The organism is Dyadobacter sp. AC419 (genome assembly GCF_979253085.1).
The window spans coordinates 342,812-400,482 of record NZ_CEEDCD010000017.1; the positions used below are offsets into that span (position 1 = coordinate 342,812).

Genomic DNA, 57,671 nt, shown 5'->3' on the forward strand with positions numbered 1-57,671 from the left:
TGAAAATCAGACACTTCATGAAAAGCTTTTCATCATTTGCAAAGCAGTTGAGTCTGATTATGAGATTCTTGACGGGCAAATTGTGATCCATAGTAAAGGTTGCAAAAATTAAAATACAACATAGAAACCATTATTTACCCAAAAACCCGAAGCCATAATTAACTACGAAACAGAAAGAGTGCCATAAAAAAGAGCCGGCGATGTTCCCGCATCACCGGCTCAGGAATAAATCCCATTTGGTTGTCGCCATTCACCTCCGTAGCGGAGGCAGGGATCGTTTTGCCAGTTTTCAAATCTTAACAAAACAATCAAATCTATGAAAAAACCCTTTATATACCGCCAGGTATTAATTTGGACGATGCGGATAACAGCCACACAATTGATATTTGCCGTATGGTTCATCGGAACCAGTTATGCCCACGAAAGCAACGCACAGTCGCTTCTTTCCCAGAAAATTACGGTGGTCGCTTCGGGCAGTGAAGTAAAAAAGGTTTTGAACCAGGTCGAAAAACAAGTCGATGTCCGGTTTGTTTTCAGCTCCAAATTAATCAAATCGGCAAGAAAGGTGACGGTTACTGCAACCGAAAAGCCTTTGTACGAAGTCCTGGATCAGATCTTGACGCCTTTGGGACTGCAATATGAAGTGTCAGGCAAAATCATTATCCTCAAAAGACAGGACGCGTTGCCAACCGAACTTCCTGCAAAAAGCATTTCACCCAAACGTAACCTCACCGGCAAAGTCGTGGACGAAATGAATGCGCCCCTTCCGGGTGTAAGCATTGTGGTGAAAGGAACGCAAACCGGCACTACAACGGATGCAGATGGTGGATTTACGCTGGATGTGCCTGATAATGCGGTGCTTGTGTTGAGTTTTGTGGGTTATACAACCAAAGAAATTCCAGTTGAAAACCAAAGCACGATGAACATTACGCTGGAAGCGGACGTGAAATCGCTCGGCGAGCTTGTGGTTGTGGGTTATGGTGTGGTGAAAAAATCAGATCTCACCGGTTCCGTTGCTTCCATCAAATCCGCTGAATTGAATGCATATCCGGCTACAAACCTGATGCAATCACTGGCAGGCCGCGCGACGGGTGTGCAAATTTCGCAAAACACAGGCGCACCCGGCAGCCCGATCAGCGTCCGGATTCGGGGAACAAACTCTGTTCAGGGTGGAAACGAGCCACTTTACGTGGTGGATGGCTTTCCTTATTCGGGCAGCCCGACATTGCTGAACAATGCAGACGTTGAATCCATTGAAATCCTGAAAGACGCTTCTGCAACAGCCATTTACGGTTCAAGAGGTGCGAATGGCGTGGTGCTGATCACAACCAAAAAAGGAAAATCGGGCAGGATCAGTGTGGATCTGGACAGTTATGTTGGCTTCCAGACGCCGCGGAAGAAAATTGAAATGATGAATGCCAAAGAATACGCACAATTTTATAACGAACAGGCTGCTAATGATGGACTTGCACCGCATTTTACACAAGATGAAATCAACGGTTTCGGTGCCGGAACAGATTGGCAGGATCTGACGCTGCATACGGCCGCCATTCAAAATCATTCAGTTTCGATCAACGGTGGAAATGAAAAAACGCGCTTTTCAATCTCAGGAAGCAATTTTAATCAGGGCGGGATCATTATTGGAAGCAATTACGTCCGTAACTCCATCCGAGCCAATCTGAGCACTGATTTTAGCAAAAAATTCAGGTTTGATCTTAATACAATTTTGACGCGCATCGACACGGATCGCAAGAATTCGGGCGGCGGAAACAGGGGTAACTCATTGATTTCGGCCATGCTTTCGGGTTATCCGACGGTTGGCGCTCGTTTGCCGGAAGGTGGTTATTCCAATCTGGCGACGGTTTATTCCTGGGGTTCGAATGTGATCACCAATCCGTTAAACTTCATTGAGCAGCAAACCGACCATCTTCGTTCCAATAAAGTGCTTGCTAATGGCGCGCTGACTTATACATTGCTCGACGGACTGTCCATCAAAATTTCCGGTGGAATAGAAAACACCGATGACCGAGGTGATTTTTACACGACCAAAAAATTTGTCAATTCCCTTGGCTCAGCTTCGATCAATACGACGCAGATCACCAGTTTACTGAATGAAAACACAGTTAATTATGTAAAGGACTTCGGGAAGCACAGCATTTCTGCGGTGGCCGGTTTTACTTATCAGGACTACACAACAACGCAACTTAACACAAGCGCAAGCGGTTTTGTGAGCGATGTGCAAGAGTCTTTTGACATTGGGGCGGGAGCGACGCAGGGTGTGCCTACCTCACTTTATTCCAAATGGACGTTGCTGTCTTATCTGGCACGTTTCAATTATTCGTTAAACGAAAGATTCCTGGCGACATTCAGTTTCCGCGCCGACGGCTCTTCGCGTTACACCGAAGGACAAAAATGGGGTTACTTTCCATCGGCATCCATCGCTTACCGATTGTCGGAGGAGAAATTCATCCGGGACATTTCTTTTATTTCTGATCTAAAAATCCGTGTTGGTTATGGTGAAACGGGCAGCACGGCGATCGATCCTTACTATACATTAAATCAACTGGCTTCGGGAAAAGTGGTTTTTGGTGATGCATTAACCACTTCTTATGCACCGGGCTTGCGCCTTGCAGGACCTTTGAAATGGGAAACAACCTCACAATCCGACATTGGACTGGACATTGGATTTCTGCAAAACCGCTTCTCACTGACATTTGATTATTATATCAAAAATACGCGCGATCTGCTGAATAATGTGCCATTGCCTTCTTCATTGGGTTATGCTTACACAATTGATAATGTTGGAAAAGTGCAGAATAAAGGTTTCGAAATCGCAGCCAATGCGAATATTCTGACCGGCGCATTCAAATGGAATTTGTCTGCCAATGCGTCGATCAATAAGAATAAGGTTTTGAAACTGTATGGCGGCAATGATGTGCTAGGCCAGGCGATTGACATTTCGGTGATCAATGACAATGTGAATGTCCTGCGTGAAGGCGAATCCATCGGAGCTTTTTACGGATACATTGAAAAAGGTTATGACGAAACGGGCAAGATCGTTTACGAAGATTTCAACGGGAACGGCACGCGTGACATTGGCGATAAGCGCATCATCGGTAACCCGAACCCGAAGCTGATCTACGGCGCTAATTCAACGATGAATTACAAAAACTTTGAGTTGAATGTGTTCATTCAGGGATCTCAGGGCAATGATATTTTCAATCTGAGCTCTGTAAACCAGACGATGGACTACGGTCAGGCGCTGAATATGCCGCGTGAGGTTTTTGAAAATCACTGGACGCCAACCAACACGAATGCAAAATATCCCTTGATCACGGGCAAAGTTTCGCAGGCGCAGGTTTCAAATCGCTTTGTGGAAGATGGTTCTTATCTGCGTTTCAAAAACATTCAGCTGAGCTACAATGTGCCTGTCAAAAATATCAAATGGCTCACGAGCGCGCAGATTTATGTCAGTGCGCAAAACCTGATCACATTCACGAAATATTCCTGGTTTGATCCTGAAATCAGTTCCTATGGCGGCTCCAACTCCATCCGGATGGGCATCGACCATTACAGTTATCCGACTGCAAAAACAACCACAATTGGTCTGCGCGTAGGTTTCTGATCAATCAACATTAACATTTCCAACAATGAAAAATATAGCTATTTGTTTCGTCCTCGCCCTTTCCCTCACGGCTTGTGATGACATTTTAAAAGAAGAGCCCAAATCACTCGCAGCCGAGGTTTTTTACAACTCACCCGATGAAGCGCGGGCTGCTGTGAACGCGATTTACGGACCTATGCGCGGACCTAATGGGCTGAGCACCAATTATCCTGCCCAACAAGAAGGCCTGCCGGACTATGGGAATTCCAGAGGCAGCCAAACGCCGGTCAGTTTGTATCAGGGACTGGACAACACCAACATTAACCGCGTTGGCGCGATCTGGGACGCCTTTTACCAGTCGATCCGGAATGCCAACATTGTGATTGAAAATGTGCCGAAAGCGAGCGAAATATCCGAAGGCGATATCGCCAAGTTCGTCGCAGAAGCCAAATATCTTCGTTCGCTGATCTACTTTGCCATGGTCCGAAACTGGGGCGGCGTTCCTTTGCGGACTGAGGCGAATATGACCGTAACGGACGTGAAGCGCGCCAGTGTTGAAGAAGTCTATAATCAGATTTTAAGTGATGCACTCAATGCCGAGCAATTCCTGCCGGAAACGCCTTCCGAAGTAGGACGTCCAACCAAATGGGCTGCGAAAACATTGCTTGCCGAAATTTATATGTATCAGGAAAAATGGAAAGAATCCAGCGATAGGGCAAAAGAAGTGATCGCATCGGGCAGATATTCATTGGTTCCGGTGAGTAATTCAGAGGATTTTCAGAAAATATTCGGGCCCGAAGTAGTATCAACGCCCGAAGAGATCTTTTACTTCAAATATTCCCGTCAGCAGGGTTTCGGGCTGGTTGGTTATGCCCACCGCGCCATTGGTCAGTATCGTTACTATGGCCCGGGCGGTGTGTATGCGCAGTATACAGATTCGACTTCCAATTCATTTATCAAAACCTGGGACATGAAAGATTTGCGCAAAGCCCATATCCTGTATAATGTGGATGTGGGACTTGGACCAAACACGTGTTTGTACAGAAAATTTCGTGATCCGGCAGCAACAGATGGTGGTGGAAATGACTATCCGTGGTATCGCTATGCTGATTTATTGCTTTTCCACGCCGAAACCGCAGCGAAAGCCAATGGCGCGCCAACGGCAGAAGCACTCGAAAGTCTGAACAAAGTGCACCGCCGTGCTTACGGTTACAATGCCGAAACTGCTTCGCCGGTTGATTTCAAGCTTGCGGGACTGACTTTGAAAACATTCACCGACCTCGTAGTGCGTGAGCGTGGCTACGAAACCATGTACGAAGGCAAGCGCTGGCTTGACTTGAAACGCCTGGGCATTGCTAAGCAGCGTATTAAGGAAGTGAAGAACATTGATATCGCCGAAAAGCACATGATGTGGCCGATACCCAACTCAGAATTGCTTTATAACAAGGCACTTGACCCTGCCAAAGATCAAAATCCAGGTTACTGATTTTTTCTATTCCCAACCAACAATTGATGAAAATGAACAAGTATTTGATTTATCTGATTGCATTTTTCTTAATCGCCGCAAGTCCTTCATGCTCTGAAAAGAAAAGTGAAGAAGCGCAAGACGCACTCACCGCCGATGTCATCATTTACGGAGGCACATCCGCCGCGGTTACTGCCGCCGTTCAGGTGATTAAGTCTGGCAAAACCGTGCTCGTGGTGTCGCCCGACAAACATTTGGGCGGGCTTTCTTCGGGAGGATTGGGTTTTACAGATACGGGTAATAAATCGGTAATCGGCGGGCTTGCGAGAGAATTTTACCACCGGTTATACCAGCATTACGATAAGCCGGAATCCTGGAAATGGCAGAAAAAAGACGAATATGGCAACAAAGGCCAGGGAACGCCAGCCATGGACGGAGCGGATCGCACCATGTGGATCTTTGAGCCGCATGCTGCGGAGCAGGTTTTTGAAGATTTTGTAAAAGAAAACAACATTAAAATTTACCGTGACGAGTGGCTCGACCGGGATAAAGGTGTTGAGAAAAAAGACGGCAGAATTGTCTCTATCAAAACACTTTCAGGCAAAACATTTGCTGGTAAAATGTTCATCGACGCCACTTACGAAGGTGACTTAATGGCTTCGGCAGGCGTGAAATACCATGTGGGACGTGAAGCAAACAGCGTTTACAATGAGAAATGGAACGGGGTGCAGGCAGGCGTTTTCCAGCATGGACATTATTTCAAGAAAAACATCAGCCCGTACAAAGTGGAAGGCGATCCTAAAAGTGGTTTGCTGCCTTACATTAGTGACGATAAAATCGCGCCTAATGGCTCGGGAGATAACAAAATCCAGGCTTACTGCTTCCGCATGTGCCTTTCCGCAAATCCTGATAACCGCATTCCATTTGAAAAGCCGGCAGGTTACGACCCCGCAAAATACGAGTTGCTGGCAAGGGTTTATAAAGCTGGCTGGGATGAAACATTTGACAAATACGACCCGATTCCGAACAAAAAGACGGATACAAACAACCACGGGCCATTCAGCACCGATTTTATTGGCCAGAATTACGATTATCCCGAGGCAACTTACGAACGCAGAAAAGAGATCATTAAGGAGCATGAATTGTATCAAAAAGGCTTAATGTATTTCCTGACGAATGATCCGGCCGTTCCTGCGGACGTTCGTAAAGAGATGAGCCAGTGGGGATTACCAAAAGACGAGTTTAAAGACAACGGCGGCTGGCCACACCAGATCTACGTGCGTGAGGCGCGCCGGATGATTTCAAACACTGTTATGAATGAAAACCACACAATGGGTGTAACCCCTGTGGAACAGCCAGTTGGAATGGGTTCTTATGCCCTGGATTCGCATAATGCGCAGCGTTTTGTGAAAGACGATGGTTTTGTGCAAAATGAAGGGGACATTGGCGTGCATCCAAAATCGCCTTACAGCATTTCCTATGCTTCGATTGTTCCTAAAAAAGAGGAATGTGAAAATCTGTTCGTGCCGGTGTGCCTTTCGAGCTCGCACATTGCTTACGGCTCAATCCGTATGGAACCTGTTTTCATGATCTTGGGACAAAGCGCAGCATCGGCGGCGGTTCAGGCGATTGATGCCAACGTTGCCGTTCAGGACGTGGATTATGCCAAATTGAAAGAGCAGCTTTTAAAAGACAAACAAAAATTAGAATTGTAACACATTATTTTGTCAATTACATTTGCAGCCTAATTTTAAGTAACAAAAAGGTCGATAGCCGGGTGAAAATCCGGCTATTTATTTAAGTGTTTGAAATTAAACTCCTTTAACCCGATAAAAATCAGAATGGCTACCATTACAGCTCAGCGATCAGATGTTTCCCATCTTTTTAGTGCCCCCGTTATCGTCGCTGCCCTTGGATACTTTGTCGATATATATGACCTTTTGCTCTTCGGAATCGTTCGCCTGCCCAGTCTCGCTTCCTTAGGATTATCCGAAGCTGAAATTTCCCTCACCGGAGCCAGCATTCTGAACTGGCAAATGACCGGCTTGCTCCTCGGCGGCATTCTCTGGGGTGTGTTAGGAGATAAAAAAGGGCGCTTATCCGTGCTCTTTGGCTCCATTATCACTTATTCACTTGCCAACATTGCCTGCGGTTTTGTGCAGGATCCTGCCACATATAAGATTTTACGGTTCATTGCAGGCATCGGGCTTGCCGGCGAGCTGGGTGCAGGCATTACATTGGTTTCTGAGATTTTACCAAAACATTTACGCGCCATAGGAACATCATTGGTTGCCGGAATTGGCCTTTTGGGTGCAGTAGTGGCCTATTTTACCGTCGAATTCTTTGACTGGCGCTATGCATATTTCATCGGGGGCGGATTAGGCATATCATTGCTTTTACTAAGGATCGGTGTTTTTGAATCGGGGATTTTCAAAGACATTAAGAACCAGAAACACGTTGAAAAAGGAAATTTCTTCGCTCTTTTCACCAATAAAGACAGGCTGTTCCGCTATCTGAAATGCATCGGAATCGGGCTTCCTACCTGGTTTGTGATCGGGATCCTGGCGACATTCAGCAATGAATTTGGCAAAGCATTGGGCATTGATGGCGCCATTAAGCCCGGTTTGTCGATCATGTGGTGCTATGTTGGGCTTTCGCTGGGTGATTTGTGCAGCGGATTTTTGAGTCATTGGTTAAAATCCAGGAAGAAGGCTGTATTTTATCTTATGATTTTTACGTTAATATGGAGCGTTGTTTATCTCTACGCCGGTATTAAATCTGTGTCAACGTTTTACGGAGTTGCAGCATTACTCGGGTTCGGGATTGGTTACTGGGCCATGTTCGTAACCATTGGTGCTGAGCAGTTTGGGACCAATTTACGAGCGACAGCCGCTACGACAGTTCCCAATATGGTGCGCGGGACCGTAGTGTTGATGACAACATTATTTGCTACTTTTAAAGACGCATTTTCAGTCATTAACTCGGGGGCGCTCGTTGGGATCATATGCTTTGCGATAGGCATTTTCTGCATTCTGACAATCCCTGAAACACACGGCCGCGACCTGGATTTCCTGGAAGAATAAACGGCGAAAGCGGAACAATCAAACAGAACATTCAAAAAACAGATCATAAATGGAAAGACGCGTAGCGCTTAAAAGCATGGCACTGGCCATGGGCGCAATGGCGGGACTGCCCGCGTGGGCATCCGGATGGAATAAAACCTCCCTTGAAAAAGGAACGCTGCTCGCAGCCGACGAGGCCAAAATCCTGGCTGCCATGGTGGAAACAATTATTCCAAAAACAGACACGCCGGGAGCAGGTGAACTGGGCGTAGGCGGTTTTGTTCAGAAGATGGTAGCCGATTGCTACGACAGCAAAGCGCAGGCCGGTCTGAAAAGCGGGATCTCCAATCTGGACGAGCAAAGCATTCAGCGGTTTAGCAAATCATTCGCCGATGCCAGCAAAGAACAACGCCTGCAGCTTTTGCAGGACATTGACAAAGGCAGCGATGCAAGCCAGAAAGCGTTTCTGGGCATGGTGAAAAACCTGACCATTCAAGGTTATATGTCGTCCGAATATGTGATGACGAATTTGACACATTACGAAATGATCCCGGCACGTTATCACGGTTGTGTTCCGGTTACAAAAGGCTAGGAAAACCCTTCCTGTCTCACAAAAAAACTATGGCGAATTTTAATATTGACAGTAAAAAAGCCCGCACTTATGATGCCATTGTCATTGGCTCAGGAATCAGCGGCGGCTGGTCGGCGAAGGAGCTGACTGAAAAAGGTTTGAAAACACTCGTGCTGGAACGCGGTCGTGACGTGCAGCACATTAAGGATTATCCTACGACCAATATGATGCCCTGGGAATTTGAGCACCGCGAAAGATTGCCCAAGGAAGTTACTGATGCCAATCCGATTGCGAGCCGTTGCTATAATTTCAAAGAATCATCGGCGCACTTTTTCGCAAAAGACAATGAGCATCCCTACATTCAGGAAAAACCATTCGACTGGATCCGCGGCTATCAGGTTGGCGGAAAGTCGTTGTTATGGGCGCGCCAGACACAGCGCTGGAGCAAGTATGATTTCGAAGGCCCGGCACGCGACAAGTTTGCCGTTGAATGGCCGATCGGTTATGACGACATAGCGCCCTGGTATAGCCACGTGGAGAAATTTGCGGGCATTACCGGAAACAAAGACGGCATTGACACCCTGCCGGACGGCGAATTCCTCGCACCGCACGAGCTAAACTGCGTTGAAAAATATTTCAAGGAATCGGTTTCCAAACAATATAAAGACCGTCACATTATTATCGGCCGCGCGGCGCACATTACTGATCCGCAGCAGATCCATTTGGATCAAGGTCGTGCAAAATGCCAGCATAGGACGATCTGTGAACGCGGTTGTCCGTTTGGTGGATATTTCAGCAGCAATTCATCGACTATTCCGTGGGCGATGAAAACCGGAAACATGACATTGCGCCCGCATTCTGTGGTTCATTCAATTATTTATGACGAGAAAAAACAGAAGGCGAGCGGCGTGCGCGTGATTGATGCGAACACGAAGGAAACAATGGATTTTTATGCAGACATTATTTTCCTGAATGCCGCAGCGTTGAATAGCAACCTGGTTTTGTTGAATTCGATATCAAGCCGTTTCCCGAATGGACTTGGTAATGATAGCGGTGTGCTGGGTAAATATGTGGCTTTTCACAATTATCGCGCAAGCATTTCCGGTGATTACGAAGGCTTCCTGGATTCAACAACGGACGGCCGTCGCCCGAACAGCGGCTATATTCCAAGGTTCCGCAATGTTTACAAGCAGGAAACTGACTTTTTGAGAGGTTATGCAGCCGGTTTTGGAGCTAATCGCCAGACTTACAACGACAGAAATGGCATGGGCGAATCGCTGAAAGCAGGCCTTTTGGAAACAAAATATGGCAATTGGAGCGTAGGGTCGCACATGATGGGCGAGACAATCCCGAAAGAAAGCAGTTACGTGGCGCTCGACAAAACGCAGAAAGATCCGTTTGGCATTCCGATGCTGAAGATCAATGTGGGTTACGACGACAATGATGAGAAAATGATCAAGGATTACATTGAGCAGGTGAGCGAAATGTTTGAAAGCGCTGGTTTCAAAAATGTCAAAGCCCATGATGGAAAAAGAAATCCGGGTAACGACATTCATGAAATGGGCGGTGTGCGCATGGGTAAGGATCCGAAAACTTCCATGCTTAACAAATTCAACCAGCTGCACGCTTGCAAAAACGTCTTTGTTACGGATGGCGCTTGTATGACTTCAACGTCTACGCAAAACCCGTCGCTGACTTATATGGCCTTGTCCGCAAGAGCCGTTGACCATGCGGTTAAGGAAATGAAAGCCAAGAATTTGTAATAAATAGCAATACGTTGAAAACCGTCACCAAAACAGTGGCGGTTTTTTTGTTGCCCTAAACGCTCCAATCATATCATTTAAAAAAGTTTTAGTTTTTTTTAATTAAGACTAAGGGAATCCGAGTACAAAAAAGTCTTTTAATTATTACATTAAATAAAGACTCAATGCACGATCCTTTGCTTAGCCAGGAATCAAAGCACAAAAGCACATTTGTGTCACCTTTACACGAAGGTAAGACGGGTGCCAGTGAAATAGATTCGGCGACATTCCTGAAGGCCACATTTGAGGAAAATCCGGCCAGGGGTTTGGAGCTGCTTTTCAGACGTTACTACAATCCCCTTTGCAGCCACGCCGTTCGTTTTGTTTATTCCAAACAGATCGCCGAAGATCTTGTAAGTGAAGTTTTCTTTCAGTTTTACAGGACCAAAGCTTACGAGAACATTACATCTTCCTACACGAGTTATCTGTTCAGGTCCGTGCGGAACGAATGTTATACGTATATGCGTAGAGAGTTCGGGAAAATGGCCTCGCTTGAAGCCAACGAAGAGAATACGATTTCCACATATCATCAGCAGCCGGACGCTGAAATACATTATAATAATCTTTTCCTGAAAGTGAACGAGGTCATTGCGAGGCTTCCTACACAATGCCAGAAAGTGTTTTTGCTCAGCCGTTTCGAAAACAAAAAATACCACGAGATCGCGGATGAGCTGCATATTTCCCCCAAAACGGTTGAAGTGCATATTTCCAAAGCTTTGAAACACCTCAGGTCGGCGCTTCATGGTGAATGGATGATTTCGGTTGCACTTACCGTGGTGAGCTTCATATAAACGACTATTAGCTGCGAAGTCCGTAGCCTACTTCGAACTGAAAAATAAAATGAAAACAATTATATCAAAATACACGCTGTTCGAGTATTTGGCGGGACGCGCCAATCCGCTGGAACGACAGCTCGTCGAGGACTGGATCCTTGATCAAAATAACGCTGAGCTGTTCAGCCAGTGGCTGCTCGAATACGAAACAAAATGCCCGCAGTTCGTCCCGGATCAGGACGCCGCCATTCAGGCATTGCTTAGCCGCATTGACAGCGATATGGCACCCGTTACTGTTTCAAAACTGCAAACCGAAAATAAAAAACCCAGGTTTTTCTCAGCCCGTTCAAACAATTTCTGGCTTATGGCCGCCTCAGTAACATTTCTGGTGAGCTGTGGCTGGTGGTTTCGTGAACCGCTTCAATACAAAACTTATCAAACTGCCTATGGACAAACGACAGACGTGTATCTGGAAGACGGCAGCAAAGTTGCGCTGAATTCCAATTCAAAGCTTAAAATCCCAAGGTTTGGGTTCGATGATGATGTCAGGAATGTGGATTTGCAGGGTGAAGCGGAGTTTTCTGTGAGTCATACAATTGATAATAAGCGATTTGTAGTCAAAACTTCGGATGATTTTCAGGTGGAGGTCCTCGGGACAACATTCTCTGTTTTTGCCCGTCCGAGAGGAACGAAGGTGGCTTTGAAAAGTGGCAGCGTGCGCATTGATTATTCCCATAATGATCAGCGCAAGGAAATGATGATGGAGCCCGGCGACCTGGCCGTGCTGGACAACGCCGGATCGGTGAAACTCGCAAAAAAGCAGGATATGAACACTTTCGCTGCCTGGAAAGAACAACGCTATGTGTTCAATTCAACATCGGTGAAAGATATCGTAGCAATGATCGACGAAAATTTTGGCCAGAAAGTGAAGCTTTCCAATGCAGAAATGGCGCAGCGGACCATTACGGGAAACTTCAAAACGAAGAATGCCGACGAGCTTTTGAAGACAATTTCAGAGGTTCTTGACATGAAAATCGAGCAACGCGGAGATACAATCCTTTTAAAAAACCAATAAATACCTAAATCAATCAATTATGAATATAACGCTATCAGCTAAGCAATGGGCAGCAATCGGGATTGTGCTGATGACGCAATCCTCGCTGGTTGCCCACTCCCAGATTATCGCTTACGCCTCCATTCCCACCAAGCAGCATCACGCTTTTGGTCAGGAAATGAAGTTGAAGAATGTTCTGCTCGACTTGCAGAAACATTATGGAGTTGAGATCATTTTTGAGGACCGCCTGGTGCGATCTGTCAATGTTGCGGTCGGATCATTGGATTTTAATCAATCTTTGGAAAAGAACCTCGGCGCATTGTTGCAGCAGAATGGTTTAACCTATAAAAAGACAAGGAAAAACACTTTTGTAATCACGGAAGTGAAAGCGAAAGAAGTGGCTCCGATCAAAGAAGAAGCCCGGGAAACCAGCGCGCTTCCTGAGCAAGGCGTTACCAGTGAGACAGTTGTATTTCCTGCGGCTTCGCAGCAGGCGACTGTTGACCGCACCATTAAGGGGAAAGTCGCTGACGAATCCGGCACTGGCCTGCCCGGTGTGAGTGTGGTTTTGAAAGGCACGCAACGCGGAACTTCAACAGGTGCAAATGGTGAATTTACGCTTGATGTTCCCGAGGGCGGCGCGCAGAATGTGCTCGTACTGAGCTTTGTAGGTTATAAATCGCAGGAAGTTACGGTGGGAAGCCAGTCAACTGTTGACGTGGCTATGCTGCCTGATGAAAATGCATTGGACGAAATTGTCGTTGTTGGTTATGGTTCGGTTAAGAAATCTGACCTTACAGGCGCCGTTGGAACGATTAAGGGTGAGGTTTTGCAGGAACGTCCCGCATCATCGCTGAACCAGGGACTTTCGGGCCGCATCGCCGGGGTGAATGTTTCCTCAAACTCAGGCCGTCCGGGTGGTCGTGCGAACATTCGTATCCGCGGAGCGAGCTCTATTTCTGTATCCAACAACCCATTGTATGTTATTGACGGAGTAATCCTGAATGCTGTGGAGCTTGGAAACGGAAGTACACCGATTGACTACATTAACCCTAATGACATTGCCTCGATCGAAGTGCTGAAAGATGCTTCTTCAACAGCAATTTACGGAGCGCGCGGTGCCAATGGCGTTATCTTGGTGACCACAAAACGCGGGACATCGGGGGGCGGAAAAGTGACTTATGACTCCGATTTTAGTGTTGGAGTTGTGCCAAAAAAATTGCCTGTGCTGAATTCAAAGGAGTTTTTGCAAGTGGAGGAAACCATTTATGCCAATGCTGCAAAATACGATCCGGATGGCTGGGCAACCGGCACAAAATATACAGATCCGAGGTTGAAACGCACCAATCCATTGCTTTTTGATGCCAGTGGAAACCCGCTTTACGACACAGACTGGCAGGACGAAACATTTCAGAAAGCATTTACCCAAAATCACCAGCTTGGCTTAACCGGCGGAAGTGAAAAGGGCAGTTACGGAGCTTTTTTGAATTACCGTAATGAAAACGGGATCGCGCGTGAATCATGGCAGAAGCGTTTTGCAGGCCGTTTTGTATTTGATAGCCAAATCAAAAGCTGGCTAAAAGTAGGCGGAACATTGGGTTACACCGATCAGAATGAAAAGCAAATTGACCAGTTGGGCGGCGGCGGAATCACGGCAATGCGCCAGGTTCTGGAAGCATTACCGATCATTCCTGTAAAATATCCCGACGGAAAGTGGGCCAGTAACCGCGATTACCCAGGCATGGAAGGTGGAGATAGTCCGCTTAGGGTTGTTGCAGAGCGCCTTTTTTACCTTCGGACGCAGACCATGCTGGGGAATATGTACGCCAGCATCAGACTTGCTGACGGACTTGAACTCAGATCCACGATCGGAACCAATGTGATCAACCAGCGTGAAGATTACTTTGCCGCAGCCGGACTTCAATACATTTCAAACAATGGTGACGCATCGGTAACAAGCAGAAGGTTCAATTCCTGGCAATTTGAAAATTACCTGACCTATGCAAAGGAATTTGGTAAAATACATTCTGTGAATGCAGTGCTCGGATTATCATGGCAGCACGTGGACCGTTTTGATAATGCAGCAAGAAGCCAGAATTTCACGGACACTTATTTCCAGTTCAACAACCTGGGAGCGGGCGCGACAGCACTTGCACCTTCTTCAAGTGCATCGGCTTACGGGCTTAATTCTTACTTCGCAAGGCTTAATTACAGCCTGATGGACAAATATCTGGTCACATTCACCGGTCGTATCGATGGTTCGTCGAAGTTTGGGGATGCCAATCGCTATGCATTCTTCCCGTCTGCTGCACTTGCGTGGAGGGTTAGCGAAGAGGAATTCCTTAAAAATGTGTCTGCGATTTCAAACCTGAAAATCCGGGCGAGTTATGGTGCGACGGGGAACTCGGAAATTCCAGCTTACCGCGCGTTGGCGGGAATGGCGAGCTATGACGTGATTTTTGGTGGCGTCCGCAATATCGGAACAGGCGTAGGCCGTATGTCGAACTCCAATCTGCAATGGGAAAAAACGCAGCAGGTTGACTTCGGTATCGAATTGGGATTGCTTTCCAACAGGTTGAGTTTTGAACTTGATCTTTACAGAAGAAAAGTGAACAAAATGTTGCTGGATGCACCACTTCCGATGAGCAGCGGTTATGGAAGCATTTTTACCAATGTAGGGAGCATGGAAAACAAAGGGGTTGAGTTTGCATTGAACTCTACAAACATTAAAACCGGCGATTTTTCATGGAATACAACATTCAACATTTCTGTCAATAAAAACAAAGTGTTAGCGCTTTCAGGCGGCAGTGATATTTTCTCAGGAAATACAATTGTAAGGGTAGGAGAGCCGGTTGGTGCATTTTTCGGACGTGTGCATGAAGGAACCTGGTCTACTGCGGAAGCTGAGCAAGCCAAAAAGTACAACATGCTTCCGGGTGACGTAAAGTATAAGGATTTGAACAATGACGGAACGATCAATGATAATGACCGTGCTATCATTGGAAAAGGGATTCCAGATGGTTTTGGAACATTCTTAAACACATTCCAGTACAAAGCGCTTTCCCTGACTGTTGACTTGCAGTATATGTATGGAAATGATGTGCTTGACCGAAGCATCCACTCTGCGGAAGACAGACAAGGCATTGCCAACAGTTACAAAACCGTGCTGAATGCGTGGACAGAAACCAATCAGAACACGCCGATTGCGCAGATCCGCCCGATCAACGCGGTATTACACGACAAATAATGACAGCCATAAAGTAACCGATGCATCATTTATCCGTGGAAGGAACTTGCTTCTTGCTTACACTTTCCCTGCTTCTGTTGTTTCAAGGCTTAAACTGGATCGTTTGCGGGTTTACGGTTCTGTTCAGAACTTCTTCGTGATGACCAAATACAAAGGTTATGACCCGGAAGTTTCCAACTCAGGCTCTCCGTTTGACCAGGGATTCGGCTTGTACGATTATCCGAAGCCAAGAGTATTCATGCTCGGTTTGAACATTGGTTTATAACATCATTACAGACTCTTACTTGAAGTAAAATGAATAAATTATCAAAAAGAATCGGCTTGCTCACTACACTTTTGAGCGTATTCTGGGCAACGGGTTGCAGTGATTTCCTGGACGAATCCGATCCCAGTAACTTCACCGTCGAGAACTATTTTACGCAGCCTGCGCACGGCAGAAGTTCGGTTGATGCCATTTATGCGCCTTTGCGCGATCCGCTTGGCAGTGGTTTTGGCGGTGGCGCGTGGATGATGACGGAGTTTGCAACCGGTCTGGCAAAAACAGATTTAGGACAAGCCGTGAACAGTTATTTTGTGAAAGACTTGCGCAACACGTCTGATAACGGTTACGGACAGACTTACTGGTCGGCTTATTACCGGGGCATTGCGAATGCAAATCTTTCCATTTCCAAAGTGCCTACGATTCCCGCAATGAATGAAGCTGATCTCAAAAAGTTGTTGGGAGAAGCTTACTTTCTGAGAGCGTTTTACTATTTCAATCTGGTGCGCATGTTCGGCGGTGTTCCGCTGATCACAGAGCCGGTAACATTGGATTCCGAACGCCTGAAACCTTCTGCATCTTCACCCGAAGAGGTTTATAACCAGATCGTTGCAGATTTGAAACTGGCTGAGGAATCGGGATTGCCATGGACGGATGTAAGCGGACGTGTGAACATGGGCGCTGTCAAATCATTGCTTTCACAGGTTTATCTGACAATGGCCGGATTTCCTTTGCAAAAAGGCGCATCGCATTATGCGCTGGCAGCTGCAAAAGCAGCGGAAGTGATTGATTCGAAGCAATTCAAACTTTTTGCGACTTACGACGACCTTCACAATCCTGCAAAGAAGAATGTTGAAGAGAATATTTTCATGATCCAGTTCAGGACGCAGCTGCTTCCTTCCGGCTGGCAGGTTTCGATTATTCCTTACAACAAAAACATCTCGCAATATTCGGATGAAACAGGCGGGATTTACTCCACAGCGGAATTTGTACAGTCTTATGACGCTGCCGATCTGCGTACAAAAGAGAAGCAATTCTTCTTCACAAAGTTCACGAATGAAGCCGATCGCAATAAGGTCGTGGATTTGGGTGGCTATTTCATCTACAAGCATTTTGATAATGTTGCCCAAACGAGCACGGCCAACAGCGATTTAAACTGGCCGGTGATCCGTTATGCGGACGTTTTATTGACTTATGCGGAAGCTGCTAACGAAGCAACCGGTCCGTCAGCCAAAGTTTTAGAAGCGGTTAATGCGGTCAGGACACGCGCACAATTGCCTGCATTGGCTGGCTTAGCGAAGGACAAGCTCCGTGAGGCGATCTGGACAGAGCGCTGGCATGAGCTGTGTTTTGAGAACATTACCTGGTTTGATATGGTGAGGTTGCGGAAAGCATATAATGTAAAAACGAAGACATTTGAAAACTACGTGGGTCATAAATTCAGCTACGGACCAACCGTAACAGAAAGAGAATTGCTGTTCCCGATCCCCACATCGGAAATCCGCAATAACCCGAGTCTGACTCAGAATATGGGATATTAAGGAGGTTACAAACATTACATTGTAGGTTAATAATTAAACTTTCGGGTTTAATAGCATTGATAGGTCGCTGAAAACTTTCGGCGGCCTATTTTATTTACTGGGTTTTGATAAATGCACAATTGCGCTGCTGGCACCGATTTTTAGGGAATTAACCATCATCAACAATTTGTTACAAAATGAAAAAGACAGTAAACATCATTTTTGCTAACGTTGCCATTGCGATGGCCGCATTGTGTTTCAGCTGTAATTCGAAAACTGAAACCGAAAGGAAAAAACTTGCAAACGCTGAGGAAAAGGCTTTGGAAACCGCTGACGAAGCAAGCAGTAAAATTGCGGAAAGCTCGGACACGACTGAAATTGAAGATGCGAAAGAAGATCTGCTGCAAGTAAACACCGATCTGAATGAAAAACAGCGCGCTTACATGAAGTCGCTGAAAGAAGAAGAATCAAAACTGAAAGAACGCATTACTAAACTGAATGAAAAGATTCAGTCTGCTGACGGAAACGCCAAGAAACGTTTGTCGGCTAAAATGGATAAAGCAGTTAAAGAGCGTGATTTGTTACAGGCCAACATTCTGGAAATGGCGAAACCCATGGAAGATAAGCGTCTGGAAACCGTTCAGAAGGAAGTGCAGCAACGCATTGTTGCGATTAACAAAGAACTTAGCGCAGAGTAAAGCTTATCATTAAGAGCAAGCATATCATTAAACGAAAACTGCCCGACAGCGATGCCGGGCAGTTTTTGTTTACGCTTATTTTATTAGATAAACCGATTGATCAGGTTTTCCAGATATTCTTGCTTGCCAGAAATTGTTGCCGGTTCGCCTTTGCTTGCGGCCAGGTCAAAAAGATCTTCCAGTTTCAATTGTCCTTTTTCGAATTCTGAACCTTTTCCGCCATCGAAGCTTGCGTAGCGGTCCGTGCGGATCTTGTCATATTCACCATTTTGGATGATCTTATCTGCAACGATCAATGCTCTTGCAACTGTGTCGATTCCACCAATGTGTGCGTGGAATACATCTTCAACATCCGTTGAGTTACGGCGACGTTTTGCGTCAAAGTTGATTCCACCGCCTTGCAATCCGCCTGCTTTAAGGATCACAAGCAATGCTTTTGTCCATTCAGACAGGTCATTTGGGAATTGGTCTGTATCCCAGCCGTTTTGATAATCTCCACGGTTTGCGTCAATTGAGCCAAGGATTCCGGCATCAGCAGCCACTTGCAATTCGTGCTCAAATGTATGTCCAGCCAATGTTGCGTGGTTCACTTCCAGGTTCAATGCGAAGTCACCCAGCAAATCGTGCTGACGAAGGAAACCGATTACGGTTGCCGCATCGTAGTCATACTGGTGTTTTGTAGGCTCACATGGTTTTGGTTCGATGAAGAATTTACCTTTGAAACCGTTCGCACGTGCGTAAGTAACAGCCATTTTAAGCATTTGTGCAAAGTGCTCCTGCTCGCGTTTCATGTCTGTGTTAAGCAATGTCATATAGCCCTCACGACCTCCCCAGAACACGTAATTTTCGCCGCCTAATGCGATTGTAGCGTCCAAAGCCATTTTTACCTGCGCACCTGCATGCGTTACAACGTCAAAATCAGGGTTGGTAGACGCGCCGTTCATATAACGGTGGTGGCTGAACAGGTTAGCCGTTCCCCAAAGCAATTTAACGCCGGATTCTTTTTGTTTTTCGCCCAGGTAAGCCGTCAATGTCTGCAAACGTTTTTCGTTTGTCTTCACATCGTCGTCATAATCAACAACATCAAGGTCGTGGAAGCAATAGTAAGGAACGCCTAATTTGGTGATGAATTCAAATGCTGCATCCGCTTTGTCTTTTGCGCGGTCAACGGCATCTGCTTTTTTATCCCAAGGGTAAAACAAGGTTGGGCCGCCAAACGGATCAAGTCCTGATCCGCAGAATGTGTGCCAGTAAGCCACAGCAAAGCGAAGATGGTCTTTCATGCTTTTACCGGCGATAATGCGGTTTTCATCGTAAAAGCGATACGCCAGTGGGTTATTTGATTCAGGACCTTCGAATGCGATTTTCCCGATACCCTTAAAATACTCCTGTTCTCCGAGTAAGATGCTCATTGTGATTTGTGCTTTATTAATAAGTGTAAGTTTGACATTTCATCTGCAATACTATCACTTTTTTTTTGAATTATTTGCAGTGAAAATAAAAAGAGGAGCAGAAATGATTTCTGCTCCTCTTTTTCAATAATTTTTTTGAATTTCTCAGAAGAACTTCGCGCGGCGATCTTCGATCTTAGCGTTTTCGCGGATGGCTTCGTTAACCAGGTAAGACATGCGGCTTTCCAAAGATTGCGTCAGCTGCGTCTTGTATTGGGTGTAATCTGCGATTTTTGGAGCTTCTGTTTTGCTAACCAGTTCCATGATGAAGACACCATTTTCACCTGTGAAAACATCTGATTTCTGACCTGGTTTCAACCCGAATGCTTTACCAAGTGCGATTGGATCAAATCCAGCGCTCGTTAGGAAACCCGTTGCAAGTGAAATGTCCGTTGCTGTTTCAACCAATGCACCTGCGCCATATTTCGCAGCAACTGCGGAAAGATCTCCCGTTGCGCCTTTCAGCTTGGCAGTGATTTGTTCCGCTTTGATCTGGTTACGCACTTTCGTTGTAAGCTCGTCACGGAAGTCAGCCACTTTTACATCTTTCGCATCAGACTTGCCAACAAGCACCGCTACGATATATTGCTCTTCGGTTTCAAAAACAGGAGAAACTTCATTAATGTCTGAATCGTCTTTGAATGCCCATCTTACGATATCACGGCCATTCTGAATTGCATTAATGTTGGTTGCAGATTCCGGAATGCGGTTTGCGTTGGCAACAACCAATGCTTTGTTTTTCTTAACGGCTTCGTCAAATTCATTTTTCGTTTTAACCGTATTCGCAAATTCATCCGCTTTTCTGTAAGCCTCGTCACGTGTTGCCTGACTTGGTGCAATCGTTTTGCCGATGGCTGCAATGCGGTATAATGTATTTGATTTCGGATCAGTAACCTTGATAATGTGGAAACCAAACTGGCTTTCAACTAATCTTGGGATCAGGCCGGGAGCAGTTGCAGAGAAAACTGCTTCTTCGAAAGGCTTAACCATCTGACCATTGTTCTGGAAATAGTTAAGGTCACCGCCACGTTGTGCAGACTGTGGGTCAGCGCTTGTGGTTGCTGCCAATGCTTCAAAGTTAGCACCCTGACGAATCTGAGCCAAAATGCCTTCTGCTTTTGTACGCGCTGCTGCTTTCGCTGAATCCGACTGGTTTTCTGCACGGATCAAAATGTGGCTTGCTCTTGCAGAAGCAACTGTGTCAACGCGCGTGCCGCCGTATTTGTAAATATAATAGGTGTTGCCTTCGCGGTAAGGACCGTAAACGCCACCCGGAACGAACGTTTTTACAGCTTCTTTTAACTGGTCAGACATGGTTCCCAATGACATATTGATCGGAAGCGGAATGTCAGAGTTCATGCTTGCAAAAGCTGAATCGTTGGTTGCCGTAGCAAGACCGCGTGCAAGTTCTTTAATCTCGTTGTAAAGCGCAGCGCTGTCGTCTTTTGCAGGCTGGATCGGGAAAGTCACGTATTCGATTGAACGCGTGTCCGTTCCTTTGTATTCAGAGCGGTGAGCGCTCAGGTAATCTTCAAGTTGCTTGTCTGTAACTTTAATCGTTGTATCAACAACCGAGAAATAGGGTACATATAGATAACGAAGCGTCGCTTTGCTGGTTTGCGCAACATATTCCTTTTCAGCTAATGCTTTTGGGATGTAAGTCGACAGTTTCAGCATGTTTTCATATTTCGAACGCATGCGCTCCTCACGAAGACTTTTCTCAAAATTTTCCCATGATTTTTGTTGCTCAACAGGAAGTGTTTTGAGGTTTTTAAGATAGTTAACAACCGCATTTTTATCAAAACGGCCCGTTGTAGGATCAGAAAAAGCCTGAAGAATCGATGGGCTTATGTGGTTTCCCTGAACCATATCAACAAGTTCCTGATCTGTAACAGTCAGACCAAGATCTTCAAATTCCTTTTTGTATGCTATGTCGACAACAAACTGGTTCCATGCCTGATCTCTCAGCGATGCCAGTTCGTTTTCGTTAAGGCTGCGGCCTGATTGTGCTTCGTAATTTTGACGAAAGCCATCAACACGAGCCTGAAAGTCCTTGATATTGATTTCTTTGCCGGCGATTTCACCCACTGTCTGGTCATTTCCTCCTCCAAGCATTGAATTCGGGCCCATCAAATCGCCCCCCACCATAAAAAGAATTAAACTGATAGCGATTACCGTTACAGCAACCCCGGATTTTTCTCTGATTTTTGTAATTAAGGCCATTTTCTCGATTCAAATTAGTCCGCAAAATAAAATCTTTTCTTCGTGGAATGCAAGAGGTTATGCTTATTGCATGTGTTTCAAATTGAAAGCATAAAGAATTAGCATAAAAATACTAAAGAAGACTCCTGCAAAAGCCGTGATAACCCCCAGCCAGCCGCCAATCAGGAAAAGCGGCAAAAGGAATGCACAAGCAATTCCGGCCATGTAGAGATAAAAGCCCTTTTTCTGCAGATTCCACATTTGATAAGCTGCGAACAGTGAAAGCGATTCGAAGATGAGCATAATGATCGCTCCTGTTTTTATGGATCCGGCGTTGGTTTGTTCGATCACTGCCTCAAACATTTTGTCCATCGTCTGGGTGTCGGCCGTTGTTTCCTGGTTTTTCAGACTTTCGCGCACACCTTCAAAGGTTTCACGCGTCTTATCAGCCATGATTTCCGGGTTCCACAAACGTTCAGATTGCGACCAAAGCCCTGAAACCGAACTCATAAAAGTAAGGATACATAATATGGTAAGAAACGTTGGTCGATTTACTATTTCATTCATTAGTTTGTAAATAAGTCAGCAGGGTTTTCTGATGAAGGATGTAAAATTTGTGGTTTTAGCTGAAAACACCAAAGCCATTTGAATATTCTTATAAGGGAACATACATTTGTCATTTTTAGTGTGAAAATATTACAACAACCGAAAGACCACCTTTTATGAGCCTACAAATTCTGACTGACCGCGTTAAAAATATATTGGGAACTGACAGCGGTCTCGGCGCCACTGTCAAATTCAAAACAGAGGAAGGAAACGTTTTTATCGACAGCAAATCGGTGCCTAATGTGGTTACCAATGATGACCTGGAAGCCGATTGTACTTTTGAAGTTTCTACCAAAAATGCGCTTAAACTGATTGACGGCGACCTGAATGCAATGATGGCTTACATGACCGGAAAGCTTAAAATTGACGGGGATATGGGTGTGGCTATGAAAATCGCGGAGACATTCGGCGGAAAATAGTAGTCTGGGCCAGGCAATTCCTTTTCATTCCAGGCAGTCCATTTTTTATCAAAACCAAAATCATGACGTGTTATGGAGAAGCAAACGGAGCATAATGCCAGCAATTTGCAGCGCAGGGATTTTCTGAAAGCCGGCGCGCTTGCTGCGTCCGGTTTCATGATCGTGCCGCGTCATGTTTTGGGAAAAGGATTTATTGCGCCAAGCGACAAGCTGAACATTGCAGCCGTGGGCTGCGGAGGAAAGGCCGACGTAAATATAAGGTTAGCTTATAATGAAGGCGCCGAAAACATTGTGGCATTATGCGACGTGGACGACCGGCAAGCTGTAAAATATCGCAAGCAATTTCCGAATGCACCTTATTATAAGGATTACCGGAAAATGCTTGAAAAGGAAGCCAAGAACATTGACGCCGTCATTGTTACCACGCCCGATCACATGCACTTTCCGATTGCCATGGCTGCTATGGAGCTCGGCAAGCACGTTTATGTCGAAAAGCCGTTGACAAAAGACATTTGGGAAGCGCGTAACCTCACAAACGCGGCCAAAAAATATAAAGTTGTAACCCAAATGGGCAACCAGGGAAGCAGCAGCGACGGCACCCGGCAAACCGAAGCATTGGTGCAATCCGGCGTCATTGGCGATGTGCAAAAGATTGAAGTCTGGACGGACCGCCCGGTTTGGCCGCAAGGCGTGCAATCGCCAAAAGACAAAGGCGAATCGCAGCCCGTTCCGCAAGGCGTTGACTGGGATCTCTGGCTCGGAACGGCCCCGAAGCGTGATTACCATGAAGCATATATGCCGTTCAGGTGGCGCGGTTACTGGGATTTTGGCACCGGCGCATTGGGCGATATGGGCTGCCATTTCATCGACGTGCCGTTTCGCGCATTAAAATTGGGTTATCCGACTTCGGTTGAATGCAGCGTCGGATCGGTTTATGCGGACTTTTTTGAGCAGGCATTTTTCGATGATGTTGCTCCGCCTTCTGCATCCATTCACATGAAATTCGCTTCCAAAACGCCCGGTAAGGACATTAACTTTTCCTGGTACGACGGCGGAATGCGCCCCCAGTTGCCGGAAGGGTGCGATTACAAGACCGTTTTCGGCAGTGTCGACGGCGGAATGCTTTTCACCGGAAGCAAAGGCATTATCAGCGCAGAAATGTTTGGCAATAACCCGCGTTTGTGGCCGGAAAAGCAATTTGAAAACGTAAGGATTAATACAAAACCCCGCGCACTGGTTCAGGGAGGCTCGGAAGGGCATCAGCAGCAGTTTGTGCAGGCTTGTAAAAAAGGCCACGGCACTTACACCAGCTCAGCATTTGAAGAATCAGGGCCTTTGACCGAAATCGTGCTGATGGGAAATCTTGCCGTGCGCTCTTATTTGCATCGTGAGCCCAAAGCCGACGGAAAAGGCGGCTTCAATTTTCCGGGACGACAAAAACTGATCTGGGATGGCGCCAATATGAAGATCACCAACTTCGATGTGGCCAACCAGTTTGTAAAAAGAGAATACAGAACGGGCTGGTAATTAAAGCTCTAACTCCCGCAGATACATTTGGATTGTATTTTCCAATCCCAAATAAAGCGCATCTGAAATCAAAGCATGACCAATGGAAACTTCATCCATCCAGGGAATGCTTTGTTTCAAAAAATGAAGGTTATCTAAACTAAGATCGTGGCCGGCATTCAATCCCAGACCAACTTCCCGCGCTTTTTCGGCGGCTAGAATAAATGGAAGGACTGCTTTCTGGCGGTTTTCAAAGTAATGTGCTGCATATGGCTCAGTATAAAGTTCGACGCGGTCAGCGCCGCAAATTTTCGCTCCTTCCACCATCCGTTCATCCGGATCAACAAAAACGGAAACACGAATGCCAGCCGATTTAAATGTCTGAATCAAATCAGTCAGCTCACTTTTGTTCGTAATCGTGTCCCAGCCCGCATTGGAAGTGATCGCGTGCAAGGCATCCGGCACAAGCGTAACCTGATCCGGTGTGTTGGCCAAAACAAGCTCGACGAATTTTTTTTCAGAAGGATTTCCCTCAATGTTAAACTCTGTCGTGACCACTTCTTTCAAATCATACACATCCTGATAACGGATATGGCGCTCATCGGGCCGTGGATGGACGGTTATTCCCTGCGCCCCAAAACGCTCACAATCCAGCGCCACTTTCAGCACATTAGGATTATCACCACCACGGGAATTGCGGATAGTCGCGATCTTATTAATGTTAACGCTTAGTCGGGTCATCGTTTTAATGTTGAATGATTGAATGAGTGAATGAATGAATGTGTGTGCGCTTTGCGCTGATGTGTGAGCGCCGTTGCGCTGAATGATCGAATGTGGCAATGGCTTTGGTAAGCACAATTTAAAGGATTCGGTTAACTTTGCAGCCCGATTGGCGAATTTAACATTCAGCCATTCAAAAATCAAAACTAAACCAATTCACCACTATTGAACCGATTAATCACTCATTCAAGTAACAACATTCAGTCATTCACTCATTCAGTCATTCAAAATTAAAGAGATATGTCACTAAAAACCCAAGTTGAAAACGGCATTAAGGATGCCATGCGGGCCAAAGATCAGGATACATTGCGGGCTTTGCGCGCGATCAAGTCGCTTATACTTTTGGAAGAAACAAAAGGTGGCGCAACCGGAGAACTCACTGCGGATGACGAACTTAAACTGCTTACGAAGGCAGCCAAGCAACGCCGCGAATCGGCGGATATTTACAAGACACAAAACCGTCCTGACCTTTTGGAAAAAGAAGAAGCTGAGCTTGCCATTATCGAGCAATTTTTGCCAAAACAGCTTACAGAAGATGAGGTTAAGGCCAAATTGCAGGACATTATCGCAAGAGTTGGCGCTTCTTCACCGGCTGATATGGGCAAAGTGATGGGCGTGGCAACCAAAGAATTGGCAGGACAGGCAGACGGACGTGTGGTTTCTACTTTGGTAAAGAGCTTGCTAGCATGAAATTACTGGATGTTCTCATCCTCATTCCCCTGCTTTGGGGAGCATTGCATGGTTATCGCAAAGGACTTTTGATTGAAATTATCGGCATTGCCGGACTTGTGATCGCCATGATTTTAGGTTTCAAATTTTTAGGCCTGGGAATGGAAATTCTCACGCCTTATTTTAGTGACAGTGTGGCCAAGAGAATTCTGCCTTACGTTGGGTTTTCGGCCATTTTCTTTCCTACAATCTTTTTGCTGAATCAATTTGGCTATTCGATCCGGCGCTCGCTGCGCTATTCCATATTAGGAACATTTGATAGTGTGGCCGGAGGAATGGTGGGTGTGCTGACCTGGGTTTTCGGGATCAGCGTTTTCTTTTGGCTGGTCAATGCGATCGGTGTCAAAATCCCGGAACACCGCACGTCTGACACGTATCTTTATCCGATCGTTGTGCCCATTGCTCCAAACCTGATCACCAAAGCGCTTACATTAATGCCCTCAGGAACGGAGCTGATCAGAGAATGGAAGCATGAATATCTGGATGAGGAAGCGGAACCGGTTTCGCAGGAAGATCTGTGATTTGTACAAAGACTGTCAGGATTTGAACTTTCAAAATTCCGTAAAGGTTACGTTCCGTAGTTGAGTTTCAGTAACTTTGCGAAATAAATCGTCCGGTGCCTTTGTGCATTGGAATCATAGAAAAAGACAATGATTGAAATTAATAAGCGGCAGGATATCCGGAAAATGGACGTTGAACAGCTGAAAAGCTGGCTGGCCACGCATGGAGAAAAGGGTTTTCGTGCCAAACAGATATTTGAATGGATCTGGAAAAAATCAGCCCATTCTTTTGATGAAATGACCAATTTGTCGCTCACAACTCGGCAAATGCTGAATGAGCACTTTTTGATTCATTCGCTCGGTGTTGCCAAACAACAGCAAAGCAACGACGGCACCATTAAATCTGCATTCAAACTTTTTGACGGCAATCTCGTAGAAGGCGTCCTAATTCCAGCTGCCGACCGCATGACGGCTTGCGTAAGCAGCCAGGTTGGATGTTCATTAACCTGCAAGTTTTGCGCAACGGGTTATATGGACCGCAAACGTAACCTGGAAGCAGGAGAAATTTACGATCAGGTGGTGGCGATCGCTCGTCAGGCAGAAGGAAGTTTTAAAGCACCATTGACCAACATTGTGTACATGGGCATGGGCGAACCTTTGCTGAATTATGCCAATGTGCTGCAATCCATCGAGCACATTACTTCCCCGGAAGGACTTAATATGTCGCCGAGGCGCATTACGGTTTCCACTGCCAGGAATTGCCAAAATGATCAAAAAGCTGGGCGATGACGAAGTGAAATTCAGATTAGCATTGTCATTGCACGCAGCAAATGATGAAAAGCGGAACCAGATCATGCCGATTAATGAATCGAATTCGCTTGATAATCTGGCTGAGGCACTAAATTACTTTTATAAGAAAACAGGCAACCGGATTACGTTCGAATACATTGTTTTCAATAATTTCAACGATACATTGCAGGATGCCAAAGAGTTATGGGAATTTACAAAACGGGTTCCTGCACGTGTTAACATCATTGAATACAACCCAATCGCTGAGGCAGATTTCAAGAATACGGAGGCGGACAGATTGGACAAATTTGCCGCTTATCTCGAAGACAGAGGCGTTTCTGTGCATGTGCGCAGGAGCAGGGGCAAGGATATAGACGCTGCTTGCGGTCAATTGGCCAATAAAGAAGCAGCATAATCTTGAATACTTATTGCGAATCCTGAATTAACAATTTGGTAATATTGCAGCGGCAAGTAATAAGTAGTTTTGTCTCCTATTAAATAAACCTATATTCTTCATTTATGTTTGGTCTTGAAACCGACATTTTTATCCTCCTTGCTTTCAGTATTTTAGCAGCCTGTGCATTCGAGTTTGTAAATGGCTTCCACGATACGGCAAATGCGGTTGCCACTGTTATTTATACCAACTCATTAAAACCCAATGTGGCCGTTATCTGGTCGGGTTTCATGAATTTTTGCGGTGTTTTTCTTGGCGGCATCGCGGTTGCAATGGGGATTGTCAACCTCCTTCCGGTTGAATTATTAATTGACCAAAATGTATATCATAGCGCTGCTATGATTTTTTCATTGCTGTTCAGTGCGATTATCTGGAACCTCGGCACCTGGTATTTCGGACTTCCCAGTTCGAGCTCGCATACATTGATTGGCTCTATTTTGGGTGTAGGACTCGCTTTTACATTCATGCCTGAAAATTCAGAAGGAGCTGGCGTTAACTGGAGCAAAGCGCAAGAATTATTTACTTCACTGCTTACCTCACCGATTTTTGGTTTTGCATTAGCGATCATAATCATGTTCATTTTACGGAGAATGCTTTCGAAGCCGCTCCGCGAAGTTGTATTTAGTGAGCCAAAGAAAAATCAGCCGCCTCCGATGTGGATCAGGGCTATATTGATCACAACCTGTACGCTTGTAAGCTTTTTTCACGGTTCTAATGATGGTCAAAAAGGCGTTGGACTTGTCATGTTGATCCTGATCGGGATTGTCCCGGCACACTTCGCATTGGACAACAGCATTGATCCAGCATTGATGAAGACAGATCTTTCAGGCATTGAACGCGCGGTAAATACAATCGATTCTTCGAGATTGTCTGTTTCGGATCGCCACCATTTGTATACGATAAAATCAGAAATTGACACGCTTAATGCGCAGATTAACCAGCCGCTTGTGGATCATAAGCTGCCATTGGAAGACCGCATGAATGCACGTCGCTCTTTGCTTTTGATCAGCCGTAACCTGAAAACCATTTTGGATAACGGTCAGGCAAACCTGAATGCAACAGATAAAGCGTTCCTGAAATCGCAATCGGGCAGTGAAACGGGCATCAGACGATACACGGATTACGCACCGGATTGGGTGATTTTAATGATTTCACTTTCACTAGGGCTAGGAACAATGGTCGGTTGGAAAAGGATTGTTGTAACGATTGGTGAAAAAATCGGAAAACAACACCTTACTTATGCACAAGGCGCTTCTCGCTGAACTTGTTGCAGCGAGCACAATCGGCGTTTCGTCTTATCTGGGTCTTCCGGTAAGCACCACGCACGTGCTTTCTTCCGGGATCGCAGGTTCGATGGTTGCTAGCAAAGGGGTTAAGAACTTACAAGGCGGAACGATCCGGAACATTGTGATTGCCTGGGTTTTAACACTTCCGGTAACAATGGTTTTGTCCGGAACACTTTACGTGTTTTTCCGCTGGATTTTGTAGAATAAAGTTATTATATATAGCATTGAAGGGTCGCCGGGAGCATTTCCGGCGACCCTTGAATTTTTTAGCGTGTTGCACTTTCTTTGCTTTTCATTGGTTTAATATTGTAAATTCGGGTCCACGCGATGGCCGCCACGCGATGGTCGGAATTTTTATGATCAACTAAAAGCCAATTATTCACCATAATGACGACTATTGAAGCGCAGGTCAACCGTTACGGATATGTTACCGAAGCTGTTGCTGATGATATTGATTTGATTGCAGAAATCAATCGACTGAAAAAAGAAAAGAATGCAGTGATCCTGGCGCACTATTATGTGGATGCAGAAATCCAGGACCTTGCGGATTATATTGGCGATAGTCTGGGACTTTCGCAGCAGGCAGCCGCAACAGAAGCGGATATGATCGTTTTTTGCGGCGTCCATTTTATGGGTGAAACTGCAAAAGTGCTTAGCCCAAACAAAAAAGTGGTTATTCCCGATTTGAATGCAGGCTGTTCACTCGCGGATTCTGCTCCTGCTGATAAGTTTGCTGCATTTAAAGCACAATATCCCGACCACATTGTGATCAGTTACATCAACTGCTCAGCCGAAATTAAAGCCTTAACCGACATTGTCTGCACATCTTCCAATGCGTTGCAAATTGTAGAAAGTCTTCCGAAGGATCAAAAGATCATCTTCGCGCCCGATGCGAATTTGGGACGCTACGTTGCGCATAAGACAGGTCGTGAAATGGTTTTGTGGGATGGCGCCTGCATCGTGCACATTGACATTTCAAGAGAAAAGCTGAAACAGCTGCGGGAGGATAATCCGGACGCATTGCTGATCGCGCATCCGGAATGTAAGGAAGATATTCTGATGCAGGCAGACTTTGTGAGCTCTACAACCGGCTTGCTGAAATTTGTAAAAGATTCTCCTCACGAGAAGTTTATCGTGGCAACAGAAGCGGGAATTTTGCATAAAATGAAACAGTCTGTTCCTGACAAAAAGCTCATTCCTGCTCCCGGGTCAGACAACAACACCTGCGCTTGCTCCGAATGTCCTTACATGAAAATGAACACATTGGAAAAGGTGTATAATGCACTTTTATATGAGCAGCCGGAGATTATTGTTCCAGAGGACATTCGTCTCAAAGCATATAAGTCCGTTGCCCGCATGCTGGAATTAAGTAAAGGAATATAGTAGCAATCGGCTTTCGGCTATCAGCATTCAGCCGACTGCCGGCTGCCGAAAGCCGAAAGCCGCCTGCCAATTTTGCCCAAACACTAACCTCAAAAAAATGCCCCAATTCGATTTCCTGATTATCGGTTCCGGAATTGCCGGATTAAGTTATGCAGCCAAGCTGGCAAGACATTTTGACGAATTGAAGCAGGAAATTTCCATTGCCGTCATTACAAAAGTGCAGGCGGACGAGACTAACACCAAATATGCCCAAGGCGGCATTGCGGTGGTTTGGGCTGAATCGGATTCGTTTGAAAAGCACATTCAGGACACAATGGATGCGGGTGACGAGGTGAACAAGCGCAATGTTGTCGAGATTGTCGTGCGGGAAGCACCAAAGCGGATTCAGGAGCTGATCGATTACGGAACGCGGTTTGACAAGGAAAAAGGAGGGGAATATGATCTGGCCAAAGAAGGCGGACATTCAGACCACCGGATTTTACATTTCAAAGACATTACTGGTGCAGAGATCGAGCGCGCTTTGCTCGAAGAAGTGAACAGACATAAAAGCATTCAGATTTTCACGCATTACTATGCCGTTGAATTGATTACGCAGCATCATTTGGGCGAAACTGTTTATCGTTACCGCGAAGACATTCAATGTTATGGTGCTTATGTTTTGAATCGCCAGACTGGTGAAGTTGAAAAATTTGTGGCTAAAACTACAATGCTTGCGACAGGCGGCATTGGCAATATTTATCAAAGCACAACCAATCCCACCATTGCAACCGGCGACGGCATTGCAATGGCTTACCGCGCCAAAGGGATTTGTGATAATATGGAGTTTATACAATTCCATCCCACCAGCTTTTACCAACCCGGGCAAAAACCTTCATTCCTGATTTCAGAAGCCGTAAGAGGATTTGGAGGAATTTTGAAAAGGGCGGACGGAAGCACATTCATGGAGCTTTATGACGACCGCCTTTCTCTCGCGCCGCGTGACATTGTGGCCCGCGCTATCGACTCCGAAATGAAGAAAAATGGTGTGGATCACGTATATCTTGACGTGCGCCACCTTGATTACGATAAGTTCCTCGAGCGTTTCCCAAACATTACTGAATACTGCCTTAAATCGGGCGTCGATATTAGAAAAGATATGATTCCCGTTGTTCCGGCGCAGCATTATTTGTGCGGCGGGATTAAGGTTAATGAGTGGGGAAAAACCAATATCAACTTTTTATACGCAGTAGGAGAGTGTTCTTGCACAGGCTTGCACGGATCTAACCGTTTGGCTTCCAATTCTTTACTGGAAGCAGCTGTCTTTGGCCATCGCGCATATGAAAGCACCGTTGCGGATTTTCACAGCGCATTTACACCGGAAAACATTCCGGAGTGGGATGATTCAGGAACAACGCATCCGGAAGAACAGGTTTTGGTAACTGAAATGACGCGCGAACTGAATAGCATTATGTCCAATTACGTTGGCATCGTCCGCACAGATCGCCGTATGAAACGCGCTTACGACCGCCTGGAATTGCTGCACAAAGAACATGAGCAGCTTTATCGCGAGTCGAAAGTTTCCGTGGCGATATGTGAGTTGCGGAATATGATCTCGGTTTCTTATCTGATTATAAAAATGGCAATGGCCCGACGTGAAAACATCGGGCTGCATTACAATTCGGATCACGTAACTTCTGATCGCGTTATCGCTTAGTGATTGCTTTTGGGTCCGGATGCATTTCGTCCGGACGAATGCGGTCTTTTTTGGTAACCGCGCGTCGCCACACGTTTTCACCCACTTTTTCGCCAAGATAAGTGCCTTCCTCGACGCCGTCCCGATAGTGGATTCCACCATAAACGCGGCTGATTGAAGCATCCCAATAGGCTTCTTTAAACGACTTAAAGGATTTGATTCCGTGCCCGTATTTCTTTTCGGTTGTATCCGTAAAGGCAACATTGTCACCAATCAAATGTGTGAGGACCGTGCCGCAGGCTGCTGAAATGGAGCTGTGCCCGCTTACATATTCCGGGAAAGCCGGTGTTTCCAGGAAAGGTCGCCAGTTAGGATCCCAGTTATTATTGATCACCGTTTCAGGCCTGATGCGGACCGTTTTATATTTTTCCTGCCAGCAAGCCGAGAATGCGTCAAATATGGCTAACGAACCCAATGTGTAAGCCTCAGTTGATTGCATTAGATTCAGTTTTTTGTCCGTTGCAACCGTTTTAATGATGGCCAGCCAGTGACCGGCCGGCGTCATTTTTTTATTGGCAAACATGGCATGTCCCACAACATTCGTTACAAAAGCATTGTCATCCCAGAAGTAAGCCGTTGCTTTCTGCTCCTCCGTTAACGCATTGCCCGTGTTGTACACTTCCATCGCCAGCTTCATGAATGGACTGGTCTTGTTCAGGTCGTACTTTGCAGGCGGCGGGCAGCTGAATTGGTTAACAGAATCCAGCGCAAAAGTCCGCACGGTGTTCCACATAGGTTCACACGCATCCGCGTAAGCAGGCGGCGTAGGCACCCAGGTTCCGGGCGCATTTGTAACCGTATAGCGATAACCGCGTATCTCTTTATAATGATCTTTTGCTGAATAAGCGAGCACGTGCTTGGCAACTGAGTCACCGTATGCAGTGGAACGTTCAAAAACGTCCTCGGGAATGCCCATTTTACGATATTTTTCAAAAAGATCCTTTTCGTAATCGTCCCACATATTGCCCGAAAAAGTGAGCGTCCGGCCAACGACCGTGAACGCCTTCATGCTAGCAAGCGGGAAACAATAAGCGAGCGCCGTATCAGGCTTTGGCGGTGCAGTGAATTTAACTAATTGTCCGCCAAGTGATTGATAATCAGTATAAGCAGGGGCTAATGCTTCATATGCCGCAAGGAAAGAATAGCCGTAAATGCGGCTGGCAACCGGCGGCTTAAAGATATCGTGAATAATGACATCCGTGAGATGTGTGGTCGTTTCATGAAACAGTTTCGGGTCAGAAGCTTTTGCGTTGTATTCTTCTGGTGAAACAGTCTTGGAGCAACTAACAGTAAGCGCAATCAAAATCAGCGAGAGTAAACCGAATTTCATTCTTTATGCGGTAGGATATGTTATGGCAATTTCAGAACACGAAGTTAAGCAAATATCCAGCAGATTTGCCGCGTATTAATGTAACTTTTAGTAGACAAAGTTTTGTTAATCAAATTTTGAGGGCAAAAAATTGTTATTTTCTTAGAATGCATTGACACTAACATAGAATGCTTTCATTTGTGAAATATTTAATATCTTTTTGTACAATCGAACGAGGAAAACATCTAATTTGGTACTTATCCTGTAAGCTTGTGAATTTTACGCATGTAATTGTGTACGATTAACACGCTTCAAACCTGAACAAATCGAGCTTACAAAAATCAATTAATAACCCTAATTTAACCTATGTAAATACTTTCCAATCCGAACTTTCTTTCCAAACTGACTGGCTCCATTAGGGAAGCCTGTGGCTGACTCTACGTTCCGTGCTTATACGGTTAAGCAAATTTTTTATCCTACTACCTAATTCAAATAATAATCTATGAGAAATTCTACTGGATGGACACTTCGTGCAGCATCACGATCTGTGTTTTCTCTTTTACTGATCCTCGTTGCAGTGATGGGAGCTGTTGCCCAGAATGCCATTAAAGGAAAAGTCAGTGATGAGCAAGGGCTGCCCCTGCCCGGCGTAAGTGTCGTTGTAAAAGGAACCACAACCGGTTCTGTTACAGATAATGAGGGTAATTACAATGTAGCAGCCGACAGGAACTCGACGCTGGTATTTTCATTTATCGGTTATCTAACCCAGGAAATCGAAATTGGCAGCAAAAACAGCGTTGACATCAAGCTGGTTACCGATACAAAAGCACTTGAAGAAGTGGTTGTAGTAGGTTACGGAACTGCCAAAAAAGCAACATTAACAGGTTCTGTAACAGCCGTTAAGGGAACTGAGCTTCAAAAAGCGCCTGCCGCTAACCTTTCCAATACATTGGGTGGACGTTTGCCAGGTATTTCTGCTGTACAAGGCAGTGGTGAACCTGGTTATGATGGCTCGGCCATTCGTATCCGCGGAACCAACTCACTGGGTAACAGCAATGCGCTGATCGTTGTGGATGGTGTTCCTAACCGGAGCGGTGGTTTGGACCGTATCAACCCGGCTGACATTGAAAGTATTTCTGTTTTGAAAGATGCTGCCGCTGCCATTTACGGTTCACGTGCTGGTAACGGGGTTATCCTAATCACAACAAAACGTGGAAAAACAGGTAAGCCGCAATTATCTTACGATATGAACTTCGGGATGTCGCAGCCGACACGTACACCTGAAATGTCAAATGCAACAGAATATGCAACGATCAGAAATGAGTTGCAGATCTATGATAACCTTCCGGTTGGAGAATGGCAGGGTGCATTAACCGGCTTTAACACAACGGGTTCTTACAAAAGAGTTGACAACGGAAACGTAATCAACGCGGTTTTCAACCCAGACGACATGAAGAAATTCGCTGACGGTTCTGATCCGCTTTTGCACCCGAACACGGACTGGTATGGTTCGGTTTTGAGAAGATGGGCGCCTCAGCAACGTCATAATGTGCAGCTGACCGGTGGTAGCGAGAACATTAAATATCTTGCTTCGTTAGGCCACATTAACCAGGACGGTTATTACGTAAATTCTGCAACTGGTTACAAACAATATGATATGCGTATCAATTTGGATACAAAGATCAACAAATATGTAACTGCAAACCTTGGTCTGACACTTCGCGAAGAATTCCGTCACTTCCCAAGCGGTGGCAACGGCGCGGGTGCGATCTTCCGTATGTTAATGCGTGGTAAGCCAACAGAAATGGCGATCTGGCCAGACGGACGTCCTGGACCGGACATTGAAAATGGTCAGAACCCGGCCGTTATCACAACTAACACAACCGGTTACAACAACGACAAGCGTGATTACGTACAAACAAATGGTGGTCTTGAAATTCAGGTGCCAGGTGTGCCAGGTTTGAAAATCAATGCAATGGCAGCTTTGGATAAGCAATTGCGTCGTCAGAAAAACTTCGAAACGCCTTGGACTTTGTATTTCTGGGACAAAAAATCTTATGAAGCAGACGGAACAACGCCTGTATTGACAGGAACGGTTCGCTCTACATTTAAAGATCCTCGTGTGAGAGAAAGCGCTTCGCAAGAACTTTCAATCCAGCTTACAGGTCAGGTTTCGTACGAAAAATCTATTGGTGGCCACAACTTCAATGTAATGGCGGGTATCCAGCGTGAAAAAGTCGAAGCGGACGGATTCTTTGCATTCCGAAGATATTTCATCTCACCGGTTGTTGACCAGCTGTTTGCGGGTGGAACTGCTGAGCAGGACATTAACAACTTTGATCTTTACAAAAGAGCTCGTTTGAGCTATTTCGGACGTGCTGGATACAACTTTAAAGAAAAGTATCTGGCTGAGTTCCTATGGCGCGTAGACGGATCTTATGTATTTCCAAAAGAGGGCCGTTTTGGTTTCTTCCCGGGTGTTTCTGCGGGTTGGAGAGTTTCAGAGGAAGATTTCTGGAAAAACAACATTCGCTTCCTAAACAATGTAAAAGTGCGTGGGTCGTAGGGGTCAAATGGGTGCTGAGCCTTACATCCTGGGAACAGAAACGCTTGCGGAATACCAATATTTATCAACAATGGGCTTTGGCAGCTACATTATCAATGACCAGGTTGCCAAAACATTGCTTGAATCCCGCGTTGCCAACAAAGCGTTTACGTGGGAGGTTGCAAACAACAGCAACTTCGGTATCGAAGGAACATTGTTTAACGACAAAGTGGCATTCGAATTTGACTATTTCGTAAACAACCGTTCAAACATTCTGATCCCAAAAACAGGCACAACGCCATCATCTGCTGGTATCGACGGAAAGCTTCCGCCTCAAAACCTGGGTAAGCTGCAAAACAAAGGATGGGAATTCAAAGTGAGCTACGATGGCAATGCTGGTGATTTCAACTATTCGGTAAGCGTGAATGGTGGTTATGCCAAAAACAAGATCAAATATTGGGATGAAGTGCCAGGCGCACCAAGTTATCAGCAATCGACTGGTATGCCTTACCAATCATTCCTTGTTTACACATTTGACGGGGCATTCAAAGACCAGAGTGAAATTGATGCGAACAAAATCGACTACTCGCCGATTACAGGTAACCTGAGACCTGGCGATATGAAGTTCAAGGATATCAATGGTGATGGTAAAATCAGTGCTGATGACCGTATTCGTACAGAAAAAGTACAGCGTCCTTGGTTTACCGGTGGTGCTTCTGTGAACTTGGGTTACAAGGCGTTTGACTTGTCAGTCTTGATGCAGGGAACATTAGGCGGTCTGCAAATCGTAGGTTTGACAGAATCAGGTGACATTGGTAACTATCTGAAATATGACTACGACCACCGTTGGACCATCGATAACCCAACAAGCGAGTACCCACGTTTGACTAACCGTAACAACAGATATTACACCAACACGGGTCAGGCTGGTATCAATGATTACTTCTTGAAAAGCAACAATTATCTGCGTGTTAAAAACATCGAATTGGGCTACAACCTGCCTACGGAGATCGGTTCCAAGATCGGTTTGAGCAGCCTTCGTATTTATGTGAATGGTCTGAACTTGCTGACATTCGACAAGATCAAGGTTTGGGATCCAGAATCCACTAACCAGAGCGGACAGTATTATCCACAGGCAAGAGTTGTGAGCGCAGGTTTACGTTTAGCATTTTAATGAGAACTAACATGAAATTCAAATACAAAAGTATAATCTTAATTGCGTTGCTGAGCGCTGCCGGATTATCATCCTGCGACACTGAATTCCTGGATGTGACACCGCCAACAGAGATTCCGACAGAAGAAGTCTGGAAAGACGGAGCGCTGGCAGAAGGTTTTGTAACGGGTATTTATGCAGGACTTCAGCAAGGCGGTTTTAGCGAACAAATGCTCGCTTCTCTGACTGATGAAGCCGTTTTTACCCACACCGGGCGTAACATTAACACGGTCAATGAAGGAAGTTTGAGCCCTTCCAACCTGGGCTGGGTGGATGACACTTATGGCTGGGGACCTATGTATTCGCGTATTCGGGCTACAAACCTGGCGATTGCCAATCTTCAGACTGCGACTTTCACGGATGAAACGCTTAAAGCGAGACTGAAAGGAGAGGCGTATTTTCTGAGAGCGTATTATTACCAGCAATTGGCGCGCTACTACGGTGCGGTGCCTTTGATCAAAAAGGTTTATGCATTGAACGAAGATTACAGCGTTCCGCGTAACACCTGGGAAGAATGCATTCAGTCTATTGTAAGTGACTGCGACAGTGCTGCATTGCTGATGGACGGCAAAACGCTTGTAAAAGGTCGCGCGTCGAAAATCGCTGCTCAGGCTTTGAAGGCGCGGGTTTTGCTTTATGCTGCAAGTGATTTGCACGACATTCCAACAGCAAAAGCGAAGTCAAGTGTAATTGCAGCTTATCCGAATCCTGAATTTTTGGGATATCTTTCAGGCGACCGCAAAGCGCGCTGGACTGCTGCGCAAGCTGCTGCCAAAGCTGTTGTGGATGCAGGGGCTGCGAGCGGTTACAAGCTGAACTTGTCAGCTCCAGTATCGGCTGCCGAAGGAAAGCTAAACTACATTTCCATCGCAATGGCCGGTGCAAGTGCGGACAAAACACTCGACCCATCTGCTGCTAGTGAAATCCTTTTCGGACGTTATTTTACGCCGAGTTTGGGTGAAGGTGCGCGTCAGACTGGTTTGAACAATGGTCCTAATGGTTACCACAACTGGGCTGGCAACACGCCGATCGGAACGCTGGTTGATGATTACGAACTAATGGACGGAACATCTTTCAGCTGGACAAATCCAACGCACAAAGCTGCTCCTTACAAAAACCGTGATCCTCGTTTCTATGCGACCGTAATGTTTGACGGCGCTGACTGGAAGCCACGTCCTTCGGATGCGAAAGATCCTGCAAACCAGATCCAAACAGGCGCTTATGACCTGCTGGACGACAAAAATGCATTGATCAACCGCAAAGGACTGGACACAAGAAGCTCTTCAATCGAAGACTGGAACGGAAGCCGGACTGGTTATTACATGCGCAAGTTTATCGATCCAAACCCAGCATTGTATGATAACACCGACCGTCAGAACATTCCATGGCCGTTTTTGAGAATAACTGAAAGCGTTTTCAACTACATTGAAGCGAGCATTGAATTAGGTCAGGAAGCAGAAGCACTTGGCTGGCTTAACAAGATCCGTTTCCGTGCAGGGATGCCCGCATTGAAAGTTACAGGTGCTGCTTTGAAAGAAGCATATCGCCACGAAAGAAGAATTGAAATGGCATATGAAGAGCAGCGTTACCACGACGCACGCCGCTGGATGATCGCGAAAGAGACATTAGGACGTCCTTTGGCATACATTAATGTGTTGGGTAAATTCAAAGCAGGCAAGTCAATGAAAGAGCCATATCATTACGATACGACTGTTTATGACTACACCTACACGCCGGTTGAAGAGAAATCTCATGAAAACCGCACTTGGGTTGACAAAATGTATTTCCGTCCGTTCAGCCGCGATGAGATCAACAGAAATGCCAAACTGGTGCAGAATCCAGGTTATGATAAATAGTTAGTCCTCGCTTTATTAGTAAATTTGTGGAACTATGTCTTCGTTATGAAGGCATAGTTTCTTTTTTACATTCAGTTCAACCTTCGTGGTCTTTTTATGAAGCCAATAAAATCCTGGTATCCAGGTGTTATCGTGCTGATTTTCATTTTGTCCTTGCTTAATTGTGATAAATCCGGCGATTCCGGACAAGCGAAAGAGGGCAATGATCAGCCGCCATTATTCACGCTATTGCCAGCGGAAAAAACCAAAATTGATTTTGCTAATACACTCACGGAAGGCCTCAATACGAATGTGTTGATGTACGAATATTTTTACAATGGCGGTGGCGTCGCAGCCGGCGACCTCAACGGCGATGGGCTTGACGATATTTATTTTACCGGAAATATGGTGCCCAACAAACTGTATCTGAACAAAGGGGAAATGCAGTTTGAAGACATTACCATAACCGCAGGCGTTATGGGGCGTGAAAGACCTTGGAAAACAGGCGTGACCATGGCCGACGTAAATGGCGATGGCAAGCTGGATATTTACGTTTGCTATTCCGGCAATGTGTCTCCCGAAAGCCTGAAAGACCAGCTTTTTGTAAATAAAGGCAATGATGCAAACGGCATTCCGCAGTTTGAAGAATCCGCTGAGAAATATGGCTTGGGAGCGCCCAGCAACAGCACACAGGCCGCTTTTTTTGATTTTGATAAAGACGGTGATCTGGATATGTTTTTACTAAATCACAATCCAAAATCTCTTCCTATACTCGACGAAGCCAGCACAGCTGATTTGCTTAAAAAAGATGATCCTATTGCAGGATTGAGGTTTTTTAGAAACGATCCGAAGCCAGACGGGACACCGTTTTTTTCTGACATTACTAAAAAGGCAGGCATTCACAGCTCGCCGCTAACTTATGGATTGGGCATCGGCATTGCAGATGTAAATCAGGACGGCTGGCAGGATATGTATGTTTCTAACGATTATTCCGTTCCTGATTTTTTATATATCAATAACAAAAACGGCACTTTTACCGATGCGCTCGATGCCTCCATCGGTCACACTTCCCATTCTTCAATGGGCAATGACATTGCAGATTTTAACAACGACGCACTTCCGGATATTTTCACACTCGATATGCTTCCGGAAGACAATCGCCGCCAGAAATTGCTGCATGGACTGGACAATTACGAGTTGTTTGATTTCAATGTAAAAGTGGGTTTTCATCACCAGTATATGCGCAATATGCTGCAACTGAACCAGGGACTGGGAGGCAAAAGCAAGGTGCCCGTTTTCTCGGAAGTAGGGCAGTTGTCGGGCGTTTCCAACACGGATTGGAGCTGGGCGTCGCTGTTCGCAGACTATGACAATGATGGCTGGAAGGACTTATTTATCACTAATGGAAACCTGCGCGATTTCACCAATATGGATTTTGTCAAATTCATGGGCGATCGTCTGAAACGCATTGAAGGGCAGGTTAGGCGCGAAGATGTGCTGGAAATGGTGTATCAAATGCCTTCCTCCAACATGAAAAATTATCTTTTTCAAAACAGAAAAGACCTGACTTTCATCAATGTTGCAGACCGTTGGGGATTAGGCGAAATTTCCAACAGCGGCGGCGCAGCTTATTCAGATCTGGACAATGACGGAGACCTCGATCTGATTGTGAACAACATTAACAAGCCAGCATTTATTTACCAGAATGACGGTGATAAGTTGTTGAAAAATAATTATTTAAAAGTAAAGTTGGACGGAGACGGACAGAATAAGTTTGGGATTGGCGCCAAAGTCATCATTTATAACAAAGGGCAAAAGCAATATCTTGAACAAATGCCGACGCGCGGTTATCAGTCGAGTGTATCACCCATTTTGCATTTCGGTTTGGGTAAGCAAAGTGTTGATTCACTGCTGGTTGTGTGGCTGAATGGCAAACAGGAGAAAGTTATAGCGCCCAAGATAAATGCGTTATTAACATTATCCGAGAAAAACGCGAAGACGGAAAAGTCTAAACCCAATTTAACAGCGCCGGTTTACACAGCGGTGCAATCGCCGATAGCTTATAAAAGCACTGCCAATAACACCAACGATTTCAAACGCCAGCCTTTGCTGATCAATCCTATTTCGTTTTCGGGACCATGTCTGGTCAAAGGCGATGTGAATGGCGACGGCTTGGAAGATGTGTTTGCAGGCGGCGGCTCCGGAGAATCGGGTAAGCTCTATTTACAACAGAAAAATGGAAGTTTTTCCAGCAAACCGGTTGCTGCTTTTGACGCAGATAAACAAAGTGACGATACGGATGCAGCCTTTTTCGACGCCAATGGTGACGGTTTTCAGGACCTGTTTGTGTGCAGTGGCGGTTATGCCGCATTCATGCCCGAAGATCCGCTTTTGCAAAGCCGTTTGTATTTGAATGATGGCAAAGGAAATTTTACCAAAAGCGCGGGAAGTTTGCCTAAAATGATCACCAGCACAAGTTGCGTGCGCGTGGCAGACATTAACGGAGATGCGAAACCGGATCTTTTTGTAGGCGGCCGCGTAATCCCTGGACGATATCCTGAAACGCCTAGAAGCTACATTCTGATCAATGACGGAAGCGGAAAGTTTTCGGATCAGACCAGCCAGTTTTCGCAGGAACTCGCCAGCATTGGCCTGGTTACCGACGCCGTTTGGACGGATTTGAACAATGATAAAAGACCAGATCTTGTCGTAGTAGGCGAGTGGATGCCGGTTACCGCTTTCATCAATGCGAATGGCAAGCTTGAAAACAAAACGTCGACTTATTTTGCCAAGAATTACACTGGCTGGTGGAATAAAATCCTGCTCAGCGATATGAATGGGGATGGGAAGGACGATCTTGTCATTGGAAATCTGGGTTTAAACAGTCAGTGTAAAGCCTCTGATGCTGAGCCGGTTGAGATGATTTATAAAGATTTCGACGACAACGGTTCCATCGACCCGATCATGAGCTTTTACATTCAGGGCAAAAGTTATCCTTATGTCACACGCGACGAAATGCTGGATCAAATGAGCATCATGCGGACGCGCTTCCAGGATTACAAAAGCTATGCGGACGCAACTACGAAAGAGATTTTTACAGCCGACGAACTCAATGGAGCCAAGGAATTAAAGGCTAATTATCTGAAAACGGCTTACTTCGAGAGAGCCGCAGATGGAAAATTCGTTGAGAAAAGTCTTCCTTTCCAGGCACAAGTGGCGCCGGTTTACACCATTACGGCGGTCGATTATGATCAGGATGGAAATAAGGATTTGCTGCTTTGCGGTAATGTCAGCCGGGCAAGACTGCGATTTGGTAAATATGACGCTAATTATGGCGTTTTATTGAAAGGAAATGGCAAGGGGCAGTTTGCTTACATTAGCCAGGACAAGTCCGGTTTTAACTTAAAAGGTGATGTGCGGAGTGTGCTGCCGGTTGGTGAGAAGCTGCTGTTTGGAATTAATCAACAAGAAATTAAAGCGTATCAAATTGGTAAAGTTAAATAGCATTTTTTTGGTCGTTTTATGCTTTCTGGCAGGCTGCAAAAAGGAAAAACCTGCGAGAATTGATCCTGATGCGATTAGTCATATAACGGCCAGCATGACCGACATTATGGTGCACGATGTGACGAATCCGCCATTGAGTGCACGGTTTTTCGCTTACGCATGTCTGGCCGGATATGAAGTGGTTTCCCAAAATGATACAGCTTACAAAAGCATGCACGGCGTGCTGAACGATTATCCAAAAATGGAAAAGCCGGCAGTTGAGGAGCACGCAGCCGAGCTTAGCGCCATATTGGCAATGATTGAAACTGCCAAGAAAATGCAGCCATCCGGCGCATTATTGGAAGCCTATCAAAAGAAATTACTTGATTCGTGCAGGAAAGAAGGGGTCAGCGATGCGATCATTGCCGGTTCTCAGGAATATGCCGTGGGGATCAGCAAGCAGATTTTGAAATATGCCAAAGCTGACAAATACAATCAGATCAGCAATTATCCAAGATACGAGCCGCAGCGCGCGACAGGAAGCTGGTATCCGACGCCACCGGGCTATTTTCCACCCGTGGAGCCTTATTTCAAAACCATTCGTTCGTTCACGCTGGATTCCGTTTCACAATTCCGGCCTGCGCCTCCGGTTCCTTTTTCGGAGGACAAAAACTCTGCTTTTTTCAAATTAATGAAGCAGAATTATGATGATAAAAAGGAAGCGCAGCACCGGGTTATGGCAGCATTCTGGGATTGCAATCCGTTTGCACTGGAAAATCGGGGACACTTACTCGTCGGAATGAAGAAAATATCGCCGGGAGCACATTGGATGGGCATTACTGCCATTGCATGCAAACAAGCCAAAGCCGATTTTTCAAAAACATTGCTCGTCAACACCGCCGTTGCCATTGGATTAATGGACGGATTTATGGCGTGCTGGGACGAAAAATACAGAAGCAACCGAATCCGTCCCGAAACCGCCATCCGCAAATACATTGATCCCACCTGGACACCATTCCTGCAAACCCCGCCTTTCCCCGAATATCTGAGCGGACATTCGGTAATATCGTCATCGTCGGCAGTGATCCTGACCCATTTTTTCGGAGATAAATTTGCTTATACAGATACTGTCGAAGAACGTTTCGGCCTGAAAGCGCGAAAATTCCCATCCTTCATCGCCGCCGCAGAAGAATCCGGCATGTCCCGTTTCTACGGAGGAATCCACTTCATGGACGCCATCGAAAACGGTCAGAAACAAGGTCTGGAAGTGGGGGATTGGGTGGTTAGGAAGCTTGGGGAGTGAAGCGATCATCGCAACCTAGTAAATCCAAAGTTCAACTTTGGATTTACTAGGTTAATGACTAAAAAGTAACTTCCAGCTCATCCAAAAGCCGCTTGGTGTAAACATAGCCGACTTCAAACAGCTGCCCCAGCTTTCGGAAGTCGAAGATGTTGAATTTGCTTAGTTCTGGCGGTTCGATTAACAGGTTGCATTTTTTGAAACGTTCCTTGGTTTTACTGTGCATGGCCAGGATCAGGCTTCGGTAAATGATTTCGGTTGTTTTTTTGAGCGGTTTGTCTAATGTAAAAGGGTTGCAATGGATGCCGATCAGATAATCGGCTTCATTCATGATCGGCTCCACGGGCAGGTTATTCAGCACGCCGCCATCCACAAGCTCATGTCCCTGAAAAAGGATGGGACTGAACAAGCCGGGAATACAGCAGGAAGCCAGCACGGGAATCGCCAGTTGACCGCTGCGAAAATGCAGTTCTTCACCCGAAACAATGTCCGTGGCTGTAACGACCAGCGAGGTTTTCAATGATTCAAATGTATTTTCAGGAATATATTTACAAAGCACCGCTTCAAGGCGGTTCATTTGCAAAAGGCCATTTACACCAAATCCAAGCCTGATATAAGGGTAAAAGCTTGTCTGAATGATCAGTTCAATAATCTCATCTGGCGAGTGGCCATGTGCCAACATTGCCCCAATAAACGCCCCGGAACTTGTTCCGCTGATGATGTCGGGCTGCATTCCAGCTTCCATTAATGCTTTCACCGCGCCAATGTGCGCAATGCCTCTTGCTCCGCCACCGGATAACACCAATCCAACTTTCATATTACGAGATAAATTCGCTTAAAGCGCCGCGTTGCCGCAATGCTATGCCCCGATCCGTTTGCTCTACAACAGCTGCTTCGAAAACAGGATCGTGTTCAAATAATAAAATGCAATTTTCCGCCGCGGCCATTTGCAAAACCTGCTGTTTTTCCTCCAATGTCGTCAACGGACGCATATCATAGCTCATGATCCAGGGTAACGGAATGTGATAGGACGAAGGCAGTAAATCAGCCGCGTAAATGATCTTCTGACCCTGATATGCAATCACAGGAAGCATCATTTGTTCCGTATGCCCGTCCACATGAATGAAATCGATGGCAGGAAATGGGGATTGCCCTTTTTGAAGAAATTGCAGCTGCCCGGATTCTTTCAGCGGAAGAATGTTATCCTTCAAAAACGAAGCTTTCTCTCTCGGATTCGGATTAACAGCCCATTCCCAATGTGCCTCATTAGACCAATAAATCGCATTCGGAAAAGTGGGCAATATGCGAGTTCGATCCGCATTATATCGTGCAGCGCCTCCGACGTGGTCAAAATGCAGGTGGGTTAGGATGACGTCTGTAATGTCCGTTACGTCATAACCGCAGTTGCGAATCGAAGAAATCAAAGTTGCATCGCCGTGCAGATCGTAATGACCAAAAAACTTCTGATCCTGTTTATCACCCAGTCCTGTATCAATCAAAATGAGCTTGCCACCATCTTCAATCAGCAGGCAACGCATGGCCCAGCTGCAAAGATTTTTCTCATCTGCCGGGTTATGCTTGTTCCATAATGTCTTCGGCACAACGCCAAACATGGCGCCGCCATCCAATTTGAAATAGCCGGTGTCAATGATATTGATTTTCATTCGGGAAAGTTACCGAAATCGGTCAGAGATCAAAAAGTGATAATAATGTTATCGGAAAGGATTTATATCACAAAGGGGTTTTGAGTCTCCATTATGATTGCATTTATTATGAATATTAATATAACGTTTTGTTAAAAATTAATATGGCAATATAAAATTTGTATTGAAGCATAATCCTCGTTATTTTTCGAATGTAACATTCCTTAGCCCGTCTCCAATGAACCGCAGAAATTTTTTTGAAAAAGCATTACCCGCAACCTTTGCATTGGGTGCAGTTGCATCGTCTTGCGCCCCGAAAACGCAGTTACAATATCCTGACAAGCATTTCCACATTGGCCGAGGTTATCATCAGATTCCCAAGCTGAGACTTTCGATGGACCGGATCGTCAAAGAAACGGTGGGTCTGCGTCCGTTCCGGGCTTCCGGTCCGCGACTGGATGTGGAGCAGGTTGGTAACAAAACCATTGTACATAATTATGGGCATGGCGGCAGCGGATGGTCGCTTTCGTGGGGAACGGGCAACATTGCGCGAAAAAATGTGCTGGCCACAAATGAAAAAAAAAGTGGCCGTGCTCGGATGCGGAACGGTCGGCATTGCAACCGCGCGATTGTTGCAGGAAAGTGGCTGCGAAGTGACGATTTACACAAAAGATGTCCCGCCCAATATCACCAGTAACCTCGCAACCGGAACGTGGTCACCCGCTTCTCGCGTATGCGATGTAAAGGTTGCTAAGCCGGAGTTTAAGGCCATTTGGGAAGAAGCAACGCGCTTTTCTTTCCGACGCTTCCAATTCTTTTTAGGATTAGACGACATTGCCTGCTGGGCTGAGGAATATGGCGTTTTTAAAGAAATGCCCGTTTATACGCCAGGAGCAGGCGGCGAGGATTTTGAAATTCATGGCCTGATCCCTGAACGCGTAAAGCTGGAAGCAAAAGAACATCCGTTCAAAGCCGCACACGTTACCCGCCGCACAAACCTTATGTTCAACATTCCAAGTTACTTACGGCACCAGTTGCAGGATTTTACCATGTTTGGCGGCAAAGTAAAAATCCAGGAAATCAAGACATTGGAAGACATTGACGCATTGTCAGAAAAAGTGATCGTGAACTGCATGGGACTTGGGGCAAAACCTGTTTTTAATGATCAGGAGCTTACGCCGGTTTCGGGCCAGTTGTCTTGTCTGATCCCGCAAAGCGATGTGAATTATAAGTTATATACTCAAAGGTGCGAACTTCATTTCGAGGAAAGACGGCATTTTTATTGGCAGCAATGGGATTGTCGGGAATTGGGACACGACGCCAAGTAAGGAGCAGACGGAAAAGACAGTGGGGATATTGATGAAGCTGATGGAGGAGATGAAGGGATAAAAAAAGCACCAAGCCAGAGCTTGGTGCTAGCGATATATTAAAATGAGCTTCCGAGGCCGATGATGATTCCGGCTTGCAGCGTAAAGAACTTGCTGGAATTGTTGAAATCAATGTTGCCTGCGTTGCTGACGCGGATCGAGTTTTCGTTTCCAAAAACAATGTTATAAGCGCCTTCTGCGAATATGCCAAAGGTTTTTCCCAATGGAATCTGAAAACCGACTTTCGGTGCGATACCAAAATTGGAGGCTGTCGCTTCTAAATTTCCGCTTTTCAATTTCAGAAAATAGACGCCAGCTTCTGTTCCAATGTAAGGACGCACGCCCTTTTCTGTGAAATAATATTCAAGCAAACCTGAAACCGGAATGATAGAACTGGAAGTTTCAATGTTGGCTGTGCTGGGCGTGATTTCAAGGTCTTCTGTGAAAATTTTACCGGTTGCACCCACTGCAAAATGTGGCCCTAGGAAAAAGCGCAACTGAGCGCCGCCGCCCCATAATCCATTGGAAATATCACCCTGGTCTGAGAAGCCGTAAGATCCGTGAAGGGCGATGGATGGCTGAGCTGACGCCTGACCGTAAAGGATGCTGCCAAGCAACATCAGAACGAACGTAAGAAAAACGTTTTTCATAATTGATTGTAGTTGATGATAGATAAAAATTGCTTTCCATCAACCATTCAATTATTGTGCCTGAGCATTGGGGAGCACATTTCCGTTGTCAAGCTTTAGGTTCTTCCTGCAAATGATATCGCCTGCGGATTTCATTTACCAAAAACTTTTTTTGCGCCGTAAAACTATCCGGATGCATCGTTGAAAACAGGTTTTCCCACTCGCTGAAACGCACATGATCCTTGGTTCTGAATGCTTCCGGATCTATTTTTTTCAGCTTTAAATACGCTTCAAATTCCATTGTCTTTATTTTTGCGCAATATATGCGCATACTTTTGCATATTCTTTTAAAAACGTTGAATCCAATATGAAAATTGACTTACGCAGCGATACAGTCACAAAACCTACCCGGGAAATGCAGGAAGCCATGTGGGCGGCCGAAGTAGGGGACGATGTATTGGGCGACGATCCGACGGTAAATGCGTTGCAGGAAAAAGCTGCACGGCTTTTTGGCATGGAAGACGCGCTTTTCTGTCCGTCGGGAACAATGACCAATCAGCTCGCCATTCGCGTACATACGCAGCCCGGAAGCGATGTGATCTGCGATAAATATTCGCACATTTATCTTTACGAAGGCGGCGGCATTATGCTCAATGCATTGTCGTCCGTCAAGCTGCTTGATGGCGACCGCGGAAGGCTGACAGCCGCTCAGGTTGCGGGAGCAATCAGTCCCGAGCACGACATTCACTCAACCGTAACGCGGCTGGTTTCATTGGAAAACACTATGAACAAAGGTGGCGGCTGCTATTATGATTTCAAGGAAATTGAAGCCATTAAGGAAGTTGGTAAAGCGCACAACATTCCGCTTCACCTCGACGGAGCGAGGCTTTTCAATGCATTAGTCGAAACGGGCGAGAGTGCGCTGCAATATGGACAAGCATTTGACAGCATTAGCATTTGTCTTTCCAAAGGTTTGGGATGCCCGGTCGGCTCGCTGCTGCTGGGAACGCGTGCGGTGATTAATAAAGCAAGAAGATTCCGCAAAGTAATGGGCGGAGGCTGGCGGCAAGCTGGTTTCCTCGCAGCAGCCGGAATTTACGCGTTGGATAACCACGTCGAACGTTTAAAAGAAGACCACGCACGGGCAAAGATCATTGGCGAAATGTTCAGTCAGTTGCCCGAAGTCGAGGATATTTTTCCAGTCGATACGAACATTGTGATCATCCGCCTGTCCAGCGATATTTCAGAGGCTGATTATGTTCAAAAGCTAGCGCAGAAAGGCATTATGGCAGTTGCTTTTGGTAAAAACCTCGTGCGTTTCGTCACCCACCTTGATCTCACTGACGATCATTTGCAAGAAATGGAAAAGCGGATTGCTTGATACATTCCGGGGCTAAACCTCCGGAAATGAGCTCTTCATATTCGTATTCTGAATTCGGGCCCTGGTAAATGACCTTCATGCCCACCAGGTCAGCGACATATGTGTGAATTCCCGCAGCGCCAAGCTCTTTCAGGAATGTAGGATAATCAATGGCAACATCCTGGAAGCGCTTAATGGCTGCTTTTACAGATTCCAGTTCAAATGTTTCTGCACATTCAAACTCGGGAATGTCACCGGGAATGACCAGTTTTTCACCAATAACGGATGTATAAGTACGTTTGTGGTTTTTGACTTTGACCTCATAACTTTCCACCCCGATCGCTTTCAGGTTTTTTATAAAAAAAGGATATGCCTGCCCGGCTGACCGCTGCTCGGCAGATCTGATTATCTAGTCGGTTAGTTCGATCATTTCCATATTCCAATGCTTTTGTAAGTCCAATTGTTTCAGCCTAAAATAGCCATGCCAGCCTGATTTAAGCAATTTTGATATTTATTAACTAATTCGCAAGCTGTTGATTGCGACCACCCATTCATCCCGTTTACACACCGGACAACTTGCTGCTCCCTGCTCCAACTCTTCAACATTGCCACAAAATGTGCAAGCATGATGCCCATTTTGCGCGATCCGTTTTGCTTTTTTGTGATAAAGATCAGGCGTAAGCGGAAGCCCGAACCTTACGTCTTCATCTTTGAAAAAATAAACGCTTACTTCGCCCGATGGTTCGAGATAGGCTGTCCGGACCTGGCCTAAATGTTCAACGCTTTTAACGCGGAGCTCTGAGAAAAACTCATCCTGCGCGAGCGTTTCCTTTTTGAATGCATTGATTGAAAACCGGCCTTCCTGAATCAGACAAACCGTTTTTCCTTCAACCAATCGTTCAAACCATTCACTTTTGCCGGTTAACCACGTTACAAAGCGATAAAGCATAATGATGGTTGTGAAAACCACCAGCGCCGGTATAATGCCCACGTCTTCATAAAACATCGGGTCACCTGCTGCTGAGCCCAATGCAATAATGATAACCGTTTCAAAAACAGATAGTTGCCTTACGCCGCGTTTGCCCGTTACACGCAATGCGATCAGCAAAAACGTAAACATGATCGTCGAGCGCACCACGACTTCTATCAAGAAAGAGGAAGGCAATTCGTTCATTAAGAATCTTTCCCACTCAAAAATTTCCTTCATGCAATGTTGGTTTAAAATTTCGCTCAGTAATGCAGTTCAAACGCAACGTCTTTGATGCCCCTTTCGCCTTTAATGTCTTTGATAGGCGCTTCAATATTGTAAATATTAAGCAGTTTCCTCGCCCGATCGAATTGAAACGCATAAGTTGTTCCGCTATTTGTCGCCGAACTGAATGTAATATTATTGGAAATCGGATGGACTTCGCCTACGCAATCGCCACTGAAACACAATTCATAATTTGTGAAATCAGGGAAGTCCGGTCACCTTTCCGTTTGCATCAAAAACAACGTTCTTTTCAGTTGCCTTTCCTTTTTCGAAAAGCGAGTAAGAGCCAGCGATCATTTCCTCATTCAGCTGCGTCGGGAAGTTCCAATGTCCGCTCACAACTGCATTTTTAACAAACATTGAGTTCTCACTTGACTGCTTCCAGGCGCTGTCTTCCAGGATCAGCTGCTTGCTGTCGTCGATGGAAAACAACATATCCTTTTCCTGCAATGCCTTTTTGATCGCAAACTTTTTTCCTGATTTGGCATAAGCCAATGTTGCCTCTTCAAATCCGTAAAACACTTTTACACTATCCGCACTAATGAAGTCAAGCTCATAAGCATAGGTGTTAATTGTGCCTGGAATCGAATCTTTTGCGGTTTCCAGAAAAGTGCGGTTCACGTAATGTCCGCTTACTGCATTGTCGTCGTTATCCGTTTTCCCGCTGTCGCAGGCAAGCATCACAATACTGCATATTAAAAGGGCAATTGATTGATAAAGAGGGGTAAATTTCATGATAGGTTGTATAGTTATGAAAAAGATGTTACTCGACCATTTGGTTGGTAAAGTAACATCTTAATCTTAACTAATGTTGATATACGCTTAAATTCGCGCTTAATGAGCCATGTCGTCGTCTTCCGGATGATGCACGATCAGCGAGCTTCTTGTGTCCAGCTTTTTGATCATTTCATTGGACATTGCATCGGCGTAAACGCCATAACTGCTTACTAATGTGCCTTTTAACCCATCCTTTGATTCAATAGCATATAAAATCGACATATCGGAAGGGTTTGTCATGCCTTCGAAGCGGTAAACTTTGATAATGTCGAAGTCTTCTGGCGAAAGCGTCAGGCAAATGCCGTCGTCTTTATGCACTTCCAATGCGTGCGCGGTCATGTTGAAATCGTATGTATAACCTTCCGCCTGTAAATCTTCGAGTGTCTCAATGAGCGTATCGGGTTCGCTCATGTTTTTATTGGATGGATGCGGTTTTTTCTCCTTATCCTTATCTGATCCTTGCAAATCCATATCTATTTGGTTTAAGGTTAGTGTTTTATTAAAATGTCAGTCGAGCTGACAATGAATATCTTAAATGTGTTGAAGCAATTTTGAACTTTGGCGTAATGAATTTCTGCGTCAAAAGCAGAAACGAATAGTGCCTTTTTAGTGCAAACCTGAAAAAAGTATGCCTTATAAGTAAGCTTGCGGTAAATTGTTCCTGCTGTGATTAATGCAGAGATTTCTTCTGCAATTGTTGAAAAACAATCGTGAACATTTTGAGGTGCTTTGACCTCAATTTGCTATAATATGTAGAATGAAGCGGGTTTTTTATTCAGGACGATAGTTTAATAAACCCGTGTTGTAGGCCGCGAAGCAACCCAGGCCGCCGCTGACATTGGTGTAAATCAATGTTGGTTCAATGAATGGATTGTCAGAATTACCGCGCATTTCCAGGGAGCGGTGATATTTAAAGTAATGCACGTCCGTGTTGTAAATTTCGAGCATTAACAAGGCAATTTTGGCCTTCGGATAAACGGTGAACTCGTTTCCATTCCCATAATTATACACAATCACATTAGGCAGGACCGTCCGGCCGATCGGTGAAGTAAATGCAGCGCCGTCCAGATTGCCGTCACTTTGATAATCATTGCGGCCAATGGTTTCGTCCCAGTTAAAGGCAAAGCGGTTTTTGACCCTTCTTTCCTTGAATGTTTCTGCACTATTTCCTTCTGCAACACTATATTCCAGGTCTACGTATGCTTTTACACGATAATAATTGGTGTCGGCAGCAATATCCGTCCAGGTCATTTGAACGGTCAGGGACGTGTCCTGTTCGAATAAGTTGCTTGAAAATGATGTGTCAATTTTGAATGATGATGCCCGGACCTGTTTGTCGGGAACGGTGCAAACGGCAGTTGCGACGCGCGTGCCGTCGGACACGAAAAGTGAGTAAGTTTTGGAAGCAACAATCGGGAAAATAGCGCTGTCAATGCTGTATAAAGCACTTGCCGTGTCGTAAGGAATTTCAACTTCCCTGGAACCATCGGAGATTTTAACAAGCGCATTACGCACAACGCCGCCCTTATTGGTCGTCTCGCTGAACAACGGAACAGACTCAGTCACAACAACATTAATGCGTGGAGATTGCGGAGAAATGAAAGATTGGATCACCAGCTTCGACTCCGTTCTTGGCAATTTATCAGCCGGAATGTCCGTAATCAGCGACTCGCATGCAGATGCAGCAATTGTGAGCAATAATAATATGATATGGGAAAATTTCATGGCGGTCAAAACTTGAAATTGTAGCTAAAATAAGGAAGCACGGGAAACAACGAATAGCGTTTCAATGTGCTTTTGCCTGAGCCGGTTGAGCCATTTTCGGTGTCATCAGAATCAATGTCGTAGAAAAATGGATTTCGGCGGTTGTAAACATTGTACACACCAAATCTCCGAAGTGCGCTCGTGGCGCTTTTTCTGCTTGTGAAACTGGATTGCGAAGTCCATGCGGTGGAAAGGCTCAGCCCTGAAACTGTTTTTCTGGCCATATTCGCTCACCGTAGGTCCATTCCAGCTTACGACTGGTTTGTTGTTTGGATTAAAGCGCGTGATGAAATTGTCGCTGACGCCCTGATAAGTGGCAACGGGTAAAGTAAGCGCATTGCCCGTTCCGTAAACCCATGTTGAAGAAAGGGTTATCCGCTTGTTCACCTCGAAAATGCCTACGACAGAAAGGTCGTGTCTGCGGTCATAGCGTGGGAAAAATGTTTTGCCAAAGTTCAATTCCGGGAATTTCCAGTAAGTCCAGGACAATGTGTAACCAATCCAGCCAGAAAATCTTCCCGTTTTTTTCTGGATCAAAAACTCGCCGCCGTATGACCAGCCCTTGCCCGCCGTAACATTGTCTTCCCAGCTGAGTTCGTTCGCATTTTCACCATTGATGCTCAGAAACGACGAGCCTTCTTTTGTAGTTGAGAATGTTGTCCCCATTCGTTTGTAATAACCTTCCAGGGTCAATGTCAGCGCAGGTCGTTCAAGATCTTTGGCCAAGCCCATAGCAACTTGTTTTGACTGCTGCGGAGCTACGCGGTCGGTTGTAGGAACCCACAAATCGGTTGGAAGCCCCAATCCGGTGTTGGAAAGCAAATGCACATATTGGTTCATTTGCGCATAGGACGCTTTCAACGAAAAGTCCTGCGCAAGCCTTAATGCAGCAGACAAACGCGGTTCGGGACGCACATATGTCTTGGTCGATGTTTGAAAAGCGCTAACCCGAAAGCCGCCGTTGATCTTCAAAGCTTCCACCGGCTGCCACGTGTCTTCAATGTAGGCGCCTGCTTCCAAAGTGTTGATCGGCCTCGCTGAGCGTTCGATGGGATTGTCGATAAAAGAACCTTCAATGGCCAATGCGGAAGGAATAAACTTGTGCTGCGTCACTTGCGCGCCGAATTTAATGGCATGCTTGGACGAAGGATATAAGTCGAAATCGGTCTTAATGCCGAAATCCCTGATCCGGGAATTATAGTCTAAGCTAAACTCGTCTTCCGTGGCGCCGTCCCCATTGATTTCTTTGGAATAACTGGAAACACCGAAGTTGAAATTGCTGAATATGAGTGAGGTGTTTACAAAAAGCTTCTGACTGATCACGTGGTTCCAACGCATTGTGGCTGTCGTATTTCCCCAATCGAGCCCTGCGCGCGTTTCAGAATCGGAGCTTTCTTCGTCAACGTGAAATTTATCCCGTCCAAAATATCCGCTGACATAAAGCTTGTCTTTTCGGCCGAGGTCGTAATTCATTTTGGCATTAAGATCATAAAAATAATAACCTGGCCTAACCTGGCTTTCGTCCCCTTTTTGGGATTGCTTAATGAATGGAGAGGCCAGCAAATCAATGTAGTTTCTGCGTCCGGAGATCAGGAATGATGATTTTCCTTTGAAATGGGCCCTTCCAATGTAAGTCGGGAAGATATTAGCCCGATCCCGCCTTCGCCATGCAGCTTATCTTTGCTTCCTTCTTTCATATTCATTTCCAAAACCGACGAGAGTCTCCCGCCATAGCGCGCCGGGAAGCCGCCTTTGGTTAACTCTACGCTTTTTAAGGCGTCACTGTTGAAAATGGAGAAAAATCCGAAAAGGTGATTGGCATTGTAAACGACCGCATCGTCGAGAATGATACGATTGATCCGGCCCGCCGCCGCGCACGTAAAGTCCGGTTTGTCCTTCGGTGCCTTTTTGCACGCCCGGCATGAGTTGCAGCACACGTAAAACGTCTTTTTCACCAAAAAAAGCAGGCACTTTTTTGAGCTGGGCAATAGGAATTTCGATCTGGCTCATCTGCACCGACCGGCTCACATAATCATCCTGCCGCCGAGCTGAAACAACGACTTCTTCAAGCTGGTTAATGGTCGCTAAAAAGATGCTCAGTTCAAGATTTTAGCAAGACTGATTCGTAAATCGGTTTTTTCGTAGCCAACAAATGAAAACGAAAGTGTGGCGCTGTCGGAAGCGGGAAGCGTAAGCGAATAAAACCCGTAAGTGTTTGTTACTGCGCCATAAGGCGTGCCTTCAATATAAACATTAACGCCCGGCAACTGCTCCTGGCTGCCTTTTTCCTTTACAAAGCCACTGATTGTAACCCGTTCCTGTGCAAAGATCGTTAGCGAAAAAAGCAAAAACGAGACGGTCAGAATCTAGCACATGGCAGCGGAATAACGGTTTTTTGTAACGACTCCTTCGATAATAGAGTATAGATCATAGTAAAGGGTAAAATACACAATGGACAAACCTTCCGCTTGCCGTATATACTCCTTTTTGCGCCGATTGGATCAAATGTTTGCTGCTATGATTTTGCGAGTCCTCTGTTTTCCAGTAAATATTTTTCGTTCGGATTTTTGCCGCGGAATGATTTATAAAGATCCTTTGGCTCGCCTGTTCCGCCTTTTTCAAGAATGTTTTTTCTGAATGATAACGCAGTTGCGGGATCATCTTTCCCGTTTCTTTAAAAGCAGCAAATGCATCGCTATCGAGCACTTCTGACCAGATGTAACTGTAATAACCGGCCGAGTAACCGCCGGCGAAAAAATGTGCTGAAAATAAGTGCTTCTGTAACGCGGAGCGATCTGTTTGATCAGCCCAAGATTTGTCGTCAGCTGCTCCTCAAATGTGTTGGGTTCAAACTGCGTGGGTTCCATATGATAAAAGAGGTCGAGCAGGGATGCCGACAAATATTCCACCGTTGCAAATCCTTGATTGAATTTGGACGCATTTTTCATTTTCTCAACTGCTTCGTCGGGAATCGTCTCGCCGGTTTGATAATGTTTGGCGTAAAAATTCAGGACTTCCGGTTCAAATGCCCAGTGTTCCATGATCTGTGACGGCAGTTCCACAAAGTCGCGCGGAACCGAAGTGCCGGACAGTGTTTCATATTCAACATTGGACAGCAAACCGTAATGCGTGACCGAATTCGTGAAAGAATGTTTCCACTTCCTCCGCAGTCAGTAAGACGGGATTTTCACCGGTTTTTAGCTGGCATAATTGCAAACAATGGACACGATAGGAGCAATTCGCTGGCCATTTTTAACGCTTTGCTTGCGATAGGAAGTCATCCAAGCACCGCCTCTTTTTGATTTTCGCGTGAAAAAATCCATGTAAAAAATGCCCGTCAGATCACCATTGGCCTCACACACTTCATAGGCAATCACATCTTCGTGGTATTTTGGAATGTCTTTAATTTTCGTAAAAGTTAATCCGTAAAGGTTTTGAACGACGTGAAATATGCCGTCCCGGACATTATCCAGCTGAAAATATGGTTTCTTCAATGCTTCGGCGTCAAAATTGAATTTTTCTTTCCGAACCTGATCGGCATAGTAAGCCCAATCCCACGCTTCCAGCTCACTTTCAACGCTTTTGCTATTCATTAAGTCCTGCATATTCGAGGCTTCTGATTTAGCGACGGGTAAAGCTATTTCCCAAAGATTATGCACGAAATTGAAGGCTTCATATTCACCCTTAGCCATGCATTCTTCCAAAACATAATCGGCATGGCTCGTGTAACCCAACAACTTAGCCCGCTCAGCGCGTAATCCGACAATCTGCACTACGATTTCCTTGTTATCTAGTTCGTCGTCATGATTGCATCGACTTGTGTAAGCTTTGTACATGGTTTCCCGCAGCGACCGGTCATCAACATATTGCAAAAACGGCATGACGCTCGGCTGGTGCAGTGTACATTTTCCAGCTCCCTTCCTTTCCAGCGCGCCTTCGCCAGTTCTGGCGAAGCATTGGATTTAATGGATTCGGGCAATCCTGAAAGTTGAGATTCATCGTTAATGATCAACTCGAACTTGTTCGTTTCAGCCAACAGATTTTGTGCAAAACGGACTGTTAGGACAGATAATTGCTTGTTAATGTCCCGCATTTTTGTCTGCTCGGCATCATTCAGGATTCGCCCCGCTTCTTACAAATGCTTTGTATGTTTTTTCCAGCAACCGCGCTTGTTCTGGGCTGAGATTCAGACTTTTTTGCGTGTCATTGATCGCCTTAACACGGCGGAATAAATCTGGATTGAGATAAACATTGTCGCTATGATGGGAAAGTTTGGGCGCAATTTCTTTTGAAAGTGCTTCAATTTCAGGATTTGTATTGGCCGAAGCCAGATTGAAAAACACTGAACTGACGCGGGTAAGGAGGTCGCCGCTCCGTTCGAGTGCCTCAATTGTGTTTGCAAATGTAGGCGTTTCATCGCTGTTCGAAATGGCCGCAATGCTTTCTTCATGGTCGGCTATGCCTTGTTCAAAAGCCGGCAAAAAATGTTCAGGTTGCCACTTTATCAAAAGGCGGAACCTGAAACGGCGTGTTATATGCTGTTAAAAATGGATTCGAAATTTCCTGCGGCATAATGGAATGATCATTGGAATGCCTGAAACATTCCGATTGCGTGATTAAATTTTCAGCACGCAATTTATCATATTCAACGATTAGTTACAAGAAGGTAGTCTTAATTGGCTGCGATGGCATTTTCCGCAACATTATTTCTGAGCATCGAGTCCCGAGGAAACGGCGGCTAATATCAGCTTCTGCTCCTCACTAAGGCCTTTTTTGAACCAAACTTTCCCATTGTTAAGTGTTGAAACGGCTCCGATAATCTTTCCGTCCAGCTGGAATCCATAACCGTAGACGTCATTCTGGGTCAAAAAGCTCGATGAGCCTTCCAGTTCGCAAATGCCCGCAATGTCAATCTGCATATGCCGCGAGCGCGCAAAACCAACTGTTTTATTTTTGTTCAAACTTCGGCTCGAACCGTCGACATTGTGGACGATAAAGTCCCACGCTTCATCGCTGTTTGCCGGCTTAACAGATCCTGCGAAGTAATTTTTGTATTTAAGCGCAATCGAAAAATGATCCTGCAAAGGTTCATACTCTGTTTCCTTAAAGCGGCTGACAAGTGCAACCTCGGCAGATTTCCCGTCCGGCCCGAACTGCTGAAAGCTCAATTTTTCCTTTGCGCCATTAAATTTCACAATAAACGGAACCGAGTAACCGGAAGTCCAGCCGCGCTTCACCTTGCTTGTTTTATAATCTCCAAACGAAATCACCTGCCCGATTTGTGAGCCCTGACGGCCCTTAA

At 45.7% G+C, this 57,671-nt stretch carries 42 protein-coding genes and 6 pseudogenes (2 of these 48 running past the window's edge); 27 read left to right on the forward strand and 21 right to left on the reverse strand.

From position 1 onward, the window contains the following. The 12 genes and pseudogenes from AC0IYG_RS11915 to AC0IYG_RS11970 all read left to right on the forward strand — a co-directional run. On the forward strand, positions 1–112 hold the 3' portion of the coding sequence (locus AC0IYG_RS11915) for a FecR family protein (protein WP_471711291.1). The gene continues 1,013 nt to the left of window position 1, outside the view; only the last 112 of its 1,125 coding nucleotides appear in the window; its start codon lies off the left edge, out of view; it ends in the stop codon at positions 110–112. Positions 113–379: 267 nt separating this feature from the next. Further along, the gene (locus AC0IYG_RS11920) at positions 380–3,625 is read left to right on the forward strand and encodes a TonB-dependent receptor (protein ID WP_471711292.1); all 3,246 of its coding nucleotides are present in this window, start codon (positions 380–382) and stop codon (positions 3,623–3,625) included. A gap of 25 nt (positions 3,626–3,650) precedes the next feature. Then, on the forward strand, positions 3,651–5,090 hold the full coding sequence (locus AC0IYG_RS11925; protein ID WP_471711293.1) for a RagB/SusD family nutrient uptake outer membrane protein: 1,440 nt from the start codon (positions 3,651–3,653) through the stop codon (positions 5,088–5,090). A 32-nt stretch (positions 5,091–5,122) separates the two neighbouring features. Then, positions 5,123–6,784, forward strand: a complete 1,662-nt coding sequence (locus AC0IYG_RS11930; protein WP_471711294.1) for an FAD-dependent oxidoreductase — start codon at positions 5,123–5,125, stop codon at positions 6,782–6,784. A 126-nt stretch (positions 6,785–6,910) separates the two neighbouring features. Then, positions 6,911–8,152, forward strand: a complete 1,242-nt coding sequence (locus AC0IYG_RS11935; RefSeq protein WP_471711295.1) for an MFS transporter — start codon at positions 6,911–6,913, stop codon at positions 8,150–8,152. A gap of 49 nt (positions 8,153–8,201) precedes the next feature. After that, positions 8,202–8,723, forward strand: a complete 522-nt coding sequence (locus AC0IYG_RS11940; RefSeq protein WP_471711296.1) for a gluconate 2-dehydrogenase subunit 3 family protein — start codon at positions 8,202–8,204, stop codon at positions 8,721–8,723. 29 nt (positions 8,724–8,752) lie between these two features. Then, entirely contained in the window at positions 8,753–10,465 is a 1,713-nt protein-coding gene (locus AC0IYG_RS11945) for a GMC oxidoreductase (protein ID WP_471711297.1), read from the forward strand. A gap of 164 nt (positions 10,466–10,629) precedes the next feature. After that, positions 10,630–11,295, forward strand: a complete 666-nt coding sequence (locus tag AC0IYG_RS11950; protein ID WP_471711298.1) for an RNA polymerase sigma-70 factor — start codon at positions 10,630–10,632, stop codon at positions 11,293–11,295. A 49-nt stretch (positions 11,296–11,344) separates the two neighbouring features. Then, a complete protein-coding gene (locus AC0IYG_RS11955; protein ID WP_471711299.1) occupies positions 11,345–12,352 on the forward strand; it encodes a FecR family protein in 1,008 nt (335 codons plus the stop codon). A 19-nt stretch (positions 12,353–12,371) separates the two neighbouring features. Continuing rightward, positions 12,372–15,843, forward strand: a pseudogene (locus AC0IYG_RS11960) (SusC/RagA family TonB-linked outer membrane protein). Positions 15,844–15,872: 29 nt separating this feature from the next. After that, positions 15,873–17,378, forward strand: coding sequence for a RagB/SusD family nutrient uptake outer membrane protein (locus AC0IYG_RS11965; protein WP_471711300.1), 1,506 nt, complete (start codon positions 15,873–15,875; stop codon positions 17,376–17,378). A 176-nt stretch (positions 17,379–17,554) separates the two neighbouring features. Then, positions 17,555–18,055, forward strand: coding sequence for a hypothetical protein (locus tag AC0IYG_RS11970; RefSeq protein ID WP_471711301.1), 501 nt, complete (start codon positions 17,555–17,557; stop codon positions 18,053–18,055). A gap of 83 nt (positions 18,056–18,138) precedes the next feature. Here AC0IYG_RS11970 and xylA read toward each other — a convergent pair whose 3' ends face one another. From xylA to AC0IYG_RS11985, 3 genes are all read right to left on the reverse strand, one after another. Further along, the gene (xylA, locus tag AC0IYG_RS11975) at positions 18,139–19,467 is read right to left on the reverse strand and encodes a xylose isomerase (RefSeq protein WP_471711302.1); all 1,329 of its coding nucleotides are present in this window, start codon (positions 19,465–19,467) and stop codon (positions 18,139–18,141) included. A 144-nt stretch (positions 19,468–19,611) separates the two neighbouring features. Further along, a complete protein-coding gene (locus AC0IYG_RS11980; protein WP_471711303.1) occupies positions 19,612–21,729 on the reverse strand; it encodes a peptidylprolyl isomerase in 2,118 nt (705 codons plus the stop codon). A 63-nt stretch (positions 21,730–21,792) separates the two neighbouring features. Further along, positions 21,793–22,218 (reverse strand): hypothetical protein, encoded by a 426-nt coding sequence (locus AC0IYG_RS11985; protein ID WP_471711304.1) that lies wholly within the window; start codon positions 22,216–22,218, stop codon positions 21,793–21,795. A 212-nt stretch (positions 22,219–22,430) separates the two neighbouring features. Between AC0IYG_RS11985 and AC0IYG_RS11990 the strand changes: the two genes are divergently transcribed. Further along, the gene (locus AC0IYG_RS11990; protein WP_471711305.1) at positions 22,431–22,733 is read left to right on the forward strand and encodes an SCP2 sterol-binding domain-containing protein; all 303 of its coding nucleotides are present in this window, start codon (positions 22,431–22,433) and stop codon (positions 22,731–22,733) included. A gap of 72 nt (positions 22,734–22,805) precedes the next feature. After that, complete coding sequence (locus tag AC0IYG_RS11995) at positions 22,806–24,260, forward strand: Gfo/Idh/MocA family protein (protein WP_471711306.1); 1,455 nt, start codon at positions 22,806–22,808, stop codon at positions 24,258–24,260. On the opposite strand, the gene AC0IYG_RS12000 is transcribed toward AC0IYG_RS11995, so the two are convergent. Further along, on the reverse strand, positions 24,261–24,980 hold the full coding sequence (locus AC0IYG_RS12000) for a pyridoxine 5'-phosphate synthase (protein ID WP_471711366.1): 720 nt from the start codon (positions 24,978–24,980) through the stop codon (positions 24,261–24,263). Positions 24,981–25,259: 279 nt separating this feature from the next. Here AC0IYG_RS12000 and AC0IYG_RS12005 point away from each other — a divergent pair, with 279 nt between their 5' ends. From AC0IYG_RS12005 to nadB, 6 genes and pseudogenes are all read left to right on the forward strand, one after another. Next, a complete protein-coding gene (locus AC0IYG_RS12005; protein WP_471711307.1) occupies positions 25,260–25,709 on the forward strand; it encodes a GatB/YqeY domain-containing protein in 450 nt (149 codons plus the stop codon). Continuing rightward, positions 25,706–26,269 carry a CvpA family protein gene (locus AC0IYG_RS12010; protein WP_471711308.1) on the forward strand — a complete coding sequence of 188 codons (564 nt, stop codon included), beginning with the start codon at positions 25,706–25,708 and terminating at the stop codon, positions 26,267–26,269. The genes AC0IYG_RS12005 and AC0IYG_RS12010 overlap by 4 nt, the downstream gene beginning before the upstream one ends. Before the next feature lie 129 nt (positions 26,270–26,398). After that, positions 26,399–27,452, forward strand: a pseudogene (gene rlmN, locus AC0IYG_RS12015) (dual-specificity RNA methyltransferase RlmN). A 104-nt stretch (positions 27,453–27,556) separates the two neighbouring features. Further along, positions 27,557–28,979 (forward strand): annotated as a pseudogene (locus AC0IYG_RS12020) (inorganic phosphate transporter). 185 nt (positions 28,980–29,164) lie between these two features. Beyond that, a complete protein-coding gene (gene nadA, locus AC0IYG_RS12025) occupies positions 29,165–30,160 on the forward strand; it encodes a quinolinate synthase NadA (protein ID WP_471711309.1) in 996 nt (331 codons plus the stop codon). 97 nt (positions 30,161–30,257) lie between these two features. Beyond that, positions 30,258–31,853 (forward strand): L-aspartate oxidase, encoded by a 1,596-nt coding sequence (nadB, locus tag AC0IYG_RS12030; protein ID WP_471711310.1) that lies wholly within the window; start codon positions 30,258–30,260, stop codon positions 31,851–31,853. Here the strand turns inward: nadB and AC0IYG_RS12035 are convergent. Beyond that, positions 31,843–33,222 carry a vanadium-dependent haloperoxidase gene (locus tag AC0IYG_RS12035; RefSeq protein ID WP_471711311.1) on the reverse strand — a complete coding sequence of 460 codons (1,380 nt, stop codon included), beginning with the start codon at positions 33,220–33,222 and terminating at the stop codon, positions 31,843–31,845. The two genes, nadB and AC0IYG_RS12035, sit on opposite strands and share 11 nt — an antisense overlap. Positions 33,223–33,781: 559 nt before the next feature. On the opposite strand from AC0IYG_RS12035, the pseudogene AC0IYG_RS12040 reads away from it, so the two are divergent. From AC0IYG_RS12040 to AC0IYG_RS12055, 4 genes and pseudogenes are all read left to right on the forward strand, one after another. Continuing rightward, positions 33,782–36,920 (forward strand): annotated as a pseudogene (locus tag AC0IYG_RS12040) (SusC/RagA family TonB-linked outer membrane protein). Between the two features lie 11 nt (positions 36,921–36,931). Next, a complete protein-coding gene (locus tag AC0IYG_RS12045) occupies positions 36,932–38,815 on the forward strand; it encodes a RagB/SusD family nutrient uptake outer membrane protein (protein ID WP_471711312.1) in 1,884 nt (627 codons plus the stop codon). A gap of 96 nt (positions 38,816–38,911) precedes the next feature. Further along, on the forward strand, positions 38,912–42,298 hold the full coding sequence (locus AC0IYG_RS12050) for a VCBS repeat-containing protein (RefSeq protein ID WP_471711313.1): 3,387 nt from the start codon (positions 38,912–38,914) through the stop codon (positions 42,296–42,298). Continuing rightward, complete coding sequence (locus tag AC0IYG_RS12055; RefSeq protein ID WP_471711314.1) at positions 42,282–43,580, forward strand: vanadium-dependent haloperoxidase; 1,299 nt, start codon at positions 42,282–42,284, stop codon at positions 43,578–43,580. Before AC0IYG_RS12050 ends, AC0IYG_RS12055 begins: the two co-directional genes overlap by 17 nt. Before the next feature lie 58 nt (positions 43,581–43,638). On the opposite strand, the gene AC0IYG_RS12060 is transcribed toward AC0IYG_RS12055, so the two are convergent. Then, positions 43,639–44,394: a patatin-like phospholipase family protein gene (locus tag AC0IYG_RS12060; protein WP_471711315.1), complete on the reverse strand. Its 756-nt coding sequence runs from the start codon at positions 44,392–44,394 to the stop codon at positions 43,639–43,641. A 1-nt stretch (position 44,395) separates the two neighbouring features. Beyond that, positions 44,396–45,241 carry an MBL fold metallo-hydrolase gene (locus tag AC0IYG_RS12065; protein ID WP_471711316.1) on the reverse strand — a complete coding sequence of 282 codons (846 nt, stop codon included), beginning with the start codon at positions 45,239–45,241 and terminating at the stop codon, positions 44,396–44,398. A gap of 217 nt (positions 45,242–45,458) precedes the next feature. Here AC0IYG_RS12065 and AC0IYG_RS12070 point away from each other — a divergent pair, with 217 nt between their 5' ends. Further along, a complete protein-coding gene (locus AC0IYG_RS12070; protein ID WP_471711317.1) occupies positions 45,459–45,917 on the forward strand; it encodes an FAD-dependent oxidoreductase in 459 nt (152 codons plus the stop codon). Beyond that, on the forward strand, positions 45,811–46,548 hold the full coding sequence (locus AC0IYG_RS12075; RefSeq protein WP_471711367.1) for an FAD-dependent oxidoreductase: 738 nt from the start codon (positions 45,811–45,813) through the stop codon (positions 46,546–46,548). The genes AC0IYG_RS12070 and AC0IYG_RS12075 overlap by 107 nt, the downstream gene beginning before the upstream one ends. A 98-nt stretch (positions 46,549–46,646) precedes the next feature. Here AC0IYG_RS12075 and AC0IYG_RS12080 read toward each other — a convergent pair whose 3' ends face one another. Next, positions 46,647–47,237 (reverse strand): outer membrane beta-barrel protein, encoded by a 591-nt coding sequence (locus AC0IYG_RS12080; protein WP_471711318.1) that lies wholly within the window; start codon positions 47,235–47,237, stop codon positions 46,647–46,649. A gap of 88 nt (positions 47,238–47,325) precedes the next feature. Continuing rightward, positions 47,326–47,517 carry a hypothetical protein gene (locus AC0IYG_RS12085; RefSeq protein WP_471711319.1) on the reverse strand — a complete coding sequence of 64 codons (192 nt, stop codon included), beginning with the start codon at positions 47,515–47,517 and terminating at the stop codon, positions 47,326–47,328. Between the two features lie 66 nt (positions 47,518–47,583). Here AC0IYG_RS12085 and AC0IYG_RS12090 point away from each other — a divergent pair, with 66 nt between their 5' ends. Beyond that, positions 47,584–48,597: a threonine aldolase family protein gene (locus AC0IYG_RS12090; protein WP_471711320.1), complete on the forward strand. Its 1,014-nt coding sequence runs from the start codon at positions 47,584–47,586 to the stop codon at positions 48,595–48,597. On the opposite strand, the gene AC0IYG_RS12095 is transcribed toward AC0IYG_RS12090, so the two are convergent. The 12 genes and pseudogenes from AC0IYG_RS12095 to AC0IYG_RS12150 all read right to left on the reverse strand — a co-directional run. Beyond that, positions 48,554–48,985, reverse strand: coding sequence for a DUF1398 family protein (locus tag AC0IYG_RS12095; protein ID WP_471711368.1), 432 nt, complete (start codon positions 48,983–48,985; stop codon positions 48,554–48,556). The genes AC0IYG_RS12090 and AC0IYG_RS12095 overlap by 44 nt on opposite strands. A 105-nt stretch (positions 48,986–49,090) precedes the next feature. After that, positions 49,091–49,783 (reverse strand): DUF421 domain-containing protein, encoded by a 693-nt coding sequence (locus tag AC0IYG_RS12100; protein WP_471711321.1) that lies wholly within the window; start codon positions 49,781–49,783, stop codon positions 49,091–49,093. Between the two features lie 23 nt (positions 49,784–49,806). Next, positions 49,807–50,013 (reverse strand): hypothetical protein, encoded by a 207-nt coding sequence (locus AC0IYG_RS12105; RefSeq protein WP_471711322.1) that lies wholly within the window; start codon positions 50,011–50,013, stop codon positions 49,807–49,809. 16 nt (positions 50,014–50,029) lie between these two features. Further along, positions 50,030–50,563, reverse strand: coding sequence for a hypothetical protein (locus AC0IYG_RS12110; RefSeq protein ID WP_471711323.1), 534 nt, complete (start codon positions 50,561–50,563; stop codon positions 50,030–50,032). Between the two features lie 99 nt (positions 50,564–50,662). Further along, the gene (locus tag AC0IYG_RS12115; protein WP_471711324.1) at positions 50,663–51,076 is read right to left on the reverse strand and encodes a hypothetical protein; all 414 of its coding nucleotides are present in this window, start codon (positions 51,074–51,076) and stop codon (positions 50,663–50,665) included. A gap of 300 nt (positions 51,077–51,376) precedes the next feature. Continuing rightward, complete coding sequence (locus tag AC0IYG_RS12120) at positions 51,377–52,330, reverse strand: DUF4249 domain-containing protein (protein ID WP_471711325.1); 954 nt, start codon at positions 52,328–52,330, stop codon at positions 51,377–51,379. Between the two features lie 5 nt (positions 52,331–52,335). After that, positions 52,336–54,735 (reverse strand): annotated as a pseudogene (locus AC0IYG_RS12125) (TonB-dependent receptor). A gap of 61 nt (positions 54,736–54,796) precedes the next feature. Further along, positions 54,797–55,431 (reverse strand): annotated as a pseudogene (locus AC0IYG_RS12130) (M3 family metallopeptidase). A gap of 40 nt (positions 55,432–55,471) precedes the next feature. Further along, positions 55,472–55,585 carry a M3 family metallopeptidase gene (locus tag AC0IYG_RS12135; protein ID WP_471711326.1) on the reverse strand — a complete coding sequence of 38 codons (114 nt, stop codon included), beginning with the start codon at positions 55,583–55,585 and terminating at the stop codon, positions 55,472–55,474. Then, entirely contained in the window at positions 55,567–56,250 is a 684-nt protein-coding gene (locus tag AC0IYG_RS12140) for a M3 family metallopeptidase (RefSeq protein ID WP_471711327.1), read from the reverse strand. The genes AC0IYG_RS12135 and AC0IYG_RS12140 overlap by 19 nt, the downstream gene beginning before the upstream one ends. A gap of 228 nt (positions 56,251–56,478) precedes the next feature. Next, positions 56,479–56,850, reverse strand: a complete 372-nt coding sequence (locus AC0IYG_RS12145; protein WP_471711328.1) for a hypothetical protein — start codon at positions 56,848–56,850, stop codon at positions 56,479–56,481. Positions 56,851–57,072: 222 nt separating this feature from the next. Further along, positions 57,073–57,671, reverse strand: the 3' portion of a protein-coding gene (locus AC0IYG_RS12150; protein ID WP_471711329.1) for a hypothetical protein. 142 nt of this gene lie beyond the right edge of the window; only the last 599 of its 741 coding nucleotides appear in the window; the start codon falls outside the window, past its right edge — the gene reads right to left on this strand; it ends in the stop codon at positions 57,073–57,075.

Bases quoted from the DNA above. Each gene is read 5' to 3' on its own strand.
- AC0IYG_RS11925 (WP_471711293.1), top strand. From the start codon at position 3,651: ATGAAAAATATAGCTATTTGTTTCGTCCTCGCCCTTTCCCTCACGGCT.
- AC0IYG_RS11930 (WP_471711294.1), top strand. From the start codon at position 5,123: ATGAACAAGTATTTGATTTATCTGATTGCATTTTTCTTAATCGCCGCA.
- AC0IYG_RS11935 (WP_471711295.1), top strand. From the start codon at position 6,911: ATGGCTACCATTACAGCTCAGCGATCAGATGTTTCCCATCTTTTTAGT.
- AC0IYG_RS11940 (WP_471711296.1), top strand. From the start codon at position 8,202: ATGGAAAGACGCGTAGCGCTTAAAAGCATGGCACTGGCCATGGGCGCA.
- AC0IYG_RS11945 (WP_471711297.1), top strand. From the start codon at position 8,753: ATGGCGAATTTTAATATTGACAGTAAAAAAGCCCGCACTTATGATGCC.
- AC0IYG_RS11950 (WP_471711298.1), top strand. From the start codon at position 10,630: ATGCACGATCCTTTGCTTAGCCAGGAATCAAAGCACAAAAGCACATTT.
- AC0IYG_RS11955 (WP_471711299.1), top strand. From the start codon at position 11,345: ATGAAAACAATTATATCAAAATACACGCTGTTCGAGTATTTGGCGGGA.
- AC0IYG_RS11965 (WP_471711300.1), top strand. From the start codon at position 15,873: ATGAATAAATTATCAAAAAGAATCGGCTTGCTCACTACACTTTTGAGC.
- AC0IYG_RS11970 (WP_471711301.1), top strand. From the start codon at position 17,555: ATGAAAAAGACAGTAAACATCATTTTTGCTAACGTTGCCATTGCGATG.
- xylA (WP_471711302.1), bottom strand. From the start codon at position 19,467: ATGAGCATCTTACTCGGAGAACAGGAGTATTTTAAGGGTATCGGGAAA.
- AC0IYG_RS11980 (WP_471711303.1), bottom strand. From the start codon at position 21,729: ATGGCCTTAATTACAAAAATCAGAGAAAAATCCGGGGTTGCTGTAACG.
- AC0IYG_RS11985 (WP_471711304.1), bottom strand. From the start codon at position 22,218: ATGAGTTCGGTTTCAGGGCTTTGGTCGCAATCTGAACGTTTGTGGAAC.
- AC0IYG_RS11990 (WP_471711305.1), top strand. From the start codon at position 22,431: ATGAGCCTACAAATTCTGACTGACCGCGTTAAAAATATATTGGGAACT.
- AC0IYG_RS11995 (WP_471711306.1), top strand. From the start codon at position 22,806: ATGGAGAAGCAAACGGAGCATAATGCCAGCAATTTGCAGCGCAGGGAT.
- AC0IYG_RS12000 (WP_471711366.1), bottom strand. From the start codon at position 24,980: ATGACCCGACTAAGCGTTAACATTAATAAGATCGCGACTATCCGCAAT.
- AC0IYG_RS12005 (WP_471711307.1), top strand. From the start codon at position 25,260: ATGTCACTAAAAACCCAAGTTGAAAACGGCATTAAGGATGCCATGCGG.
- AC0IYG_RS12010 (WP_471711308.1), top strand. From the start codon at position 25,706: ATGAAATTACTGGATGTTCTCATCCTCATTCCCCTGCTTTGGGGAGCA.
- nadA (WP_471711309.1), top strand. From the start codon at position 29,165: ATGACGACTATTGAAGCGCAGGTCAACCGTTACGGATATGTTACCGAA.
- nadB (WP_471711310.1), top strand. From the start codon at position 30,258: ATGCCCCAATTCGATTTCCTGATTATCGGTTCCGGAATTGCCGGATTA.
- AC0IYG_RS12035 (WP_471711311.1), bottom strand. From the start codon at position 33,222: ATGAAATTCGGTTTACTCTCGCTGATTTTGATTGCGCTTACTGTTAGT.
- AC0IYG_RS12045 (WP_471711312.1), top strand. From the start codon at position 36,932: ATGAAATTCAAATACAAAAGTATAATCTTAATTGCGTTGCTGAGCGCT.
- AC0IYG_RS12050 (WP_471711313.1), top strand. From the start codon at position 38,912: ATGAAGCCAATAAAATCCTGGTATCCAGGTGTTATCGTGCTGATTTTC.
- AC0IYG_RS12060 (WP_471711315.1), bottom strand. From the start codon at position 44,394: ATGAAAGTTGGATTGGTGTTATCCGGTGGCGGAGCAAGAGGCATTGCG.
- AC0IYG_RS12065 (WP_471711316.1), bottom strand. From the start codon at position 45,241: ATGAAAATCAATATCATTGACACCGGCTATTTCAAATTGGATGGCGGC.
- AC0IYG_RS12070 (WP_471711317.1), top strand. From the start codon at position 45,459: ATGAACCGCAGAAATTTTTTTGAAAAAGCATTACCCGCAACCTTTGCA.
- AC0IYG_RS12080 (WP_471711318.1), bottom strand. From the start codon at position 47,237: ATGAAAAACGTTTTTCTTACGTTCGTTCTGATGTTGCTTGGCAGCATC.
- AC0IYG_RS12085 (WP_471711319.1), bottom strand. From the start codon at position 47,517: ATGGAATTTGAAGCGTATTTAAAGCTGAAAAAAATAGATCCGGAAGCA.
- AC0IYG_RS12090 (WP_471711320.1), top strand. From the start codon at position 47,584: ATGAAAATTGACTTACGCAGCGATACAGTCACAAAACCTACCCGGGAA.
- AC0IYG_RS12100 (WP_471711321.1), bottom strand. From the start codon at position 49,783: ATGAAGGAAATTTTTGAGTGGGAAAGATTCTTAATGAACGAATTGCCT.
- AC0IYG_RS12110 (WP_471711323.1), bottom strand. From the start codon at position 50,563: ATGAAATTTACCCCTCTTTATCAATCAATTGCCCTTTTAATATGCAGT.
- AC0IYG_RS12115 (WP_471711324.1), bottom strand. From the start codon at position 51,076: ATGGATTTGCAAGGATCAGATAAGGATAAGGAGAAAAAACCGCATCCA.
- AC0IYG_RS12120 (WP_471711325.1), bottom strand. From the start codon at position 52,330: ATGAAATTTTCCCATATCATATTATTATTGCTCACAATTGCTGCATCT.
- AC0IYG_RS12140 (WP_471711327.1), bottom strand. From the start codon at position 56,250: ATGCCGTTTTTGCAATATGTTGATGACCGGTCGCTGCGGGAAACCATG.